Raw genomic sequence first — 57,671 nt, 5'->3', positions numbered from 1 at the left:
GAGACCCACAGGGGACGCGCCATGTTTACCCCGTGGACGACGGGGGCCCTGCTGAGGGAATTTCCGGAATTGAAACTCACGGCCGATTTCAGCCATTGGGTATGCGTATGCGAGTCGCTGCTGGGGGATCAGAAGGAAAATCTCGATCTGGCCATCGGACGAACCGTTCATATCCATTCGAGGGTCGGATACGCCCAAGGACCGCAAGTTACGCATCCCGCCTCGTCGGAATATGCGCTCGAATTGGCGACGCACCTGGACTGGTGGAGAGCAGTCATGCAAGACCGCGTCCGGACGGGCAGGGAGCTTACCTTCACGCCGGAGTTCGGACCTGCGGGCTACATGCACACGCTTCCGTTTACCGCGCATCCAGTGACGGATTTGTGGGAAGTCTGCCTGTGGATGAAACGGCGGTTTGAACAGGTGGCGGATGAAATTAGGCTGGATACAGCTATGGGGAGGCAACCGGTATGAAACTGGGGTATCAGACAAATACATGGGGCGGGGTTGTTGGACATCCCGCCGGCGTGACCTCCGTCAAGGACCTTTATTATCTGGCATACGGGTCGACGGAGCAGGCCGTTCGCGATATCTCGAAAGCCGGTTATGCCGGGATCGAACTGTTCGACGGCAATTTGATGCAGTATGAAGACCGCCCTCAAATCTTCGAAAATCTCTTGACGGAGCATAACCAGAAGCTGGTCGGGGTATATACGGGCGCCAACTTCATTTATCGGGATATTCTGGAAGACGAATTCCACAAGATCGAGAAGGTCGCGAAGCTTGCTTCGGCATTCCAGGCTGAGCATCTGGTGGTCGGCGGCGGCGCCGTCCGGGCATCCGGCATTCTGGATTCCGATTACAAGGCGCTGGCCGAGTCGCTCAACCGGGTTGCCGAGCTGGCAGCCAAGTACAACCTGCGTCCAAGCTACCATCCGCACCTGGGCACGATCGTCGAGAAGCCCGAACAGCTGGATCGCATCATGGAGCTTACCTCGATCGGATTATGCCCGGATACGGCTCATATCGAAGCGGGGGGAGGCGATCCGCTCGCGACGATCAAGAAGTACGTAAACCGGATCCCTTACGTTCATTTCAAGGATTACGGTTCCGGTTCTTTTCTGCCGCTGGGCGAAGGGAACCAGAATTTCCGTGCAATGGCCGCCGTATTGCGGGACAATCACTATTCGGGCTGGATCACGGTCGAATTGGACAGCTACGAGGACCCTCTTAACGGCGCGGTCATCAGCAGGAACTACCTGCGCGAACAACTAAACTTGAACGAATATCAAACCATCCCGACAGGCAGAGGAGAATGAAACGATGAAGAAATTGAACGTAGGCATGATCGGCGGAGGATTCATGGGCAAAGCCCATTCCATGGCTTATGCGGCAATGCCGATGTTTTTCTGGCCAGCTCCTGCGATTCCGCACCGTAAAACGGTTGTCGATATCAACGAACAAATGGCGAAAGACGCTGCCGCCCGGTACGGCTTCGAATCCTATTCCTCCGATTGGAGACGCGTCGTCGAGGATCCCGGGATCGATATCATCGATATCGTAACGCCGAACGACTCGCATGCCGAGATCGCCATCGCCGCTGCGAAAGCCGGCAAGCACATCATTTGCGAGAAACCGCTCGCACGCACGGCCGCAGAAGCAAAACTCATGTATGACGCCGTGAAGGATGCTGGCGTCAAGCATATGGTCGCTTTCAATTACCGGCGCACCCCCGCCATTCTTCTGGCGAAGAAGTATATCGAAGAAGGGGCGATCGGTAAGATCCTGAACTTCCGCGGTACGTATTTGCAAGATTGGTCAGCCGATCCGCAATCTCCGTTGTCCTGGAGATTCCGCAAGGATATTGCCGGCTCCGGCGCTCTGGGCGATATCGCTACGCATGTCATCGATATGGCCCGTTACCTGGTCGGAGAAATCAACGAAGTCATGGGAGTAGCCAAGACATGGATCAAGGAACGTCCCGTTCAATCCGGCGGCGTTGATAAGCTCGGGACGGTGAAGGCCGGGGGCGACGTAAAAAAAGAAGCGGTCGACGTGGACGACGAGGTCAGTACGCTGCTTCGTTTCGAATCCGGGGCGGTAGGCAGCATCGAAGCGACCCGGAACGCTTGGGGACGGAACAACTATATCACGTTTGAAATCCACGGCGAGACCGGTTCGATTTCCTTCAACTATGAGCGCAGCGATGAACTGAAGGTATGCTTCGCCAGCGATCCGGACGACCGCCGTGGCTTCCGCACCGTATATACGGGGCCTGCGCATCCATACGGCGCGGCATTGTGGCCGATTCCGGCACTCGGGATCGGATACGGCGAGACCAAAATCATCGAGGCCTTCGATTTCATTTCCGCGATTGTGAACGATACCGAAGTGTCGCCGAACTTCCATGACGGCTACCGGATCGCCGAAATCAGCGATGCCATCCTGCTATCCGCAAGCAACGGCAAATGGGAGAGAACGGGCGCGTAAAACGGCGCGGTATCTTGCCCCGTCAACATGCTGGGAAAAGGAGGAGAATGCACATGGGGACACCGATCTTGGAGATGCAGAATATTTCCAAATCGTTTAACGGAAACAAAGTGCTCGATAAGACCCGTTTCGAATTGCGAAAGGGTGAGGTTCATGCCCTCATGGGCGGCAACGGGGCCGGCAAATCCACGCTGATGAAGATTCTGACCGGTGTCTATGAATTAGATGAAGGGTCTATTCGACTATACGGCAGCGACGTGCAGATTCAAACGCCAGTCGATGCCGAGAAGCATGGGATCTCCATGATTTTTCAGGAGTTTAGTCTGGTGCCTGAACTGACCGTTGCCCAGAACATTTTCCTCGGAAGAGAACCGAAGAACGCATTGGGTTTTATTGACGACAAGAAGAGCGCACAGCTCACGAAGCAGCTGCTGAATGAATTGAACGTCGACATGAAGCCGAATGATGTGGTAGCCGATCTGGGGGTCGGCTACTGGCAGATGACGGAAATCGCCAAAGCTTTATCCAAAGATACGAAAATATTGGTGATGGACGAGCCGACCTCCTCCTTGACGACACGGGAAACGGAAATCCTGTTTGCGTTCATGGAGCGCCTCAAGCAAAAGGGCATTTCCATCGTCTACATTTCCCACCGGATGGATGAGATTTTCCGGGTTTGCGACCGGATGACGATCATGCGGGACGGCAAGCATCTGATTACGGAAGAGATCAGCCGTCTGGATATGGAAAGCGTCGTTCAGCATATCGCAGGCAAAAATCTCGAGAAGTTCGAATGGAAGGAACGTAAGCGGGGAATCTCCGATACGGTCGTGCTGGAGGTCAAGGATTTACGGACGAATAACCGCGTCAACGGCGTCAGCTTCGAATTGAAGCAAGGCGAGGTTCTAGGCATTGCCGGCTTGATGGGAAGCGGGCGCACGGAAACCCTTCGCGCGATTTTCGGCATCGACTCGGCCACTGGCGGCGATATTTACGTAGGCGGCCGCAAAGCCGACATGCGTTCCCCCAAAGACGCGATCAAGAACGGAATCGCCCTGGTGCCCGAGGATCGAAGAGTGCAGGGCTTGGTGCTGGAGCATGAAGTGAAGGACAATATTCTCCTGCCTTCCCTTTCCAGGATTTCTAACGTTTTTGTAAACGATTCCAAAGGGAATTCGATCGCCGAGGAATGGGTCAGACAGTTAAACATCAAGACGGATTCCATCTACAAAACCTCTCGGCTGCTGTCAGGTGGAAATCAACAAAAAATCGTGTTCGCCAAATGGCTGGCCAACTCTCCGGACATTATCCTGCTGGACGAGCCGACGATCGGCATCGATATCCGGGCGAAAACCGAAATCATCGATATGATACGCGCACTGGCGGAGGAAGGAAAAAGCATATTGCTCGTATCTTCGGAGATGACCGAACTTCTCGCCGTGAGCGATCGTGTACTCGTGTTCCATGACGGAAAAGTGGTCAAGGAATTCCGACAGGAGGAAATTAGTTCCGAAGAGGATTTGGAGCAGGCCATTCAAGGTTTTTAAGAAGGAGTGGATGAAACGTGTCAAATAAGGAAGCCGTCAACAATCTGCAAACCATACCCATCGGCGACTCTGGGTCCATGTCGTCTTTGCGGCTTCGCCATTTTAACTGGAGACAATACATCGTTTACTTTGCTTTCATCGGCGTATTCATCATCTTTTCCCTCACATTAAGCGACAGCGGGTTTGTGACGACGAACAATCTGCTGAACATCGTACGCCAAACGGCGATCATCTCGATCATGGCCGTGGCGATGACGTTTGTCATCAGCGCGGCGGAGATCGATTTGTCGATCGGATCCATCGTATCCTTGTCCTCCCTCACCTCCGCCATGGCGCTGCAGCACGGCTATGGCATAGCGGGAGCGGTCATTGCCGGCTTAGGTTCCGGTTTGATCGTCGGTTTGATTAACGGGTTGCTCGTGACCAGAGTCCTGATTCCTTCCTTCCTCGTTACGATGGCCATGATGGGCATCACCAAGGGATTGGCGATGCTGGTCTCGCATACGGCCCCTGTCCCGATCAACGATGATAACTATGTGTACATTTTCGGTTCCGGCGACGTTGGAAGCATTCCGGTACTGCTGTTCTGGATGGTGCTCGTCGCGGTCGTCGGTCATATTCTTCTGCGCAAAACGACCTTTGGACGCCGGACGCTGGCAACCGGGGGCAACCAGAGCGCGGCGCGTTTCTCGGGGATCAATGTCGCGAAAACGAAGCTTTACGTGCTCATGGGATCGGGCGTAATGGCCGGGCTTGCCGGCATGCTGTATGCCGGACGGATGCATTCCGGGCGTTATACCTTCGGTGAAGGCGACGAATTATCGGTCATCGCTGCCGTCATTCTCGGCGGCACCAGTCTCTTCGGAGGCGTGGGCACCGTAATAGGAACGGTAGTGGGCGCTTTGCTGATCGGAACCATCAACAACGGTCTGATTATCATGGGCCTTGACGTCAGCCAGCAAATGATCATCAAAGGCGCGATCATCATCCTGGCGGTTGCATTCGGCCGCAAAGCCATGAACAGGTAAGGACGACCTTTATACTGCGGCTTCTTGAAGGAGGTGACGGTCGGAGAGACAAATGGGCGGGATAGAAGGACCGGACTGGTATTACCGGGGGAGTCACTATAGCAGGACCCAAAATATGAAAAAGGGAGAAACCAACGTGAAAAACAAAACGAGTCTAATTCTTGTCGTACTGATTCTTATGCTGTCGATGAGCCTTGCCGCATGCGGTAAGAAAAGCGAATCCTCAGGGGGGGCCAGCCAATCGGCCGCCGCATCCCCGGAAGCAAGCGGCGATTCCGCCGCCAAGCAAGGACCGAATCCGGCTGACGAATTGGAGAAGCTGATGACAAAGGTTCTCACGAAAGGTCCGAACGGCGAAGTGCCGGTGTCCGCGGACACGCTTGAAATCACGAGCGAGGATATCGCGAAGTTGAAAGAAAAGAAGATCACGGCAGCGATCGCCATGCATTACATGGGCAATGATTGGTCTACCACCCAAGTCAGCGCAATTAAAGAAGAGATGGCCCGCCTGGGTATCGAAATCATCGGGGTAACCGATGGTAACTTTAAGCCGGAGAAGCAGACGTCCGATATTGAGACCTTATTGGCCAAGAAACCCGATATTCTGCTTTCCATTCCGACGGACGGCGTCGCGATGGCGCCTATATTCAAGAAAGCAGCTGAACAGGGCACGAAAATCGTATTCATGGCGCAGGCCGCAGACGGAATGAAGGCTGGCCAGGACTATGTGACCATCGTATCGCCTGACGACTACGGCAACGGCGCGGCATCTGCGCATATGATGGCCCGCGAATTGGGCGGCAAGGGCAAAATCGGCATCATCTATCATGAAGCCGATTATCCGACAACTAAAATTCGTTATCAGGCGTTCTCCGATGTGATCAAACAGTATCCGGGCATTGAAGTCGTAGAAGAACAAGGCGTAGCAGGACCGGATTTCGCGGGCGATGCGGAGAAAGCGGCTTCCGCCTTCCTGATCAAACATCCTGATCTGAAGGGCATCTGGGGCGTATGGGATATTCCGGCCGAAGGAATCATGGCCGCTGCCCGGAATTCCGGCCGTGAGGACCTAGTCATTACGACGATCGACCTAGGCAAGAACGTCGCGATCGAAATGGCAAAGGGCGGCATGATTAAAGGCCTGGGAGCACAGGGCGTCTATCAAGCCGGCATTGCGGAAGCGAAGGCAGGAGCGCTGGCGGTGCTTGGTAAAGAAGTCCCACCGTTCCTGGTCGTAAACGGAATCCCGGTCGACAAGGACAATCTCTTGGCAAGCTGGAAGAAGGTCTACAACGTAGACGCGCCGAAAGAAGTTGCCGATGCGATGAATAAATAAGATGACCTCCGGAGGCAACTCCGGATCGACACGCAAATAATGAAGGGGGCGGCGTTCTTGTTTCTAGAACGCCGTTCGTATCCATGGGGTGTAGAGATGAAAAAATTAAACAATTCGTTAGCTGCCCTGATCGGCGTTTGGTTTATCATAGCGCCCTGGGTATTGGGATATTCCGACGTTTCGGGCGCCGTTACCACAAGTGTGGTCATCGGTGCAGTGATGGCGCTTTCATCCTGGTGGTCCTTCAAGGTGCCAGGCTGGAACCTGATTTCCCTGCTTGCGGGTGTCTGGTTCATTGTCCTTCCTTTCGTGTACACGCTCGATAGCGTAGAGAAATGGATCAGCATTGGGCTGGGTGCTCTGGTCGTCGTTCTCAACCTATGGAACGATTAAGAGAAGAATGGATGGAAGCACGTGGATAAGGCCTTGCCGGCTGTCTTTCCATCCGGAAGCCGAGAGAGGAGCATACGGAAATGTTCATATTCCTTCACAATATTAAAGGAACCTTGAAGAGTAAAGACGGCACTCCCGTCTCCGGCGCATGGCTTCAGCTGCACGGTACCGGAACGAATTCGAAGAGCTATAACGTCAAAGTGAATGATGGAGCATTCTCTCTACGGCTGCCGGACAGCTACTATACGATCGACGGCTATTGGGATGAGGAATCACAAGCCCAGATTCAGCTCTTCTATACGTTTCAGGTGACGGGCGGCAAGCCGGTTCCCGATCGGCTGGCACTCATCGTGCCGGACAATAACGTTATGGGAACGGTCAAACGATACGACGGAGTCTCCGTGGACGGCGTCTACTTGAATATCCACAGCGAGAATGCCGGAAGGCACAATTTCGGGTACAACACCAAGGTGAATAACGGCAGCTTCGCTTTGTTTCTGGCGGACGGCAACTATGTGGTCGACGGTTACCTCGATCCGGAAATGCAGAAGAAAATACAAGTCCATTACCCCTTTCAGGTCGTGAAAGGCAAGTCGAGATCTAATCCGTTAAAAGTGATCGTTTCGAAGGAACATATTGTTGAGGCTCTGTATCGGGAGGGGCACCATTAGCAAAGGATGTCCGAATTCCAGTACGAAAGGTGAGAGGCAATCGCCCATGAAGGTAATCAAAACGGGCATTATCGGCACGGGTTTCTCCGGATCCTTCCATGCAGAGGCGTTGAGAAGGGTGCCGGGCGTGCAGATTGTCGCGGTCTGCGGGAGCAGCTTGGAGAAGGCATTGGCGTTCGCCGAGCAATTCGGCATTCCCAAGGCTTACGGAACTCCCGAGGAGCTTATCGCCGATCCGGAAGTTCAAGCCATTCACAATTGCACGCCGAATGACATGCATTACCGCGTCAACAGCCAAGTTTTGCATGCTGGAAAACATTTGCTGTCGGAAAAACCGCTGACCAAAAACAGCCAAGAATCCGCGAAACTGCTCGAGCTGTCGCGCCAAAGCGCCGGAGTGAGCGGGGTTTGCTTCAACTACCGTCATTTCCCGTTGGTGCGGCAGTCCAAGGAATACATCGAAAAGGGCGATTTCGGCCAGGCCAATCTCGTCTACGGCGGATATACGCAAGATTGGCTTTTGTATGACACCGACTACAGCTGGCGGCTCGATACGGAGAAGAACGGCCTATCCCGCGCCATCGCGGACATCGGCTCGCACTGGTGCGATACGGTCCAGCACATACTCGGACAGCGGATCGTGGAGCTGTGCGCCGACCTCAAAACGGTGCATCCGATCCGCCAAAAGACGAAGGGATCGGTCACCACGTTCTCGGGAGCGGCTGCGGCGGTAACCGAGCCGATGGAAGTGAAGACCGAGGATTACGGTAGCGTGCTCGTCCACTTCGAGAACGGAACGCAGGGCGTGTTTACCGTCTCGCAAGTATCGGCCGGCCGCAAAAACCGCTTAACCTTCGAAATCGCGGCGGAATCCGCTGCCCTCGCGTGGGATCAGGAAAAGCCCAACAGCCTCTGGATCGGTCGCCGGGACGAGGCGAACCGGCAGCTGATGAGGGACCCCGGCCTGCTGAGCTCACCGGCTGCGGCGTTAGCCCATTATCCGGGGGGCCATCAAGAAGGCTGGCCGGACGGCATGAAAAACCTGCTGATCGATTTCTACAAAGCGGTCCGGAACAAGGAAGCGGGCGAACCCGTTTCGCCGTCTTTCGCATCCATGGAAGACAGCCACCATATCATGAAGATCATCGATGCCATCCTGAAAAGCCATGCCGAAAGACGGTGGGTCAAAGTTGATGAGTGACTGCGGATTTCACTCAAAAGAGTGTCCCATGCAGGAATGTCATTAAGTTAAGCCCAAAGACAAGACCGAGAATACAAATGGAATCCAAACGGCATGGGAAAAAGCCCTGTGCCGTTTGTTTTTTGGTGCATGCAAGGAATGAGCGTACAGCGAATATTGCGCGTAATTCTTCTGCCCTTGGTCAAAGTATACCTGTTGAAAAGGTATTCCTCGCAATTATTGGGCCACTTCTAGAAAGTCAATTGTTTTCTACAAACTCCAAAAATAAACTCATGGTTCGTATCGCTAATAAACGTCCGGTTAGAAAGGCATTCTCAGGACCAAGTTAACAAGAAACTTTATTCTGCATTCATATGACAACCGGTTGACACATCAAATGTCAACCGGTTATTATATTCGTGAAGCGAGAATGACTACGCTTACAAAATTCGTGTCAGGGGGAGACGATTTTGCAATTGAGAAAAAGCCTTGCCTTAGGTATCAGCTCCGCGATGCTGTTGTCCGTATTAGCGGCTTGCTCGGGGAATAACGGCAACGCGCCGGCGAGCAGCTCGCCGGCCAGCCCGGCCCCTAGCTCTTCTGCGGCTGCGACCGAAGAAGCCAAGGATGTCAAGCTGACCTTCTTCAACACTTCTGCGGAAGTGAACAACGTGTTCGAGGATTTGTTCAAGACGTATCACGAGCTGCACCCGAACGTGACGATCGAGCTTATTCCGACGCCGATCGGCGGCGCTCAGCTCGAGAAGTTCCAGTCGTTGCTGGCTTCCGGCAATCCGGCCACGATGGCTAACCTCGACCCAGGAACGATTCTCCAGTTCAAAGACAAATTCCTGGACCTCGAGTCGGAGAAAGCCAAGTACGAGCAATTGACGAAGCCGGGCGCGGTCGAAGGAGCGCTGTTGGACGGCAAGTTCCTCGGCATTCCGTGGACGGCTCAAGGCTACGGCTTGCTGTATAACAAGCGCGTGGTGGAGGAATCGATCGGCGGCGCCTTCGATCCGTCCACGATCAAGACCCGCAGCGATCTCGCTGCGCTGTTCGAGAAAGTCCAAGCGGCCGGCAAAGCTCCGGTCATGATTCACGGCGCGGACTGGTCGCTCGGCGCGCACTACTTGGCGCTCTCGTATTCCTTGCAGTCGAACAGCGTGGATACGAACCGCAAGTTCGTCGAAGACATGAAGAACGGCACGGTGAAATTGTCCGACAACCCGCAGTTTACCGGATTGATGGACACGTTCGATTTGCTCAAGAAGTATAATGCCCGGTCGAAGGACCCGCTTGTCGCGGATTACATGAAGGACAGCACGGACTTCGCCAAAGGCGAAGCGGCGTTCTACTTCATGGGCGACTGGACATGGGCGGTCATCGGTACGCTGGAAGGCCGCGATCAAGAATTCGGCATCTTGCCTGTTCCGATCAGCGACAATTCGTCCGACTTCGGCAACAACCAAGTCGCTTACAGCGAACCGAAGCTGTTCGCGATCGATGACTCGGGCTCGTCGCCGGAGCAGCAAGCCGCGGCGAAAGCGTTCCTCGAATGGCTGGTCACGAGCGAGCAAGGCCAAGAAGCGATCGTCACGAAGATGGGCTTGGCATTGCCGTACAAAGACGTCAAAGCGAAAGGCACGAACGTCATCTCTGACGCGATCAACACGTACGTCGACCAAGGCAACGTCATCAACATCGGCGTCATCAACTACCTCCCGCAAGACTACTGGGCCAAGACGGGCGCATCAATGCAGAAGTACCTTGCAAACAAGATCGATCGCCAAGGGCTGGCCGACGAAGTGGAAGCTTATTGGAAATCTAACGCAGGGAAATAACGCGCACGAATAGAAGACGGGTCTGAGGCGTCGGCCTCGGCCCCTCTTTTGTTCGAAAGCGTCCATTACCTGTCCGCAAAGGGGCGACAACATGAACAAAAAGCTTTGGATGAAAAACGCGGGAACTTTCCTGCTGTTCGGTGGACCTTCCTTGTTCGCGTTCGCCGCGGTCGTCCTAGCGCCTTTTGTCATAGGCTTGTACTTGACCTTCACGAATTGGGACGTTCGGACGTCGGACGGAACGTTCATCGGCTTTTCGAATTACATGGAAGTGTTCCGCGACGATGCGTTCCTGAAGCAATTGTGGTTTACGATGAAATACGTATTCTTCACCGTTCTGATCTCCAATCTGGTAGCGTTCATGATCGCGCTCGCGCTGTCCGGCGGATTGAAGGGACAAAAGTGGCTCCGAACGGGCTTCTTCACGCCTAACCTGATCGGAGGTATCGTCCTCGGTTACTTGTGGCAAACGCTATTCTCCCAAGTGATGCCTTTTTTGGGCGAAAAGTACGGATGGTCGTTGTTCGATACGTCCTGGCTGACCGATACCGGCACCGCGTTCTGGGCGCTCGTCATCGCCACCGCTTGGCAACTGTCCGGCTATCTGATGATCATTTACATCGCGGGCTTCGCCGGCGTCCCCGTCGACGTGCTGGAAGCCGCCCGGATCGACGGCGCGAGCGCCGCCGGCATTCTGAGAAGAATCACGCTGCCGCTGTCCGTGTCCGCGATCGTCATCAGCGTCTTCATCTCGCTGTCGCGTTCCTTCCTAACCTATGACATCAACCTGGCGCTGACGAAAGGCGGGCCGTTCAATTCGACCGAGCTGGCGTCCTACTACATCGTTCAGAAGGCGTTCTTGTCCAATCAATACGGAGTCGGGCAAGCCGAGGCCGTAGTCCTGTTCGCCGTCGTGGCGGTCATCGCCCTGACGCAGTCGTATTTGCTTAAGAAACTGGAGGTGGAATCGTGAGAAAACCCCGACAGCCGCTGGCGCTGGCCAAATCGTTCATTCTGTACGCGGCGCTGTTCGTCTTTCTGATCCCCTTCCTGCTCGTACTCATGAACTCCTTCAAGAAGACGCAGTATTTCGTCGAGAATCCAATCGCGCTTCCGCGCAGCCTCGACTTCTCGAACTACGTCAACGCCTTCGAGAACATGGGTTTTCTTCAGGCGTTCGTGAATTCCACGATCATCACCGTCATCGGCGTCTTGTTGATCCTGGTCTTCTCGTCCATGACCGGTTATTTGTTCGTGCGCTTCAAATGGAAAGTCAACACGGTTCTCTTCTTCGTCATGCTGGCTTCGATGACGATTCCATTCCAAGTCATCATGATTCCGCTCGTCATGATCTACGGCAACATGCATCTGCTGAACATGAAAGCCAGCTTGCTGTTCATGTACATGGGCTTCGGCATTCCTTTCGGCGTGTTTACGTACCATGGTTTTATCAAAGGCATCCCGTTCGAGCTGGAGGAATCCGCCTTCATGGAAGGGAGCTCGCGACTTCGAACATACTTCCATGTCGTGCTGCCGCTGCTTAAACCGGTTACCGTCACGTTGCTCGTCTTGGACGTGCTATGGATTTGGAACGATTATTTGCTTCCGAGCCTCGTGCTGTTATCTCCGGACTTAAAGACGCTGCCGTTGTCGACGTACGCTTTTTTCTCGTCGTATTCGGTGGATTACTCGCCGCTCATGGCAGGATTGGTGATGACGATCATTCCCGTCCTCGTGCTGTATTTGTTCCTCCAGAACCAGATCATTAAGGGAATCACCGAGGGCGCGTTAAAATAAACTTCTTTTTCAGAAGCTGAAATTACCCCCTATTTGGCTTATAATGGGACTAAAACGCTAGGTGGTCCGTTCATGGCGAAAATCGAAGACGTGGCTGAAAAAGCGGGAGTATCCGTCACGACCGTATCCCGCGTCCTTAACGATAGAGGCTATATCAGCCAGAAGACGCGAGACAAGGTCAACGAGGCGATGAGGGAGCTCCGTTACCAGCCGAACGAAATGGCGAGGTCGCTATTCAGAAGAAAATCGAATACGATCGGCCTCATCATTCCGTCCGTGGCGCACCCCTTCTTCGGCGAGCTGGCCTACCATCTGGAAGATTGCGCCGACCGGAACGGATATAAGCTACTGCTGTGCAATTCGAGCCGCGACGTCGGCAAGGAACGCAAGCATATAGAAATGCTGAAGAAAAATCAGGTAGATGGCATCGTCATGTGCAGCTCGGTGCTCGACGTCGAGCATTATCTTCACTTGAACTTGCCGATCGTGTCGTTCGACCGCACGCTCGGATCCGATATCCCGATCATCGCCTCCGATAACCGGATGGGCGGGGCGTTGGCGGCGCGACTGCTCGCGGAGAAGGGTTGTCGGCATCCGGCTTACGTATACCGCGGCATCGGAGGCCCGCATCATCCGGCCATGTTGGCAAGCGATCGCGTCTTGGGCTTCGAGGAAGCGTTCCGGGAAGCCGGAGTCGCGTCCGTTCGACTGGAACTCGACGCCGGCGGCGCGGATGACCGGCGGAACGATGAAGAGCTTGCTCGCTTCTTCGCCCTGCATCCGGATACGGACGCCGTCTTCGCCAGCAGCGACGTGATCGCGGCCGAGGTGATGCAAGCTTGCCACCGGCTAGGGAAGCGAATCCCGGACGAGCTGAAGCTGATCGGATACGACGACGTTAACGTGGCGTCATACTTGACGCCGCGTTTAACGACAATCCGCCAGCCGATTCGCGAGATGTGCGAACGTTCCGTTGAGCTCATCGCGATGCAGATCGAGGGGGTGGCGGTCGCCGGCGTCCATTCGTTCCCCGTCGCGCTTGTCGAACGGGAAACAACGTAACGCCGCGCCGGTTAGCTCGCGAAGCGCGTAGACGCATTCGCGCGGCGATCGTTCGACGACGGTGTCAACCGGTTGACACCGTTCCGATTGTACTGTACTGCAAAGGGAGGTTTCGTGATGGCCGTTACCATTAAAGACATTGCCGAGAGAGTAGGAGTATCGGTCACCACCATCTCCAGGGTGCTCAATAACAGAGGATATTTAAGCGACAAGCTGAAGAAGAAAGTGCAGGGCGCGATGGAGGAGCTGAATTATCAGCCGAACGAGCTGGCCCGGTCGCTCTCCCGTAAAAAATCGAACGTGATCGGTCTTATCGTTCCCGATATCTCGCACCCTTTCTTCGGTCAGTTGACGAAGCATATCGAGTATTATGCCTACAAGCACGGTTATAAGCTGATGCTTTGCAACTCGTTGCTCAATAAGAAAAAGGAAAAAGAATATATAGAGCTGCTGAGGGCCAGCCAGGTCGACGGCATCATCATGGGCAGCCATACGATGAAGGTAGAGGACTACATGGCAATCAAGCTACCGCTAGTTACGTTGGACAGGCGGATTTCGGACGCCATTCCTTACGTCTCGTCCGACAACTACAAAGGCGGCGCCCTGGCCACGAAGCTGCTCATTAGGAAGCGGTGCCGCAAAATCGCCTATCTCAGCGGCAGCTTGCAGTTGAATTTGTTGGCTAAGCAGCGGCACGACGCGTTCATGGAGCAAGTCGGGCGGCAATCGGTCGACTACGTCGTACGGCAGACGGATTTGAACGGGTTCAAATACAAGGAATACGAAGCGCTCGTTCGCGAGCTGTTCGACGAGCACCCCGACATCGACGGCGTGTTCGCGAGCAGCGATTTGCTCGCCCTGCAGGTCGTCCGGGAAAGCAGGAGGCGCGGCAAGTCGATTCCCGGCGATCTGAAGGTCATCGGATACGACGGGATTCAGAACGGCGGAGCGGAGGAGCTGACGACGATCGAACAGCCGATTCAAGAGATGGGCAAGCTGGCGGTTCTCCGTCTCCTTCAACAGATGGCGGGCGAAGAGACGCCTCTGGAAACGATATTGCCCGTAAGGCTGTTGGAAAGGGGCACGACTTGAGAAGGGTCTCCCGCCTCCCGCCGCACCGACGAGATTTCGCGCTTCAACCTATCAGGCAGGAGGAAAGTTCGTGCTGGAGTTCAATCGCCCCTTGGCGCTGCAAGATAAAGCAAATGACGTGTTGACGGTGGGGGAGTTGCTCGTCGATCTGATCTCGGAGACGTACGGCGAAGATCACGAAGCCTCCTCTTATCGCAAATATTTCGGCGGGTCGCCCGCCAACATCGCAATGAACGTTCGCAAGCTGGGCGCTCGGTCGCAACTGGCCGCTGCGGTCGGAGCCGACGGGCTGGGGCGGTTTTTGCTCGGTCATCTGCAAGCGGCAGGAATCGAGCCGGCGTTCGTCGAGACGGTGCAAGAGGCGACGAGCCTCGTCGTGCTCACGAAAAGCCGATCGACGCCCGTGCCGATCTTCTATCGCCGCGCGGATTACCGGTTGTCGTACCGTCCGGCGCTCGAAGAGATCGCGAAGCAATCGCGCTTTCTCCACTTCTCGTGCTGGCCGCTCTCCATGAATCCGTCCCGGACCACGGTCGAGAGGCTGATAGAGCTCGCCCAGGCGCACGGAGTGCGGATCGGTTTCGATCCGAACTACCATCCGATGCTTTGGTCGGAGGAAGAGGACGGCGTCGAATACGTCAAAACGATCATCGGCCGCTCCGATATCGTCAAGCCTTCGGACGACGACGCGGAAAGGCTCTTCGGCAAAGACGTTCCGGACAAGCAACTCCGCAAGTTTCTCGATCTCGGCGCCAAGCTTGTCATCCTGACGCTCGGCAAAGACGGCGCCTTGGCGTCCAACGGCGCGGAAACGATCCGGTTTCCGACGTTGGCCGACGAGGTGTCGGATACGACGGGAGCGGGGGACGCGTTCTGGTCCGGCTTCTACGCCGCGCTTGCGCAAGGCAGTACTCTGAAGGACGCGATTTCTCTCGGTCTTGCCGTCAGCGCATACAAGCTGAAATTCACGGGCGCGGTTGTGGACCTGCCCGATTTGTCTTCGATTCGAACGCAATACGGTTTATAAGAGGTGAACGTAATGGCCATCAACAACAAAGTTCAGTTGATTACGTACCCCGATTCGTTGGGCGGGGATTTGAAAGCGTTGCGCCATGTGCTCGATACGAGCTTAAGCAATCTGTTCAGGGGCGGCGTTCATATTCTGCCCCCTTTCCCTTCCTCCGGCGATAGAGGATTCGCGCCTCTCACTTATTTGGAGATCGATCCGAGCTTCGGCACGTGGGAGGACATTCAAGCCATCGGCGAAAACTACGACGTTCTCGTCGACCTGATGGTGAATCACGTGTCCCGGCAATCCGAGTATTTCCGCGATTTTCTCGAGAAGGGACGGGCATCCGAGCATGCCGACCTGTTTCTGACGCTCGACAAGGTTTGGCCGGACGGCCGGCCCGTCCAGTCGGACATCGACGCCATGTTCCTTCGCCGTCCGCGTCCGTATTCGACTTATCCGATCGCCGGCACGGACCGCGAGGAAAGCGTATGGACGACGTTCGGCAAGACGGATCCGTCCGAGCAGATCGATCTCGACGTCGGTTCGGACGCGGCCAGAAAGCTGTTAAAGTCGTTTTTCGAGCATTTCAAGGCGAACAACGTCAAGATCGTCAGGCTCGACGCCGTCGGATACGTCATCAAAAAGCTAGGTACGAGCTGCTTTTTCGTGGAACCGGACATTTACGAATTTCTGGACTGGACGATGGAGATGGCGCGATCGATGGATATCGAGCTTCTGCCGGAAGTCCATTCGCATCCTTCGATTCAATACAAGCTCGCGGAGCGCGGCTTTTGGATCTACGATTTCATATTGCCCTACCGGATTCTCGAGGCGCTGCTGACCCAAGACGGCAAGGAGCTGGCGCAATACTTGAAGGTTCGGCCGAGCAAGCAATTCACGATGCTCGATTGCCATGACGGCATTCCGGTCAAGCCGGACTTGGACGGCCTCCTCGATACGAACGAAGCTCGCCGGGTCGTCGATCTTTGCGTGTCCAGAGGAGCCAACCTGAGCTTGATTCTGTCGGACGAGCACAAGGCGACGGACGGTTTCGACGTCCATCAGATCCGCTGCTCCTATTATTCGGTATTAGACCGGAACGACAACGCCTATCTCACTGCCCGCGCCATTCAATTTTTTGCGCCGGGCATCCCTCAAGTATATTACGTCGGTCTTCTCGCCGGGGAGAACGACTTGGAGAGGGTGGCGTTCACGGGCGAAGGCCGCGAGATCAACCGGCACAATTACTCGTTGGAAGAAATCGAGCGGTCGCTCGGGAAAGAAGTCGTCAAACGGCTGCTCAAGCTGATTCGCTTCCGGAACGAATACGCGGCGTTCGACGGCGAGTTCGAGGTCGTCGACGTTCCGGACGATGCACTTGTTTTGCGCTGGACGAACGGAGAGATAATGTGCGAACTGCACGTGGACTGGAGAACGATCCAATCTTGGATCTCGTATACGGATTTCAACGGGAAACGAGCGGAATACTGGATCTGATGCTTCCGCGGCGAGGAGGCGCTCAAGCTCGTCGCCACGACTGACTACTTGAAAGGAATGTTGCCGAATGCCTTTAATCGACATGCCACTAGAAGAGTTGAAATCATACAAAGGGCGCAACCCTCGACCGGCGGATTTCGACGAGTATTGGAACCGCGCTTTGGCCGAGCTTCGCGCCGTCGATCCTCAGCTTGAGTTCGTGCCAAGCGAATTCCAGACTCCTCAAGCCGAATGCTTCGATCTTTATTTCACCGGCGTACGCGGAGCTCGTATCCACGCCAAATACGTCCGGCCAAGACACGCCGAAAACCGTCATCCGGCCGTCGTCCAATTTCACGGCTATACGGGCAACGCAGGCGATTGGCACGATAAGCTCGCTTATGCATCGCTGGGATTCTCCGTTCTCTCGATGGATTGCCGCGGACAAGGCGGCATGTCCGAAGATACGGGAGGCGTAAAGGGCAATACGCACCATGGCCATATTATTCGCGGCTTGGACGATCATCCGGATAACCTGCTGTTCCGCCATATTTTCCTCGATGCCGCGCAATTGGCAGGCATCGCGCTCGAGTTGCCCGAGGTCGATCCGCAGCGTGTCTATGCGATGGGCGGCTCGCAAGGCGGCGCACTAACGATCGCTTGCGCAGCGCTGGAACCCCGGGTGAAGAAGCTCGCTCCCGTATTTCCGTTCCTGTGCGACTACAAACGAGTCTGGGAAATGGATCTAGCCAAGGATGCCTATCAAGAGCTTAGAACTTTCTTCCGCTATTTCGATCCGCTGCATGAGCGAGAGGACGAAATATTCGAAAAGCTCGGGTACATCGACTTGCAGTATTTGGCCCCTCGTATTAAAGGCGAAGTGCTGTTGTTTGTCAGCCTAATGGATACGATCTGCCCGCCGTCCACGCAGTTCGCGGCATACAACAAAATGACCGCGTCTAAACAGCTCGTCGTCTACCCGGATTACGGGCACGAGAACTTGCCGGGATCAGGCGATCGGACGATGCAATTTTTTATGAATGAAAATTGAAATTGTATCTTTTCATATGGAACGAGTTAAGGCGGCCATCGGTTCCCGCGCGCTTAAGTTCTGACGGCACACTAATCCTCCCGAGATTTCAGATCGCGGGAGGATTTTTCATGGCTTTGGGGGAGTAATTGTCTATATCGTGCTGTTCCATGACTTGATCATCAAGGTTGAACTGCCAACTATCGAGAAGTATACTTAATCGTTCGAAGAACGCCGTAAATGCCGTTGGTCTTCTTGTTCGGAACGAATTTGACGGTTACGGCTTCCTTGCCTGAAGTCAGCTCATCCGGAAGAACCAAAGTCCGCTCATAGAACGCGCGCTTCCATTCCTGAGGGAATTGTTCGGTAGAGAGAAGCTCCTCGTCCACAAAGATGTCAATGCTGCGATTCGTATGCATGCGGTTGAAAGTCACGTTTAGCGCCGTACCTGGCCCAACTTTCATCCGATAGCTAAACCAACCGCCGGGTTCTGCCATTCTGCCGTTTAATCCTTCCCAAGTACCCGCGCGGGTGAGTTCCCCTTGAACCTGATGTTCCAATTCATATTGATCGTTGCCCACTTGTACGGCGTCGATCGTCGCTTCTCTCACCAGCCTTTCCCGTTCGGCGTGATCAATATGTTTCTGCAGCTCCTCCGATCCTTCATCCAGAAAGCTCCAATAGATGCCGTATCTTTCGCGATGCTGAAGGTAATGCGGGGTGAATACAAGCCGCTCATCCTCGTCCGTATGCTTAAGGACGAATGCCAGTTCGTTGCCACGGCGAACGACATGTTCATCGAACCGTTGCAGCCATTCCTCCACGATCATCCCTTGGGGCACGATAAAATCTTTGACCGCGATTCTTCTCGTCGCAACGTGGACGTTAACGCCGGTTTTCGACTCCGTGAGATCTTCAGTGCCAAGCGCCGCGCTGAGTACGATCGGACCGTACTGAAAGCCGATGGAATAAGGGGAATCAGGCAATCGGGAATAAGTAACCTTCATCGGAATGCGCAATGAAACCGTATCTCCGTCGTTCCACTTCCGATCGACGACCGCATAATGCAGATCCTTGATCAGCGTCGTCTCCTTGCCATTCACCGAAACGACAACCTCGCCTGCAGCCCAAGATGGAATACGGATATGCAGCGCGAGCTGCTTCGATTCGTTGGTTTGAATGGTGAATACAACCGTATCCATTGCAGGAAGCGAAGTCGACTGCGTTACCGTTACCTGCTGCTCCGTCCAATTCAGCTTTGAGCTGATGAACTGGTTAATATATAGGCTGCTGCCGTTATGGAAATAGAGACTATCGTTCAACTTCGTAAAGCTTTCCATTCCCGTTCCCGTACAACACCAAAAATGTTCGAACGGCGAGCTGTAAATTTTGAAATATCCGGTGGCCATCGGCTGGAAGTACATCGTCATGCCCGTATCCGGATTTTGGGAAGATACGATCGCGTTAATATAGGTTCTCTCGTAAAAATCGGCGTATTTGCGATCTTGCGTCAGCTTAAACAATTCTTTGGTCAGCTTCAGCATATTGTAGCTGTTGCAGGTTTCGCAGGTCACGTCGGAGCGCTTGCTGTCCAGCACATCGGGCTCGCCGAAGTGTTCGCATTCGCTGTTGCCGCCTGTAATGTAACTATGATGATTAACGACCATATCCCAGAAATTAACGGCCGCTTCGTAATAGCGGCGTTCGTTTTCGCCAAGAGTCAAATACCGGTTCAGAGCGCCGATGAATTTCGGAATCATCGTATTGGCATGTTTGCCTTGCAGTACATCCCGTCCTTCGCGCAGGGCTTCGAACAAGTGGATTTCATCAAACCGGTGGGCAGTTTCAAGATGGCGATGATTTCCCGTTACCTTATACAGATCGTAGAGGCAATCGTTCATGCCGCCATATTCGACAGCCAGCACCACGGACTGAAGCTCTTCGGACCACGACAAGGCGCGGTTCGCTGTCCAATCGCCGAGACGATTAACGACTTCATAAGCCTGCTTAAGATGGGTCGCATCATAGACGGCAACGAGACCGGCTATGATTTTGTGCATCGTATACCACGGTACCCAGGCCGGTTTACGATTCTCAACGTTGTCGAACAGCGTCTCGGGAAAGGCGGATAGGTAGCCGTTATCCTGTTGGCAATCAGATAATTCGCCGATGAGATATTCGATCCTTGCGAGGAGATCTTTATCCTTCGTCTGGGCGTAAGCCTGAGAGACAGCCGTCAAATAATGGCCCAACGTATGACCTCGGATTTCGGTGCTTTCCCACCCCGGATATTTGTCAGCCTTCGGCTGCAAGCCGTTCGTTTCCCGGAATCCGGCAAGGAGACGGTCAACGTCATAGCTGGTCAAATAGTCCAACTCTTTCTGAAAGGCATGGGTCAGATAGTCGTTCGATAATAGCACGCGGTCGAGTCCGAAGTGCTGCAATGCAGTTGTGAGGGTCATATCCTTCATCACATTCATCCTCTCGAGAATATGATGAAAGCGTATAATTTCGACACGGGGTGAGTAAATAGCTTAAGGTTCGATTATATGTTAAAAAGGAAGTTGTTTAAATTTTCTATTCCGAGATTACTGAATTCCACGTAGAATGAAGTGTGAAAAAGGAAGAAGGGATGTGCGAGTTTGACTTACTATACTTTCCGCGTCGATAAGCCGGTATCGCTTGTGATGACCGGCAAATTCGTCGCTCCCTCGCCAGAATGGAGACATTTGCACCGCGTGTTGCTCGAATTCGAGCTCTTCGTTCAAACGCGCGGCGTTTTGTATATCGCAACGGACAAAGAACAATTCATCTTGAACAATGGCGAGTTCCTTTTGATGCCGCCGGGCTCGGTACAATTCGGATACAGGGAATCGGACTGCAGCTTCTATTGGCTTCATTTTGCCGTTCAAGACGGCTACGAGACCGTGGAACAGGATACAGGATATACACCCGGAGTATTATCGATTCCGCATAAAGGCTCGCTCCGGAGTCCGGACAAGCTGGTCGTCATGATGAAACAGCTCCAGGATTCGGTCCGTAGCTATAGGGAACAGACGCTGAACAACTATTTAACGACCGGTATTTTATGCGAATTGTATAACCAACTGCATGCCGTTCAGAATCAATCGAGGAAGAAGCTTAAGCAGCAGTTGTACAACGATATCGTCGATTATGTGAAATGGAATCGACAGGAAAATATGAAGGTGACCCAAATCGCCGAGCATTTTGGCTATAACGCCAAGCACTTGTCCGTCTTGTTCTCGAAGGTTGCGGGAATTTCTCTTAAACAATACTTGATCCAAGAGAAAATAGATGCCTCAAAGTCTTTGCTTGTCGATACGAATGCGAGTATTAAGGAAATTTCAGAGCAATTGGGATATGCGGATAGCAATCAGTTCATGCATAGCTTTAAGAAAAGCACCGGTCTGACAGCGAGCGAATACCGTAACGCTTACGCGAATAGGCTGTTGTTTTATAAATAGCACGATAGGTCATTAATTGACCGAATAAATTATTGAATTAAATTCAACCTTCCTCTACGCTGATTAGGAGTTAAAGATGACTGGAAGCGAGGGGGATAAATTTGAAATATAGGCGTATTGGAAACAGCGGAATCAAGGTGAGCGTAATCGGTCTAGGAAGCTGGCTAACCTACGGGACGGCCGCGGACTTTCCCGTAAACACATCGTGGAGCAGTGCGAAGCGAGTTTGAAGCGATTAGGCGTAGACTATATCGATATTTATTTTTGCCACCGTTTCGACATGGAGTCGCCGGTGGAGGAAACGCTCCGTGCAATAGATGATTTGATCCGACAAGGGAAAATTTTATACGCTTCGGTAAGCGAGTGGAGCGCCGCGCAAATTGCCGAAGCCATCGGGGTCTCGCGTAGATTAAACCTGAATCCAATTATATCCAACCAACCAATTTACAATATGTTCGAGAAGTATATCGAGAAAGAAGTGCTGCCGTTTTGCGAACGCGAGGGCATCGGCCAAATCGTATTTTCTCCGTTGGCGCAAGGAGTGCTGACAGGCAAATACAAACCTGGACAGCCGTTTCCATCGGACAGCAGAGGTGCCAACGAGTCGATTAACGGGGTCATTAAAAGTTATTTTCGCGAGGAAGTACTCCTGGCAGTTCAAGATCTTGAACGAGTCGCTAAGGAAATCGGACTATCCATGTCGCAGCTTGCCTTGGCTTGGGTATTACGCCAGAGAGGGGTAAGCTCCGCGTTAATCGGCGCGACCAAACCTCATCAAATCGAAGAAAACGTCAAGGCAGTAGATGTTCAGCTTTCTGCGGATATCTTGTTGCGGATCGATGAGGTACTAGCAAGGGTCAAAGATTTTGCGCCTTTAAGATGACAGGCAAATGGAAATAGGTTCAAACAAGAGGAAAACTTTTGTTATCCGAAGTCAAATTGTCGCCGTCGGAAAAATGGATCGGGTAAACGTTGGCAAGCAGAAACGGCAGCAAGCCGATCGCAAGAATCGCGAGCACGAAGCCGACCGTCATGCAGCGCATGATTTTCGCCAAAGTCATCCTTATCGCCTCCCTATTCGGAAAGCGACCGTCCCCTCCAGGAGACGATCGCTTTTTTCGCATTTATACTACACCGCCGCTTCCCGCTTCTTGAAGAACGTCTTCAGAGCAGAGTAGATCTCGGCTTTTTCCTTAATCACATAGTACAGGAACTGCTGATGCTCGAGATGCTTGTAAGCGGACATAAGCGTACTCGAGCGATTGTATTGATTCACTTCCCCGTAGCCGAAAATATTCGAGCGTTTCAGCATTTCCTGAATGAGCCGGACGCACCGCTCGTTGTCGCTCGTGAGGTTGTCGCCGTCGGAGAAGTGGAACGGATAGATGTTGTATTGAGAGGGCGGATAGCGGCTATCGATAATTTCGAGCGCCTTTCACGTAAGCGGAGGAGCAGATCGTGCCGCCGCTTTCGCCGCGGGTGAAGAACTCCTCTTCCGTCACTTCCTTCGCCTCGGTATGGTGCGCGATAAACACGATCTCGACTTTCTCGTATTGCTTGCGCAGGAAGCGGCTCATCCAGAAGAAGAACGAGCGGGCGCAATATTTTTCGAAGCTGCCCATCGATTTGGGTGTGGCGTAATTAACTAAATGAATTAATGATTACCAGACTCCCTATTCTCCCCGGCAAGATAAGCAGAATACTACAGCTTTCCGCATTTTGCGACTAAATACATTTTTTTACTTTCCTATTAGGAGAAATCTTGTAATAATAGGTACCGAGAACCGATTCAATTGGGAGGTTTATCCTATGTTTTGCGTTAAATGCGGAGCAGCTTTCGCTGAAGAAGAGAATTTTTGCGCGACATGCGGTACGCCGAGAAAAAGAACCGATACATCTCCCGTCAACGAGGCCACTGCGCCTCGGCCTATCACACCTGTAGCGCCCGTCCAACCCATTGCGCCTTCGCAACCGAAGATTGAGTACTCCGCCGGGATGAAGCTTACACTTTTTAGCGGCATCGTATTGCTTCTTTACGCAGCCAGCTTCTTCATGACTTGGATTGGGGATGCACCGGGAACGCAATTATTGGACGCTCTCGACATCACGTCGAAAGCTTTCTCTTTTATTTCGGACGAACACTCGAAATCGATGTCTAATCTCCACGATTTGATGCTCGCTTCCGGAATCGCGTCCCTCTTGGCCGGAGCGCTCGCTGTAGCTACGAAGAACAAGCTAAGCGCGGTTTTCGCAATGTTCGTTGCCGGTTTCGATATCTACTTCCTTATCAAGCTCGGAAATAGCGACCTGGTGGACTGGGTATCGTATATCGCTCCGGAAGAAACCTACTCGTTGATCACGCTGCGGGGAATTGTGATTGCGGCGGCACTTATCGCGAGCTTAATCGCAATGAATTCAGATTTTCGAACCGGAGCTTCCGAAATTCGCAAATCCGGATCGATAGCTTTTATCACCACACCCTTCGTTATCGTTGCTCTTGGACTGTTGCTCGCCGCCATGAACAACGCGGCCATGAACTCGGTTCTGCCCATGATCATTTACGATTTTGGCGGATTAGAACGTCTCAACTTGATATTTCATTACTACGCAATCGCCCAAATCGCCGTTATTCCGCTCGCCGGATGGCTAGCGGACAAATTCGGCGCAAAGTCCGTGATCGGATCGGCCCTCGGTTTGTTATCAATCGGAGCCGGAATTGCTGCTTTATCGAACTCTTTGGATTTGTTTATCGGAGCTCGCGTCCTGCAAGCGATCGGAGCCGGTTTGCTGCTGCCCGTGGGAATTGCAACCATGTATCGAATGGCTCCCCAAGGTCATAAAGGCGCCGCTCTCGCTCTGCTCGGTTTGCCGTTACTGATAGCTAGCCCCGCCGGCGGCTACGTGTCGAGTTTGATTATCGAGCATGTAAGCTGGCAACGCATGTATGCCTATGAAGGCATCGCCGGAGTTATCCTGCTCCTTGCATCGCTTTTCACCGTACCTTCTTTCAAACGGCAAAGCGGCCGAATCCTCGAGCTCCCGACAATCCTGTTGGCTTCCGTCGCGCTCGCCGCGTTTGTCTACGGCCTCTATGCGGGAATAACGGACGGATGGACTTCCATGCGTTTCGTAGTCGGATCGCTCGCCGGAGCTGCTTCCTTATTCCTGCTCGTTTACGCTGAGTTGCGCCAAAAAGAGCCTGCTCTTGGCATACGCTTATTCGGTTCCGGGAATTATCGGCTCGGCGTCTTGCTGGTAGCATTCGCCCAAATCGCCCTATTCGCTGCGACATTTCTAATTCCGATCTTCCTGCAAATCATCAACAAATACACACCGCTGCGCACGTCGGCTTATATGTTGGTGCTTGCATTGGGCTCCGCATTGTTCATGTTCGTCGGTGGAAGTCTGTACGACCGAATCGGCATTCGCCGATTGGCGCTTTTCGGCCTGAGCCTTGGAGCTGTCGCATTAGTGTTATTCTCGCAAGCAGACGAGGAATCGACGAAAACGATGCTTTTCATAACTTTATTCCTCATCGGCGCCGGAATGGGTCTTTGTATGACACCGCTTTATTCGTATGTCCTTGAACGAACGCCTGACGATCGCGTCAATCGCGCCGCCTCCTTGTTTACGGGATTCACGATTCTCCTTGTTACGATATCTACTACTTTGATAGGCCAATTCATGAATTACCGTATTAAAAGGGACGTTGAAGACGAAGGAATAACGCAAATTATCGTCGGCGGTTTGAACGATACCGCTCTCTTATCCGCCGTCATCGTCGCCGTCGGTGTGCTCCTTGCCTATCGCCTGCGCCCGCCTCAAGCGCGCCCGATCGCGTCTGTACCCGTCGAGATGAACAATCCTTTCCCGCCGCAATAACGGCACCGCAGCAACGAGCGCAAAAAGGCTCTTCCGATCCTCGGAAGAGCCTTTCTCATTAACCCGATCATTTGTGAGCACTCTTTCGGTTTAATTAATTATGCAACAACCATCGATATGGGTGTGTCGTAATTAACTAAACGGCTGATGAGGGTATTAACTTTATGTTAAGATGAAATGAATACCAGTTTGCGGAGGAAAATAACTTGAAAAGACGAATTCGGCTTATTCTTTTGTTAATAGTATCCGTGCTCTTACTCCCACAACCTTTATTTGCAGCTGATAGCGCATCGACTAAGTTGTCCAAACTGATGACGGAGCTTTGGATGCCCATCACGATAAAAGACGGTTGGATTTATTATTTGCCTAGCTTCGAAGATCAGACCAGTCTATATCGAATGCATACGGACGGCACGGGCAAGCAGAAAGTAAATCTGCTTTTTTACTTAGATCGTAATCAAGGTATTTTCGAGATGTTCGAGGAAGGCAGCTTTTTCGATCAACTAACGAAGGATAAGTTGACAGCCATATCCAATATCGTCGGCGAACGGGTTTATTATTATCGATGGTCCGGTTCTATGGATTCGGATTCGGAGTACTCCCTCTATCGAATAAAAAAGGATGGGACTCAAGAGACGAAACTGGCAGCGCTGAATGACGAAAAGCCGCTTATTAACGGCGGAGTGGTCGCCATACAAGATGACTGGGTGTACATTGAAGGCTTTGGCAAGAGAAGCGCAAAAGGCGCGCCATTAAACGATCTTTACCGCGTTTCGACTAAAGGCGGACAAGTCGAAAAAATCATCGACGGTTATGAGAAGCTTAATCTCGGTGCAGTGCCTCAGCGCTATAACGAAATCAAGTTCACGGCTTATTACCTCACCGCCAACGGACCATTAGCGATAAAGAATGGCTACATTTATTATGCGAATTCATCAGATAACTTTTATCTTTACCGCTCTACTTTAGACGGGAAAAGCAAGCAAAAAATTGCTTCCAAAACCGTTGCGCAGGAAAGTATCATCATCGATTCGGACATCGTTTATTTTAATACGACATATAAACAAGGCAGAACCACGTCCATAGGCGACATGTATCGTGTCGGAGTAAACGGGACTAATCTTCGCAAGCTCGGGGATGGCCGCGGCGATATCATGATGGTGCATAACGGCTGGGCGTATTTTCTGCAAGGGGATTTAGATACCGGGTCAATGTCAAGGATGCGCATCGACGGAAGCGGAAAGAAGAAACTTACGGATTACCCGACCGTGCCGTTGGGGATTTACGGTGATTATATGAAATTCGTAAAATATAAAAACGGATCTCCTGACGGGGACTACAGAATGAAACTCGATGGTTCGGAGAAGAAGCTGCTCAATCGATAAATAATAAGAACGCAAAACAGGGTGCCAATGTTGCTCCCTGTTTTTTTTTTTTTTGCCGATTGCACGAATCGATTTGGGCGTGGCGTAATAAGCGAATGTGACAAGTCGTCGCCCACATACGTTGAGGTATCGGAGCGTATGGTGGGGAGAAGCGATGAAGTTTACCTTTACGGAACGGGAAGGCGATACTCCGATCGAGGAGTGGCTGGCGGAGAAGGTAAAGGAATACGCGCTCAGAACCTACGGAATCGAGATTGAGATCTTCATTCGCTCGCAAGATAACGATCATGGAGGGAGGCGGGATTCTTGTCTTCTTCCGAGAAAATAAAGTGTGCGGTTTATGCAAGAGTAAGTACTGACAAACATGGCGATTCAATCGAGAATCAAGTCAGTCAGTCCCAAGAATATATTAGCCGTTTAGGTCCTCAATACGACTCTGAGGATCTTCTTATCTATCGTGACGAGGCCGTTTCGGGGTACTACACGAGCGTGTTTAATCGCGCAGAAATGAAGCAAGCGATTAAAGATGCGCGCGATCATAAATTCAAGCTGCTTGTGTTCAAAGAAGTCAGTCGTGTAGGCAGAGACAAGCAAGAAAACCCGGCGATTATCGGCATGTTTGAACAGTACGGCGTTCGGGTCGTCGCGATTAATGATAATTACGATTCCTTGAATAAGGACAACATCACTTTTGATATTTTGTCCGTGCTGTCAGAGCAGGAGAGCAAGAAGATATCATCCCGCGTGAGCAGCGCGCGTAAGCAAAAAGCAAGGCGCGGCCAGTGGAGAGGCGAACCTCCGATTGGATATGTTGTTAGTCCGGTTACCAAAAAACTTGAGGTCGATCCGGATTGGAGCATATCCCCAAGACGATTTTTGAGCTGTATGTAAATGAAGGTTTAGGCACTTTCAAGATTGCGGACAATCTGAATAATCAGGGCTATCGTTCAAAGAACGGATCTTTGTGGTGCCGCGAGACCGTCAATCAAGTATTAAGGAACCCGGCCTACATTGGAAATGTGGTTCACGGCAAGCGACGTAACATGCTTCAGCGCGAATATGAAGACGATGGCAAGATGACTAAGCGAAAAATCCAGTTGAAGACAGCCAAGGAAGAGTGGAACGTGGTTGAAAATGCACATGAACCGCTTATTGATCATGCCGTTTTTTATAAAGCGCAGCAGATCTTACTTGCAAGGGGACACAAACGGGCACCTAGACGTGCGTATCATCCTTTAACCGGTATATTGTTTTGTGGGAAGTGCAAGGAGGGTATGGTCTGCCAGAAGCGGTCTTATAAAGGGAAGGAGTATCGATATTACATTTGTAAGACCTACCACAAATACGGAAGGAATAGCTGTGACCAAGCGAATGTGAACGCAGATGAGATCGAAGAGGCTGTCCTTTCGTTAATTCGAATAAAACTGCTGAACATTCCTTCTGAAACTTTCACGATTCGGATCGCTATAGAGAAAGAGCTTGGTCGTCTTGAAGAAGAGTTGAAAACCTTAAAGAGTAAAATCCAAAAACTAACTAAGGACCAAGTCGCGCTTTTTCAGCAAAGGGAGCTCTTTACGGAAGAGGTTTATACGCAAGAGATGTTAGCGAAAAAGCAGCAAATTCAAGTAGCGAGCGTGGAAAGCGAACAATTAACTAGAAAAATTGAAAATCGCCGGGTGCACCAAAAATAGGAAAATCAGCGTTATATGCTACCGGTGATATTCAAGGACCCCAATAGACCCCGAACTTTTGCCCATTGGCATGTACATAATTAATCAGATTCGTAGATCTACCCGGATATAGAGAAGCACTCGATACAGGACGTCCATCCGTCGCCGCTCGGCATTTCGCGAAGCAACGTCTAAACCTGATTTCCCGTTCCCGTTCGAAACTGAACGAGGAGCGTTTTCGCATGGAAGTGGACCGTTATCTCTCCAGTCGCCGCACGAAGGCAACCCGGGGCACATCGTGCTCGAGGAACCGTTTTTTGCGTCCATATGCGCTCCAGTCCGTGGCACTACTCGAAGTGCTACGGTACGACGATTCGGAAAGGGTGCTGCTCGGTCGAAGCCACCCGCCGGGCATGCATCGGTACACGTATGAGAGCCTGTGAAGAAGTCCCGAAAGTCCGCGGCTGTTTGCGGTTGTTCTGATCAGGCGGACAGGTGTACCTGCTTCCGTCCTCACCGTCCTCGCCGGATGCCTGCCGTTATCTGGAGTAGCTTTCCCGGGACCGGATATTCGCGGCGAAGCGCGGTCGCTATTAGCGGCCGCAAGCAAATTGTACGAGCAGGTCTGTCGGACAATGTTGCAGTTATGCGGACCTGCTCGAACAACCGATCCGGCTGGACAAGATGGGAGGCAGCATCGGAGTCTAGTCATCGGAGAAAAAGGAGTATAGCTGTACCAAATATTGCGGCCATCCGTTAAGGGTGGTTTTTCTCGTTCAAGGGTGGGGACCACGATGCTGAAAATTTTGGTTGGGCAGCGAAACTGTCTCATTTTTTTCCGATCTGTCTCGATTCGTAAGTGTTTATATCGTTAAACGGTATCTATAATTAGAAATTGTTACCGTTTACAACCAGGCGATATTGCTTTTTCTGGGCACGTGGAACGAATTCTTGCTTGCTAATATTTTGATTTCCGTCGAAGCCATGATCGATCACGAAGGGATGTTGGATATGAACGAAATGAAACTTATGTACGCTCAAGCTGCGAAAAATTGGTCTGAAGGTCTTCCGATCGGAAACGGCAGACTGGCCGCGATGGTCTACGGCGGCGCCGAGCAAGAGACTTGGAATATTACAGAGTTGACATATTGGTCGGGTAAGCGGGAAACCGTCGAAAGCCGTTCCTCAGGAAAAGGGGATATTGCCAAACTTCGTCAGCATTTTTTCGACGGGGATTATGAAGCCGGGGAACGGATGGCGAGTGAGATTCTGCAGCCAACCAAAGGAAACTTCGGCACGAATTTGCCCATGTGTGATGTACAACTACATTTCGGGCACGAAGAAAAAGATGTCGTTCGGGAATTAAACATCGACAATGCCGTCCTAACCACTTCACATCATGTCAATGGAGCCAAGCTGTACCGAGAAATGTTCGCCTCGCATGAAGACGGACTCATCGCTTGCCGAATTTGGAGCACGCTGTCGGACGGCGTATCGTTCTCCCTGCATCTGACGGGCGGAACGGACCGATTTGAGAGCTGGAACGAGCGGTTTGACGTTTTGGCTTTCCAAGGCCAGGCCTTGGAAAGCGTCCATAGCGACGGCGAATGCGGCGTACGGTGCCAGGGACAAGTCCGCATACGGACCCAAGGCGGGCAAGTATCGGGTGAGAACGGCCGCCTTGTCGTTACGGGAGCAAGGGAGGCTGTCATCTATTTCGCGGTCCAAACGGATTACGATGTAGAGGGAGACAGTTGGCTTAATGAAAGCATGAGGCGACTAGATGAAGCAGAAGCCAAAGGATATATAGTGCTCAAAGCGGATCACATTTCCGATTATCGAAAACTGTACCATCGCGTTAACATAGATTTCGGCTTAACCGACTCCGCTGTACTGCCAACTGACGAACGAATCAAGCGGCTGGCGGAAGGCATCGACGACGATCCGCAGCTGTACGCGCTGTTTTTCCAGTTCGGCCGCTATTTAACGCTCTGCGGCGCAAGAGAAGATTCTCCTCTGCCTCTGAATTTGCAAGGAATTTGGAACGATAACATCGCTTGCCGGATGGGCTGGACTTGCGACTATCACCTAGATATCAATACCGAGATGAACTATTATCCGATCGAGATCGGCAATATGTCGGAGTGCCACCTTCCATTGATGCGTTACATCGAGCGGTTGGCGGAGGGGGGGAGATCGGCGGCGAAAGACTTTTACGGCTGCGAGGGCTGGGTCGCGCATACCGTCTCCAACGCATGGGAGTTCTCGGCGCCGGCGTGGCAGACATCCTGGGGCCTTAATGTAACCGGAGGTCTATGGATTGCCGGTCAGCTTCAAGAACATTACGAGTTTACGCTGGATGACACGTTTCTGAAGGAGACGGCTTATCCAGTATTGAAGGAATCGGCTCTCTTCTTCTTGGATTACATGGCAATCCATCCGAAATATGGCTGGCTTGTCTCCGGTCCGTCGAACTCTCCAGAAAACAGCTTTTACGCGGACGACGGGACGAGGCACCCTCGTGCCTTGACCATGGGATCGACATTGGATCAAGTGCTCATAAGTGATTTGTTCGAATTCTGCCTGAGTGCGGCACAGAAGCTCCAAACGGACGAGGAGCTGCAAATCAGGCTCAAGCAAGCCATAGAGTTGTTACCGCCGCTTCAGATCGGCAGCAGGGGAGAACTGCAGGAATGGTTGGAGGATTATGAAGAAGCGCAACCGCAACATCGGCACTTGTCCCATTTGCACAGTCTGTATCCGGCTTCCCGGATTACGCCCCAATATACGCCAGCCTTAAGCGATGCCGCAAAGAAAACGTTGGAATTGCGCAAGTCTAGCGACTATCACGAGGATATCGAATTCACGGTAGCCGCATTCGCGGGATGCTACGCCAGACTGCACGATGGCGAAAGTTCTTATGAGCAAATCTCGCACTTGATCGGCGAACTTTGCTATACGAATCTTCTCACCTATTCGAAGCCAGGAATCGCCGGAGCCGAACTGCAAACCTACATCGCGGACGGCAATTACGGTGGTACTGCTGCCATCGCGGAAATGCTTCTTCAAAGCCATGCGGGAGAGCTTCATTTACTGCCCGCACTTCCCTCGAAATGGGCTTCCGGCCAATTCGCGGGCTTGAGGGCAAGAGGAGCCATGGAAGTCGACGTCGTTTGGGCAGAAGGCCGCATAGTCGAGGCAACCGTACAGGCATTCGCATCTGGACGGAAGCTATTGCGGTACGGCGACCGTACGTTGCCTTTCAATTATGAAGCGGGACGTGTTTACAAAATCGATGGCGAGCTTCGGATCCAGGAAGTGACGAACCAATGAAAATCATTCATGTAGAATCGTTTCTCTATCGTGTGCCGCCAAGCATGACATGGATCGACTCGACGCATGTCGTGTCGGGCATCGAGTTCATCGAGCTCAGAATCCGGACGGACACCGGACTAGAAGGCATCGGGATCAGTTATACAGTTGGCGTTGGAGGCACCGCGGTCAAAGCGCTAATCGACGACTACGTCATTAGTTCTCTAATCGGAAAGGATCCGATCCGGTACGAGGAAATCTGGCAGGATCTGAGCGGCCAGTTGCATCGATGCGGCGACGGCATCCCCTCGTTGGCTCTCGCGGCAGTGGACGTAGGGATATGGGATCTCCTCGGAAAATTTTATCAGCAGCCGCTCTATAAGTTGTTGGGCGGAGCACGCGAACAGATCGTCGCGTATGCGAGCGGGATCGATTTCGAGATGGATCTACCAACATTGCTGGCGTTTATGCAGGAACACAAAGATCAGGGTTATTCCTACGTGAAGATGAAAATCGGTAAGGACGACGTCGCAGAGGACATCGAACGGATTTCGAGAGTCAAGGAAGTCCTCGGACCTGGTATCACGGTGTTAGCCGACTCGAACCAGAAATGGTCCGCTCATCAGGCTGTCTCGAGTATGGCAAAATTGGACCGGCTTGGCCTTGGATGGATCGAAGAGCCGATCGACAACAACGATATCGAAGGACATGCGAGGCTAAAGGCCGGCATGACAACGCCGATCGCGGTTGGCGAAAGCCTGTATTCCAAATATCAATTTCTGGCGTATCTGAAGCAAGGGGCGGTGGATTTCGTACAAGCCGACGTGGCCCGGGTAGGCGGCATCACGGAGTGGCTGAAAATCGCGCACCTGGCGGACGCATGGCACAAGCCGGTGGCCCCGCACTTTCTGATGGAATTGTCCGTTCATTTGCTTTGCGGCGTTTCTAATGGATACATTTTGGAAAATGTGAAAGGCGGATCATTAACCGAGTTGGGATTGCTTGAGGTTCCAGTACTGGTGAAGGATGGCTATTGCCGTCCGAGCGAAGAGCCCGGACACGGCATTCGGCTGAATCGCGCGGAAATCGGTAAATACCTGGTGACCCCGGAAGCGATTCGGCAGATGGACGTAAGGAGCAAGAAATAAGAAATGCAATTTCGTTCGTATATGGAGGGATATGGATGATTATCGACGCGCATCAACATTTCTGGATCGCCTCGCGGGGAGATTATCCCTGGATGACGCCGGATTTGAAAATCCTCTACCGGGATTATTTACCCGAAGACTTGGCTCCAATCCTGGATGCACATCACGTCACGAAAACCATTCTCGTCCAGGCGGCACCGACAGTGGAAGAAACCGAATTTCTGCTGCGGCTGGCCGAGGCAACCGATTACGTGGCAGGCGTCGTCGGATGGCTGGACATGGCGGCAGACGACTTTCCGGAACAGTTCCACCGCTTGCGTGCTCATCGTAAATTCGTCGGTATTCGCCCCATGCTCCAGGATATGGACGACGATGCGTGGATTTTGCGGCCCGAGGTGCTCCGCAACGTCGAATGCTTGCTGGAGTTCGACTTCCCACTCGATCTGCTGGTGCATCCGCGCCATCTCCCCCATATAGCAGTCCTTCTGGAACGGTATCCCGCCCTGCGGGCCGTGATCGACCATGCGGCGAAGCCGCCGATCAAGGAGCGGGTTTTGCAGCCATGGCAGGATTGGATGGAACAGATTTCGAGGTACGACAACGTCATGTGCAAGCTCTCTTCCTTGATCACTCAAGCGGATTTGGAGCACTGGACCTCCGAGGACATCGAACCCTACGTCCGGCATGCTGTGTACGTGTTCGGGACCAATGCCGTCATGTTCGGCAGCGATTGGCCATATTGCCTGCTGGGCGGCAGCTATGGTGATGTTCTGGCAGCGCTGCGTGCCGCGCTGCCGACTGATCTGACCTACGGAGAGCTGTCCACCATCTTCGGAAGCAATGCTAAGAAATTTTACAAACTCGATCAATAGTACGGAGGGGGAGGCGAGCCATGAATTTCAAGGGAGAGGTCGTCGTAATAACGGGAGCCGGCAGCGGAATCGGGGAAACGAGCGCCAAGCGATTCGCCTCGGAAGGCGCCCATGTCATCATTGCCGATATCAATGAGGAAGCTACGGCAAGGGTGGCCCGTCAAATTCGCCAAGCCGGAGGCGAAGCCTGCGAGCTCCGAACTGACGTCTCCAATATGGCGGACATCCGGAAGCTGATCGCGTTTGCTGTAGATACGTACGGGAAGATTGACGTTCTATTCAACAACGCCGCCATTCTGATGCCGAAAAGCCTGGAAGAAGGTACGGAGGAAGAATGGGATCGGTTGTGCGACGTCAACTTGAAAGGCGTGATCTTTTGCACGAAATACGCAATGCCTGAACTAAGGAAAACGAAAGGCAGAATCGTCAACATGGCTTCTTTGTCTGCTGAAATCGGTCAGAAAAACAATCCTTTCTATCCGGCTACTAAAGGAGGCATTATCGCGTTCACCAGATCGCTCGCGATCGATTGCGCGATGGAAGGAATTCGGATTAATGCGATTTGTCCTGCCGGTGTCTCTACCCCTCTCCTGGAGGAGTGGTTCAACCGGCATGAGAATCCCGAAGAGCTCAGAAAATCGATGGATTTGGTTCACATGCTGGGAAGGACGGCAACGGCGGACGAAATCGCGAACGTTGTCTTGTTCTTGGCTGGCACAGCCTCGTCGTTCATTACGGGGCAGGTTATCGACGTGGATGGCGGGGCCTCCTTGGGGTATGGCTTCGGTCCGAAACCGGAATGGCAGCAGAGCCGTCCATGAACGCAGTCCATTAAGGAGGTGATTCATTGGTAGAAGGTATATTTTGAAATGTTGTAATTAGTGTTGCAGCAATTTTAATCAAGAAGTTAAAAAATCAATCGAGGGGTGTATATTAAATGGTCAAAATGAAATCGCTTTCATTTACCGCTTTGATTATCGCACTGCTATTTTCTTTAGCTGCTTGCGGCGGTGGCAACAATGAAACTTCCCAACCTTCCGATAGTGGAAGCACAAGTCAGCCTACAGCTTCTGCTGCGACTGAATCACCTTCAGCATCAGCATCAGCACCAGCAGAAGAAACCTACGACCTGGGCGGGCGGGAAATCCGTTTAGCCTCTTGGGGGGAAGGACCAAAAGCTGATACGCCTGAAGGTCAAAAAATTCTAGAGCGAGTGGCTGAAGTTGAGAAGAAATATAACGTCAAAATTACGTACGTCAATCAGGATTGGGGGACTTATGCTGAGAAGTTCACCACCTCCGTTATGGCCGGCGAACCATTCGCAGATGTCGTGTACTTACCAGCGAATCTTCCTCTGACTATGATTAAGGGCGGATACCTCACAGCGCTGGATGATTTTATGAATGTCAAGGAAGAGACCAAGCTCTCCGACCAGATTATCGAGGCTGGCAGCTACGGAACTGGTAAAACTTATGGCTTCCTGACTGCCCCGCCACTCTTCGATAATACCGGCTTGCTCTATAACAAGCGGATGCTCGCAGATGCCGGTCTTCCAACGCCTGAGGAATACATTAAAAAAGGCGAGTGGAATTGGGATACCTTCGTTGAAGTGCTCAAGAAGCTAACCATTAGCAAGAGCGGCAACGGCGAGATTGACCAGTGGGGGCTTACCGGTGCTCCCCATTCCGTAGGTTATCCTTTGATTTATTCTAACGGCGGTGTCCTTTACGACGAGGCAACACAGAAGGCTGCTGTCGATTCTCCTGAAGCCATAGAAGCTCTTGAGTTTGAGAACAAGCTGTACAATGAATACAAAGTGTTCAAACGCGATGAAGGCAACGACTGGGAAGATCCTGCGAGATATTTCGTAGAAGGAAAAGTTGGGTTCTACCCGGTACAGTTGTTTGAAGTACCGCCACGTTTCCTAGATAAAATGGCAGATGGGTACGGTTTCGTTCCTTGGCCGATGGGGCCAAAAGCTACCGATTACGTTATGGGTCAACCACAAATGCATGTGAACGTTATTCCTCGGGGAGTTAAAGATCCGAAGATGGTCTACAAAATTTGGGAAGACCTGCAATTCTTCGATACCATTGAAGAGGACAATCGCGTTATCGCCGAGTCCTGGTTTAGCGATGAAGATTCTGTCAACGAAGCGCTGAATACGTATAAGATTATGAAGTTTGCGCGTTATAGCGGGTTGGGTGTCGATGAATTGATGAGGCCGTTGCTCAAAGATATCGTAGATGGAAAAGTAACTCCAGCAGCAGGCGTGGCGCAAGCGCTCCCAGTGATACAGGCTAGTATAGATAAAGCATTGCAAGGCAACTAGTAACCGGTGAGACAAGGGAGTAGAATGACCGGGCCATCTGTGCCTGGGCATTCTACTCCCTGAGTTGTACAACATGCCAAGACAATAAATACTTCAGTAGGCAGGGGATTGCATTGAATATGCCTAAAAGGTTGCGCGTCGCCGTCGCATTGGCCATCGCATTGGCCATCCTGTGTACGATTGTGATTCCCGATTGGGGAGGAAATAACAGCGGGCGACAGGTTCATGCGGCAGGGGAGAACAAGACAGGCCGATTGGAAGGTATGGAAGCTTTTCAGGCAGATAGCTATGACAGTTATTTGCAACAGCATCAGGACGCGCGCAGGCCGGACCATAAAATGGTTATTCACGGCAGCGATTACAGCCAGTTCGACGGCGCGGAACCGAAGAAATTAAGCGCGGCAGGAGACAGTCAGGGAAATTTCGTAGAGACCTATGACACGGGCTCGATCTCGTGGGAGGTAACGGTTCCCGAAGACGGGCTGTACAACATGACGCTTCGATATTACACGATAGAAGGCAAATCGTCATCCGTGGAAAGGCAACTGCTCATCGACGGCGCTCTCCCGTTCGCTAGTGCAAGAAGCTTCGTTTTTCCGCGCATCTGGACGAACGAGAAGTCGCAGATTCAGCAGGATAACCAGGGAAATGATGTCCGTCCCCGCCAAGTCGAGACTTTCGGCTGGCAGGAGCTGCCTTTCCGGGATGCACAGGGCTATCACGAGGAGCCTTATGCTTTTTATCTGTCTACTGGCAAGCATACGATTACGCTGGTTTCCGTGAAGGAGCCGGTCATTATCGACACGATCGAAATCAGCCAGATCGATGAGCCGCCCAGTTACGAAGAGATCAAGCAGCGCTATCAGGAGCAGGGTCTTCAAGAGGCGGATGGCCAGCTGATCAAGGTGCAGGGCGAGAGCGCGATCTACAAATCTTCGCCTATACTGTATCCAACCACGGACCGTTCCAGCCCGAGCACCGAGCCGAAGTCGATTTCGCAGATTCGCCTCAATACGATAGGCGGAAATAACTGGCGTTTTCAGGGTGATACGATAACGTGGCGGATTGATGTGCCTGCAGATGGACTTTACAAACTGAGTTTAAAGAGCAGACAGGAAATATTGCGCGGGATGTACTCGACAAGAACCTTGTACATCGATAATGAAATTCCGTTTCAGGAAATGCGGGAGATCCCTTTCAACTACTCGAGCGATTGGAAGATGATTACGCTAGGCAACGAGCAAGAGCCGTATCTGTTCTATCTAACGGCAGGGAGTCATGAGTTGAGACTGGAGGCCAGCCTCGGTTCGGTCGCACCGCTCATCGTTCAGGTGCAAGCTAGCGTTCTGGAGCTCAATGCCATTTACCGTAAAATTCTTATGATTACCGGCAACGTTCCGGATCCGTTCCGGGACTACAATCTGGTTCAGAAAATTCCTGAGATGACCGAAGTATTGCAAAAGCAAAGCGAAATTATGTCTAATGTATCCAATCAGCTGCTCGAGATTACGGGCGAGAAAAGCGATAAGGTTTCGATTCTGACCAAATTGGCCTACCAATTAGATGATTTGGCCAAACACCCTGAGACGGTGCAGACTCGTTTGCAATCTTTTAAAGCCAATGTCGGCGGCTTGGGAACCTGGATTTCACAGGTTAGAGAGCAGCCTTTGGAAATCGACTACATCGTTCTCGCTTCCCCTGAGCAGACGATGCCGAAAGCCGCAGCGTCCTTTGCCAGCAAAGTAAAGCACGAAGTATCCACCTTGTTCAGTTCTTTCTTCACAGACTATGACAGCATTGGGAATACGAGCGAGAATGAGCGGGTCGTTACGGTGTGGGTCGGTACCGCCGGACGTGATCAGGCACAGGTGTTGAAAGCGATGACTGACGATACATTTACAGAGCAGACGGGAATTAGCGTCAATTTGAAGCTGGTCAATCCGAATGTGCTCTTGCCTGCTACATTATCAGGGCAAGGGCCTGATATTGCCATGCAAATCACCAATGACATTCCGGTCAATTACGGGATGCGTGATGCGATTGTCGATTTGACACAATTCAGCGATTACGAGCAAGTGGCTGGACGGTTTCACGATAGCGCGATTACGCCTTACAAGTTCCAGGGTGCTGTCTACGGATTGCCGGAGACGCAAGTGTTCCCGATGCTGTTTTACCGCAAGGATATCCTAGAAGAACTTGGGCTCGAAGTTCCGCAAACATGGGAAGATATTTATAAAGATATTCCGGTTCTGAAGAAGAAACAAATGGATTTTGCTCTGCCAGTCCCGGCAACAACGGGCGTCTCCGTACTTGAACCAAGCAAGGCATTCGCAATGATGCTTTACCAGCAGGGTGGAGAATTTTATAAGAGTGGCGGAGAATCGAGCGCTTTGGATTCGGAAGCTTCCATGCAGGCCTTCAAGAAATGGACCGATTTTTTTAACAACTATAAAATCCCGCTCGTGATTGATTTGCCAACCCGCTTTAGAACAGGCGAAATTCCGATGGCGATTACTGATTATACTTTCTATAATACGTTGTCCGTTTCGGCGCCTGAAATAAGAGGGCTGTGGGGGTTTGTCCCTGTTCCGGGGCTTATGCAGTCTGACGGCACGATTAGGCGCGATGTCTCCAGCAATGGAACGGCCGTTATTATGATGAAACAGGCCAAGGATAAGGATGCAGCATGGGAGTTTATGAAGTGGTGGACGAGTAATGAAACGCAGGTTCGCTTTGGAAGGGAGATGGAAGCGGTGTTGGGTGCTTCTGCCCGTTATCCGACCGCGAACATCGAAGCGCTGGAGGAACTGCCTTGGCCGACCGAAGATCTACAGAACCTGAAGCAGCAATGGGACTGGGTGAAGGGGATACCGGAAGTGCCGGGCGGCTACTATACCGGACGCAGCCTCGACAATGCCTTCAGGGAAGTAACCAACAACAAGACGAATACGAGAGATGCTTTGTACGATTACGTAGAAGAGATCAATCGTGAGCTCCAGTTCAAACAACAAGAAATAAATCTGAAGCAAAGCCAGAGGTGAGCATATTGCAGCATTCCGATGCATTACCGGTAACAGTCAACGAGCCTTCGCATCAGAGAGGCATTAGCGCCAAGTCCGGTAAGCTCCAGTCTACTATGACCCGACTGAAAAACGACAAGCATCTCTATGTGCTGGTTGCGCCGTATATGGTGCTGTTCTTTATCTTCACAGTGCTTCCGGTTGTGATGTCAATGCTCATCAGTTTTACGTATTTCAATATGCTGGAGCCTCCGCGCTGGGCAGGCTGGAACAATTATGCCAAGTTGATACTTGATGATGACGTCTTTCTCATTGCACTGAAAAACACTTTTATTTTTGCCGTCATTACTGGCCCGATCAGCTACATTGCCTGCTTTGTGTTCGCCTGGTTAATCAATGAGCTGCGCCCGAAAGTTCGGGCCATTTTGACGCTCGTATTTTATGCACCATCGATTTCCGGGAACATCTATTTCATCTGGCAAATTATGTTCTCCGGAGATTCTTACGGCATTGTGAACGGCTTCCTGATGAAATACGGGTTTATCAATGAACCGGTGCTTTGGTTGCAAAATCCGAAATACACGCTCACGATCATTATTATTGTGCAGCTGTGGCTTAGCTTGGGGACTAGCTTCCTGGCTTTTATCGCCGGTTTGCAGACGGTGGACAAGACGTTGTTCGAGGCTGGGGCGGTGGATGGCATCCGCAACCGCTGGCAGGAGCTGTGGTACATCACGCTGCCGTCCATGCGGCCGCAGCTGATGTTTGGGGCAGTCATTCAAATTACGGCATCGTTAGCGGTAGCGGACGTAGCGATGAATTTGGCCGGCTTCCCGAGTGTGCAGTATTCGGCGCATACGGTCGTTACGCACCTGATCGATTACGGTACGCTCCGCTTTGAGATGGGCTATGCATCTGCGATTGCAACCGTGCTGTTCCTCATTATGCTTGCCTCCAACTTAATTATTCAGAAGCTGCTCATGAAGGTAGGTGAATAGGTCCTGTGAGAATGGCTCTTAAATTCAGAATGGGTGGGGAAAAAAGGATCAATCGTTCGTGGCAGGTAGACTTGCTGCTGCTGATGGTGCTGGGCCTATTTGGAGTCTTTATGGTGCTTCCAATTGTCTATGTGGTTAACAATGCGTTCAAGCCGCTCGATGAGCTGTTCCAGTTTCCACCCACATTATTTTTCCGGAACCCGACATTCAATAATTTTCCCGATCTGTTCCATCTGATGGCTAAATCGTGGGTTCCTTTTTCGCGGTACATTTTCAATACGGTATTTATTACACTGGCAGGAACCGTAGGGCATGTCTTGCTCGCCTCGGCAGCTGCCTACCCGTTGGCGAAGTACAACTTTCTCGGGTCCAAGACCTTGTTCTCAATCGTAGTTCTGTCGCTCATGTTCTCCCCCCAGGTGACAGCGATTCCGAACTACATGACGATGTCCTGGCTGGGCTGGATTGACACGTACTGGGCCGTCATTATTCCGGCGTTTGCGTTCCCGCTCGGGCTTTATCTGATGAAGCAGTTTATTGAGCAAATTCCGATGGCATTGATCGAATCGGCCAAAATCGACGGGGCTAGCGAGTACCGCGTTTTCTGGACGATCGTCATGCCGCTTGTCAAGCCGGCGTGGTTTACGCTCATTATTTTGTTGTTCCAGTTGTTGTGGTCTACAGACGGAGGCAGCTATATCTATAGTGAAGAGCTCAAGACGATGCACTATGCAATGGGGCAAATTATTCTTGGCGGAATTGCCCGTGCAGGTGTGGCGGCAGCAGTTGCCCTGCTCTTGATGATCGTTCCGATGGTGTTGTTCATCATCACCCAGAGCCAAATCATTCAGACGATGGCATCTTCCGGAATGAAGGAATAGGGCGGAGGGATAGCATTGAAGCTTATTCAGTCAATTTGTAAAGCATCGCTTGTGCTTGCGGCAGTAAGCTTATTCGCTTCGCCGCTTCAAGCCGAAGCCGCTCCTTACGAGGGGTACACATACTCCTATTGGTGGGATACGATTCCCACTCCCAATGCTTATATCCCGGCGGGGACGGTTGACGGCAGCGGGCAAGAGATAGGCCAGCTCAAGGAGCCGACGGACATGTATGTCGCAGCGGACGGCTTGCTCTATGTGCTCGACGCGGGCAATGGACGAATTGTCGTCTTCGATGAAAAGTGGAAGGCAGTGCGGGAAATCCGGGGATTTGTCCGAGAGGGCAAGCGGGAGCAGTTCGCCAGCCCGCAAGGCATCTTCGTGACGAAGGACAATCATATTTATGTCGCAGATACGGAAAACCACCGGGTGGTGGAGCTGACGGGCGAAGGAGCATTTGTCCGCGAGATCGGAGCTCCCCAATCGGAGGTCATCGGCGCAGGCTTTCAGTATTACCCTATCAAGGTCGCGGTAGACAACGCGGGCCGGATCTTTGTTGTCGGCAGAGGCATCTTCGATGGCATTATTGAGCTGGATGCCGATGGAGCCTTCACCGGCTTTATGGGAACGAACCGGGTGAAATTCGATCCGTGGGACTACTTCTGGAAACAGCTGTCGACCAAAGAGCAGCGAAGCAAGCTGGCCCAGTATATCCCGCTCGAATTCAACAACCTGGACGTGGACAGTGAAGGGTTCATCTATACGACGACGGGTGACCTCACCTCCAACGATCCCATTAAGCGACTGAACCCGAGCGGAGAGGATGTGCTGCGGCGCAAAGGCTATTTAGATCCGGTGGGGGATGTCTATTCAGGAAATATAAGCCAAAGATCGCTGCTGATCGATGTCAAGGTAGGGGACAACGGCATATACAGCGCGCTCGATTCAAGAAGAGGCCGTGTGTTCACCTATGATCAGGATGGCTATCTGATGTATATTTTCGGTCGAATGGGTGAGCAGGAGGGGACGTTCAGAACGCCTGTCGCAGTAGAGCGCAGAGGCGATCAGTTCCTAGTGCTGGATAAAGATATGAACCGGATTACCCTATTTAAACCGACCCGCTACGGCACGTTGGTCAATGAAGCGAATGATCTACTGGTCTCCGGCAAGTACGACGAAGCGGAGGGCAAGTGGAGAGAACTGCTCCGTCTCAACGCCAATAATGAGATCGCTTATGTCGGCATCGGCAAAGTGCTGCTTCGTCAGGGAGAGTATAAGCAGGCGATGGAATATTTGAAGCTCGGTTACGACAGGGAGTACTATTCCAAGGCTTTCGGCAAATACCGCAAAGAGATGGTGCGCAAATACTTCGGGGCAGCGATGACATTCGTTATCGTCTTCGGCGTGGGATTGTGGTGCTTTAGCATCTTTAGAAGACGGACGAGAAGGCAGGTGAAGGCAAATGTTACGTGAGATGACCAAAACCCCATTTTATGTGCTGCTTCACCCATTTCAAGGGTTCTGGGACTTGAAGTATGAGAACAAAGGCAAGTTGCGCGTTGCGCTATGTATGCTACTGTTGCTGACAACTGCGACTATTTTGCTGCGGCAGTACGCTGGGTTTGTCGTTAATTTCAACTTTCCCTTGGACTTAAATAGTATTAATGAGCTGCAAGATATTGTATTGCCCTTCTTTCTATGGTGTATAGCGAACTGGTCCCTGACAACCTTGATGGACGGGGAAGGGAAGTTCAAGGAGATTGTCATTACGACAGGCTATGCAATACTGCCGCTTGTGCTGATGCGGTTCGGCAATATACTCATCAGCAATGTCATTACTTTGCGGGAATCGGCCGTCTATTACATGATAGATTCGTTCTCTACGTTATGGTTCGTCTGGCTGCTGTTTATCGGCACGATGATCGTGCATCAGTATACCGTCCTCAAGACCCTATTTACGATGATGCTTACGTTATGCGTCATGGGAATCATCATATTCCTTATACTGCTGATCTTCAGCCTGCTTCAGGAAATGGTCGGCTTCATACTTTCAATCTATAACGAGATTTCATACCGTACCTAGGAAGGAGGTTGGCAGGCGTGAAAAGCAAGTGGGGAGCGGCAGTCGCTGCGGCGGTCATATTCAGTATGCTGGCCGCAGCGAGCGGCGCGGGAAGCAATGCAGGAAATGTGGCGGCTGCGCCCGATTCCGGGGATACGCTATCAGTCGAAGCGGCCCAAGCGGCGGAGTCTGCTACATCGGCAGGCGCGGCGGAGCAGGCAGGAGCGGCATCCGATGGCGAAGCCGCCCGGTCCGGTGCGGCAAAATCCTCGGCCGGAGTGGAAGAGCAGGGTACTATTATCGGGAAGTCGATGGAACTGGCGGCCGAGAACGAAGCATTGGCACTCTATTACAACCCGCAGACGACCGAGATCGCGGTCAAAAACAAGAAGGACGGGACCGTCTGGTTCTCGAATCCGCAGGATCGAGAGGAGGACAGCAGGGCATCCGGCATAAACAAGTCGATGCTGTCCAGTCAATTGCTGCTTAACTACTCGGACAAGACGGAGACGGGCAAGCCGCATCAATATAACAACTTCGATCAGAGCGTCAAGTACGAGCAATTTAAATATGAGAAGCTTGACGATGGCATTCGGATCATCTATACGGTCGGCGAGAAGCTGAGCGGGTTGGAACAAATTCCTCCAACCATTGGCGAGGAACGGTTTCAATCGCTGATTCTGGATAAAATCCAGGATGAAACACGCAAGAAGGATCTCTTGACGCGCTTTACGCTCAATCCGGAGAAAAAGGCCTATGAGCGGCGCGACAAAGCTTTGACCGGCATGGCCTTGGTCAGGACACTCGCCACGCTTGAGGAGGCTGGGTACGGCGAGGAGGAAATGAACGTCGACCGAGAGGCTTATGGAGATGGCGAGGCGACCCGGGCGCAGTTCGTGATTCCGGTCACCTACCGTTTGGAAGGTGATCAGTTCCTTGTGAATGTGTCGACCGAGAACATGGAAGGCAATGACTTTATTTTGCAATCGATCACTGTCCTGCCCTATTTCGGAGCAGCGGGAACGAAACAGCAAGGCTATATGTTCGTCCCGGACGGTTCCGGGTCAATCATTAACCTCAATAACGGCAAGCTCAAAGCCTATCCTTACAATGAGACGTTGTACGGCATCGATGCGACCCGCTTGGATGATTTGCAGGTGCTGAGCGGATCACCAACCCGCTTGCCTGTGTTCGGCATGAAGAAGGATGCGGCTGCATTCGTAGCCATTATTGAAAACGGGGACGGGATCGGACGCATTGAGGCCGATGTGAGCGGCCGGACCAATTCATACAATTATGTGTACAGCAGTTATGAAATCACCGGTTGGCAGCCCTATGAGCTGTCGGCCAATTGGACGACTCGAACCGTTCCGAAATTTCAAGAGAAACCCTATCTTGGGGATATTACGGTTCGTTACGGATTTCTGCAAGGCGAGGATGCGAACTACAGCGGCATGGCTTCCTATTACCGCTCGTATCTGATTAAGGAGCAAGGGCTTGCCAAGCTGGAGCAGGGGGAGCAAATCCCGTTCAATGTGGAACTGATCGGAGGAATTCCGATAAAGAAGTTCTTCCTGGGCATTCCATACACCTCCTATAAGGCGCTGACCACCTTCGGTCAGGCACAGGAAATTCTCGGGCAGTTGCAGGCAGGCGGCATCAACAATATCAAGGTGCGCTATACAGGGTGGTTCAATGGCGGTGTGAAGCACGAAATCCCGACTTCCGTGTCGGTCGACAGCAAGCTGGGCGGCAAGAGCGGATTAGCAGAGCTGCAGGAGTATGCAGACGGCAGGGGTATCGAGCTGTATCCGGATGTCTCTTTCCTGAGAGTGCTGCAGGATGGAGGGAGCTTTAGTGCGAAGAAGGATGCTTCTCGGAATATGCTCGACAAAAAGCCGGTCATCTACCCGTACAATCTGGGCGGATATTTCATGGAACGGTGGAAGATACCATCCTATGTGCTGTCGCCGGCGAAGCTGCCTGATGTGATGGATAAATTCATTGACAAATACGGCAAGCTCGGACAGAGCGGGTTGTCCTTGCGCGATTTAGGCGAGGAGCTGAACTCAGACTACAATGAACGGCAATTCATGAACAGGGAAGAGGCGAAGCGGACGGTAGAGAAACAACTAGCGAAGTTGGATTCCTATCCGCACGTGATGGTTTCTGGCGGCAATGCTTATACGCTGCCTTACGTCGACAGCGTCGTCAACGCCCCGCTTGAGAACAGCGGTTACAACATTACCGATCGGAGCGTGCCTTTCTATGAGATGGTACTGCACGGGTATATCGATTATGCCGGGTCGGCGGTCAACCTCTCTGATGAGCAAACGGTGCGCTATCACGTGCTGAAGGCGCTGGAGACAGGGGCCAACCTGAACTTTACATGGTTTTATGCTAAATCGTCATCTGTTAAGGAAACGGAGTTCGACTACCTGTATTCGGCCCAGTACCAGAATTGGATGGACGAGGCAAAGATCGCTTATGACGAGGTGAACGCGGTGCTGAGCAATGTGCGAACCCAAGTCATTAAGGATCATCAAATGCTGGAGACGGGCGTATATCAAACCACCTATGAAGATGGAACAACAGTAGTCGTCAACTATAACGATTACGCGGTCAACGTGGGGGGGATCCCTGTTGAATCGATGGGATACCTTACTGGAGGCGAGCGCAATTGAAGTTATCCAAAATCAGGCTGACGCTGCATCAGAAGAAAAAGTATAGAGGCATATGGTTTATTCTCCCTTGGTTTGTCGGATTTCTGTTCCTGTTTTTTGTGCCGATGATCAACTCGCTGCGCTACAGCTTCAGTACGCTGAAGGTGAACGATACTGGATTTTCCGTTGAACCGGCAGGGTGGTCGAACTTTAAAATTGCCTTATTTCAAGATGAGCTTTATGTGCGTAACTTGACCGAGTCGATGGTTAACATGGTCATTAACGTGCCGCTGATCGTTATCTTTAGCTTGTTCGCGGCGGTGCTGCTAAATCAGAAATTCAAAGGAAGAGCGCTGTCCAGAGCGATCTTCTTCCTGCCGGTCATTCTGGCCTCCGGCGTAATCGCCGCCGTCGAAGCCGGCGATTACGCACAGGCGATAATCGGTAATGCGACCCAGCAGTCGAGCGGCGAATCCTCCTTGTTCAACAATCTGGATTTTGCCAAGCTGCTGACGCGTTCGGGTGTTAACCATCAAATCGTTGAATACTTTCTCGGGGCGGTCGAGCGGATCTATCAGATCATTACCGACTCCGGCGTGCAAATTCTAATCTTTCTAGCAGGCTTGCAGTCCATTTCCGGCTCTCTGTATGAAGCCTCCAAAATTGAAGGCGCGACAAACTACGAGTCGTTCTGGAAAATTACGTTTCCGATGATCAGCCCGCTGATTTTGACGAATGTTATTTATTCCATCATCGATAGCTTGCTCACCAGCCCGACGACAAAACAAATTCGGGATACAGCCTTCAAGTCGTTCCAGTTCGGGCTCAGCGCATCGATGGCCTGGATCTATTTCGTCGTCATCTCTATCTTCCTGTGGATTTTCACGCTGCTCATTTCTAGGAAAGTATTCTACCACGACTAAGCGATAAGGAGGGGAACATGCTATGAAAACCGAAACCGCAAGCGGAAGGCGCGATAATCCGCATCCGCTGTGGGAACGCATGACCCGGGCAAGTTTTTGGACCAGCAAGCTGAAAATATGGCTTTGGAATATTATTCGTACCGTGCTGATTGCGGGTATTTCGTTTGTTGTCCTGTATCCGGTTCTCATGAAGGTTATGATTGCGATCAAGGATCCCATCGACATTTATGATAGCAGCGTCGTGATGATACCGAGGCATTTCACTTTTGATAATTTCATATTCGTCAGCAAAGTGCTGAATTATCCGAAGGTGCTGCTTAATACGGTGCTGCTGTCCGGACTGGTCATGTTATTGCAAACCTTGACCTGCGTGCTTGCGGGATATGGCTTCTCACGGATGAAATTCCGCGGCAGCGGACTGTTGTTCGGCTGCGTCATCTTCACCATTCTCGTGCCGCCGCAAACGATTATGATTCCGACCTACCTGCAGTACAAAAACTTTGACGTGCTGGGCCTTGTTTCCCTCATTCAGGGCCACCCGCTGAATCTGATCGATACCTTTTGGCCCTTCGTGATTTCATCCGTGCTGGGCATTGGGCTGAAGACCGGACTATTCGTCTATATTTTCCGCCAGTTCTTCAGAGGGATTCCGATTGATTTGGAAGAGGCGGCCTGGGTGGACGGATCAGGTACATTCAGCACCTTCACCAGAATTATTCTGCCTAATGCCATTCCGGCCGTCGTTACCGTCATGCTGTTCTCATTCGTATGGCAGTGGAATGATTCCTTTTTCACCGGAATGATACTGAGTGATACCAAAGTCATGTCCTCGATGGTTTCCGGAGCATGGGGGCAACTCGTCATTTATTTCAGAAGCATAGACCCGACGCAAGGCGAAGATCCTTATTATGTGTCCATGATTCAGAATACGGCGATTCTGATGGCGATTTTGCCACTGATCATTATGTATCTTTTCGTGCAGCGCCACTTTGTCGAGGGTGTAGAGCGCAGCGGTGTGGTTGGTTAACGGGCCTCTATCTTCCGATGATTTCAATTCGAGTTTGTTGATGGGAGAACTGATGATAGTGAGTGTTGGGGAATCGAAGTTCGATAAATTGAGACTTGAACAATCGATGAATGAATTTATCGCCGATAATGGGTTGGTTCGCGCAGCGGCAAATTTAGGCGATGGGACGCTGACACTTCGTTGGAGCAGCGGTGAATCCATGGTCGGGTTATATGCGGAAGCGCGTTACGGACTTGAACAATTACGTTCTACCTATTACAGCAAGCACGGGGTTAACCAAACATCGGTGCAGGCCATTGAAGATAGCTTCGGCCTTGGCATCCGCTGGACATTTGAGCATGAAGAGCCGGAAAAGCCGGTGATGCGTCAGCATATTCGAATGTACGAACAGCTCCCGTATTTGTTCGTCGAGTTGGAAGTGGAATCTGATTTCGAATGGGAGACGAACGAGATTACACCGTTAGCTTCCTATTTAAATGATGGGAATGTACTGGAATTTGGTAACATTTCCGAATCTAGCGGCGAAATAAGAGCATTGTTCGTACCTTTTGATAATGATAAATGGGTTCGATTCGCTTCCCAGACATTGCCTTGCAGCTTGCAAAGCTATGAGGTGACGTCCATCTTCCATTCAAGAAGCAGAAGCGGATTCGTTCTTGGATCCGTGACGCATGATACGTGGAAAACGGGCTTGTGCGTTGAAGGGACTTTTGGAGGCTCGGTAGGCAGGCTTCGCGTATTTGGAGGGGCGGCTGACATGCAGACGCGGGATACGGTTCCGCATGGTTCGGTGCAAGGCAAGAGCATCGTTTCACCGACGATTTTCGTGGGAGCATTCTCGGACTATCGTGACGGACTTGAAACCTATGGCAAGGCGAATGCAATGTTATCTCCTGCGCTTCCATGGCAAAGAGGCGTACCGATGGGCTGGAATAGCTGGTCTGCCGTGATGAGTAAGCTCGATTTGGATGTCTACACGCATACATCGGACTTTTTCCATAAGGAATTGCAAACAAATGGTTTCTCAGATACTGAAGGAAGCTTATACGTCAACTTTGATGCCACCTGGAACAAATTGACGGCGGAGGAGCTTCGCGAAGCTGTAAGCAGGGTTATAGCAAACGGTCAAAAGCCGGGTATCTACCATACGCCGTTCGCATTCTGGGGAAGTGATCCGAATACTCCGGTCGAAGGAACGGACGGAAATGTGTTATATCGAGATATTTTGATTAAGGATCAAGCTGGAAACCCGCTGCCGAAACTAGATGGTGCGTATGCGATTGACCCCACTCATCCCGTAACATTGGAGAGAAACAAGCAACAGCTGGAGAGCTTCGTAGAAATGGGCTTTGATTATGTGAAGTTGGATTTCTTGACGCATGGTGCTTTGGAAGGCGTGTTTCACGATTCGAGCGTGCGGACGGGGATCCAAGCCTATAACAAAGGGATGTCTTATATTTGTGAAGTACTGGATCCGAAGAGAATCGGCCGCCCCTTTTTAATTAATTTGTCCATTGCTCCCTTATTTCCGCATGGGTATGCGCATAGCCGCCGGATATCCTGTGATGCATTCGGTACAATTAACGATACGGAGTATATGTTGAATGCACTCACGTATGGCTGGTGGATTAATGACAATCTGTACAGATTTAATGATCCCGACCATGTTGTCTTGTACAAAAGTTGCAATCAACGTTCGGTCAGCGAGGCCGAGGGCAGAAGTCGGTTGAACAGCGCTGTGATTGCCGGTACGTCGCTGCTTCTTGGCGACGATTATCGGATGGAGGAAGCAGCCCGGCGCGCGAAGGAATGGATGACGAATAATGAGGTAATGTCGCTGGCGCGTAAGGGCGTGACATTCCGCCCGGTGGAAGGTTGCAGCGGCAATAAAAGCGAAGATTTGTTCACGCTTAGCGATGAAGAAGGAACATGGATTGCGGTCTTTAATTTTGATGAAGAGCGTGGAAGCGAGAAGATCTTATCCTTTGATCGAATGGGCATAGATTCATCTAAGGAAATTGTTATTCGAGATTTGTGGAACGGAAGCGAATGGAGCAATGCGGCGGGTACTGACAAGTTTCATGTAGAGCTAGGTCCCTCCGAATCCAAGCTGCTGTTGATTAAGTAGACTAGTACAATCGTTACGATTGGCGAGGAAGTCAAAAACGCTTGCGATTACCTGGTCATCCAAAACGTGCGGTACTCCGCAGAATTCGAATATGACGTGGAATTTATTGACGGAAACGGGCTGCTAGTCGGCAGCCCGTTCCATTACCGAGACAACAGGACGGATGGCATCATCGACGCGACTTTTGAGGACTCCTTATAAATCTATGGAGTAACTATCAATGAATCCGCTACCATATAGGTGCCCCTACGTAGGAATCGTGACAAATCAGAAAAAAATGAGACAATTTTCTGAATTTTCAACAAAAATAGAATAGCTTGTCAAGGACCAAATGACCGGGAGCCGCAAAAACGCGGCTTTTTCTTTTGCTCGCACGCCGGAACCGTTGTCTCGTTTTTTGCAGATTGGTCGCGATCGTTACATATATATTTGTCCTTATCAATCTTATAATTGAGATTACACTTGGAGTTGCTTTCATCGAACAAAATCCATATATCATCTAGAACGCAGGGGAGAACGGTATGAAGAGAACAGTCTATTTTTCCGTCATGGCTGCATCGTTGATCTTGGCTTTCTCAATGGCCGCTTGCGGGAACGGCAAATCAGCAGATCCGGGTGCATCCGGTGCGACTGTAAAAGCAACAGGCAGCGAGGCGGGCAGCACGGCAAGTGGAGCCGCACAGGAAGAAACGATTAAGCTGAGGATTTATGTGAAGTACTTCAACGACGACACCAAGAAGCCATACGATTACGCGGTGGCCGCACTGAAGAAAGAGATGCCGAACATCGAGTTGGTGCTGGACCCGATGCAGCAGGACGATAACCAGAAATTGAAAACCTACGCGGCGACCGGAAACTTGCCCGATATTTTTGACACCGACTACAACATCATTAAAGCTTTCGTGGAATCCAAAAATATCGAGATGCTTGACGACGCCCAGGCGACCAAGGATTTGCTGGCCGCATTCAACCAGGGCAACGATAAGTCGCTCACCGCGCCGGACGGCCATATTTACGGTTATACTGCCGGTGGAACGAACTTCCAACTGCTCTTCTACAATAAGAAGCTGTTTGCGGAAGCGGGCGTTGAGGCGCCGATCAAAACTTATGACGAGTGGATTGAGGCAATCAAGAAGTTCAAGGCGAAAGGAATTATTCCGTTGTCGATTTTCGCCAAGGAAAAGTGGATTTCGAATTCCTTTTATAAAGGTTTGGTCATGAGGGAGCAGCCTGACGGATACGGCGCCCTGGAGCAGAAAGGCTTGACGCAGCTGCCGGACGCGTTCAAGAACGCATCCAAGGTGTTCGAAAGCTTGAAGGAAGCGGGGTTATTCGACCCGAACGCGACAAACACCAACTACGACCAGGCTTCGGCGCTGTTCTATACCGGCAAGGCGGCGATGTTCGTCAACGGGCAATGGGAAATATACAACGCTGACAAAAAAATGGGCAGTAACGTTGACTGGATGTACTGGCCGGCACAGGACGTGCAAACGTATGAGAATATGAAATATTACTTGAACGGTGCCCCCTCGCCTGGCGGATTTGCAATCTCGCAGACCAGCGCGCATAAAGAAGAAGCCATTAGGGTGGCCGCTTTCCTGGCCCGCAAATACTCCGAATATCAATATATTGAGCTTGGAAGTCCGATTGTGTCACTGAAAATCGACCAGCCAGTGTCCGTCAATCCTCCTGCGATGATGCAGCGCCTGATCGACGAGGTGCTTCCGAATGTCAAAGGCTACGCCAAGTTCAACGAAAGCACGGAATTGACCAATGCGCTCGATGACAATACGCAAAACTTGATCGTAAAAGGATTTACTGACAAGCAGTTCAACGAAAATATCGAACGCGTCCTGAAAACCATTAATGAGTAGTACTTCCACTCGCGCCGGAACGATTGTTTCGGCGCGAGGTTTTTCAAACTATAGACTGGAATGAGCTTTAACGGAATTGCGAACTATAGGCTCGCTTCTCGCTTTGGTTTGCGCGGATCCGAAAGTACGGGGAAAGAAAGATGCTGTTCCCTATCAGCAAAATTGACTGACTTTTCCAGCCGTAAGATTGGGATCGGTTGTGCGGCGTCAATTTGAAGGGGGTGATCTTTTGCACGAAATACGCAATGCCTGAATACGTTCTATCAACACAAGAACCCTGACGAGCCCAGACGATCGAGGGATTTGATACATATGCTCGGCAGGACGGTGACGTCGAATGGGAGCAGAGCCGTTCATGAGCCTTACGAAAGTATTGTAAGCGCACTCATTACATAGGAGAAGGAGAATCATGATGTTTTCAGGAACTGAAACCAGCATTAAACGATTAATTATGATGGGCTTGGCTTTCATACTGATTGTTGCCTCTCTCACGTCCGTCGGATTCCAGCCGACAAAGGCCGAAGCCGCCGATAACGGCCCGGGGGCCAAACCCTTTATGGGCTGGAGCAGCTACAGTATGCAGGTTTGGGAAGGTTATAATGGCGGCGACGGCTGGAACTGGATTAACGAGGCAGAGATTAAAGCGCAATCCGACGCGATGAAAGCGCTCCTTCAATCCCACGGCTATAACTATATCAATGTAGATTCAGGCTGGAGCGGAGGTATAGATGAGTATGGACGTCCTGTGCCGAGTGCTACTCTATATCCGGGTGGATTTACGAATCTGATTAATTATGTACATGCCAATGGGCAAAAGTTCGGGATCTATTGGGGTCCTGGAATATCACCGGCAGCATATAACGCCGATTTGCCTATTTATGGTGCACCCGGCTGCTCCACGCAGGATATTGTGGTGTTGCCTCTAAAATCTGCAGATTATTGGAACTATAGCTATAAGATTGATTTCTCAAATCCCTGTGCACAGAGCTATATCAATTCCATAGCTGATCAGTTTGCTGCTTGGGGTGTAGATTTTCTGAAATTGGATAGCGTAACGCCTGGTTCCGGCATATATGACCTTTCCAAAGATTCTCGTGACGATGTCAAGGCTTGGTCTCAGGCGTTGGCTCCGCATAACATTTGGTTCGAGCTTTCTTGGGCGCTGGACATCAAGTATGCCGACACATGGAAACAGTATGCGAACGGATGGCGCGTACATTGGGATATCGAATGTTACTGCAATACACTGACAAGGTGGGACAATATCGCACGCCTGTTCCCTACGGCTGCTCAGTGGTGGAGACATGCAGGCCCTGAAGGATGGAACGATTTCGATTCCTTGAATATTGGAAACGGAGCCATGGACGGCTTGACGCAGGTAGAGCGCCAAACGGCCATGACGTTTTTCGCCGCGTCCGCCGTGCCGCTCTATATCGGGAATGATTTGACGAAATTGGACGATTACGGTGTTCAATTGCTTACCAACGATGAGGTGATCGCCGTTGACCAGGCAGGCCGCCCTGCACGACCGGTGTCCACCGACACGAATCAGCAGGTATGGTATGCCAATAACGGGGATGGAACCTACTCGGTCGCATTGTTCAACCTAGGCAGTACCGCAGCGGAAGTGAAAGTCAACTGGAGCGATATCGGAATAAGCGGACCCGCGTCTGTGCGTGATCTGTGGAACCACTCAGAGCTCGGTATTTACGAAAACGGGTTCAGCGCCGCCGCGGTGCCGCCGCACGGCTCACGGTTGCTCAAGGTTACCGTCCAAAAAGGCACCGCGTTTGCCAATGACGACGACGTAGGCATTCGGTATTCGGGCTCATGGGTGCGCAATGAGGGCAAGGAATGGGCGGGAGCGTCGCAATCTCTCCTTGTTAACGTGATTGATTCAAATGCGAAAAACAGTTCGATCAGCCCTGTTTCGGCTTCTTTCGATAAAAATGCAGCCGCTCAAGCTGACGTGGCCACGACAATGACGCTTAACCGCAATACGCTGCAAAGTATTGCAAACGGCGGAACGCTGTTGACTGCAGGCACCGATTATACCGTTTCGGGTAATACGGTAACGATTAAGAAAGAGTACTTAGCCGGGAGACCGGTCGGCAATGTCAGTCTGACCTTTGACTTTTCCGAAGGAAAGGCGCAGACCTTTAGCATTACCATCATAGACTCGACAATACGGAACAGCGTCGTGCTTCCAGCCGTGATCGATTTCGATAAAGGCGATGAGACACAAGATGACCAAACGACGACATTTGCGCGCAATGGCAATGAGCTGACCGCGATCTCCAGAGGAGGAATCGCACTTTCGGAAGGTACAGCCTATACGGTGTCGGGGAATACGGTTGCATTCAAGAAGGAGTATTTGGCGACGCTCCCTGCCGGAACGAGCGAGCTCACCTTCTCCTTTACGGGGGGAGCGCCTCAGACGGTCACGCTCGTCATCTTGGATTCGTCCATCGGTGGTTCGTTATCCTTGAATGACGACAATCCCGCGATCGTCTATACGGGCACATGGCATCCTAACACCGGGCGCGGGCTCGGGGACTACCAGGATGATATCCATTGGACCGAGACCGCCGGCGATTCTTTCGAATATACGTTTACGGGAACGGGTATCGAACTGATTACGGAATTGGATGGTTCCCAGGGGATCATTGATGTCTACGTCGACGGGGAATTCAAGCAAACAGTCAATACGAACAATACGTACAGATCGACCCATCATACGGTATATTACGTATCCGGTATGCCGGCAGGCAATCATACGTTGAAAGTCGTGAAGCGAGCATGGGAGAACTCGGGCGGATTTTTCATGCTGCTTGACCAATTGAGGGTCGCTCTGCCGGATCTCTTGAATCCAATAGCTCTTGGTTTTGATAGGAGCGCTCCGTCGCCTGACGATGTGCGGTCGACGATCAGCGACGGTTATCAGATCAGCGGGGTGGCTAATGGAGGGATCCCACTGGCTGCAGGGATCGACTACTCGGTAACGGGCAATGAGCTAACCGTCAAACAAGCATATTTGGCCGGATTACCGGTCGGAACCACGAATCTCGTCGTTACTTTCGTCGGGGGCGCAACGCAGCGTCTGGCCATTGTCGTAACCGATAGCGCGGCCAATAACAGCACGATTAGTCCGGTATCGGTCGACTTTGACAAGAACGCGGCGGCGCAAGCGGATGTCTCTACAGTGTTGTCGCTGGAAGGCAATCAACTGACTAGTATCGTGTACGGCGGAACGGCTTTATCGGAGGGGACCGACTATACGGTGTCGGGTAACGTAATAACGATCAACAAATCGTACTTGGCGGCACGGCCGACCGGTACGACGCGGCTCCGATTTATTTTCAATGCAGGGGAATCTCGGATTCTCTCCATCGCTATTCGCGACACGACACCGCTTAATAGTTCAATTGTTCCGACTGTATTGAGCTTTGACAAAACGGCGGCAGCATCATCCGACGTCACGACGACGATGACGCTAAACGACAACGATTTAGTCGGCATCACGAACGGTGTAACGCCGCTCAATCCCGGTGAGGATTACACGGTTTCAGGCAACGTGGTTGCGATCAGCAAGGAATATTTGGGCACCCTGTCTCCGGGTACGGTCAACTTGTCGCTCCAATTCAGCGCAGGCGCCTCCAGGACGTTGACGGTTGTCGTAAGCGAATCGTTAAGAGGCCGATACATAGACCTCAATGACGATGACGCATCCATAGTTTATAACGGAGCTTGGAACCCGAATACAAACAGGGGTCTCGGCGATTACAAGGATGATATCCATTGGTCGGAGACAAACGGAAATTCCTTCGAATATACCTTCAAAGGAACGGGCATCGAACTGATTACGGAGCTCGATTCCTCGCAGGGTAAAATGGATATCTATATCGACGGCGAGTTTAGACAGACGGTCGACACCTATAATACGAGCCGGGTCACCCACCGGGCTGTGTATAACGTCGCTGGACTGCCTGACGGCGAGCATACGATCAAAGCGGTGAAGATATCCGGACAGTTCATGCTTCTAGATCAGTTGAGGGTTCGAATTGCGGACATCATTGGACCGGACAAGGCCACCTTCGACAAATCGAGCAAAGGTCAGGATGGCATTACTACCGAGCTTGGATTTGACAGAAGAAACCTAATAGGTGTCCGGAACGGTGAAGCAGCACTCAAACAGGGGAAGGATTACACCGTGTCGGGAAATTCCGTTACGATCAAGAAGCAGTACCTTGAAAAACAGCAGGTGGGTACTGTACTCTTAACATTCGACCGTCGAGGGGACTATCAGAACGACGTACATTCTACTACGAATAACGGCGACTATTTCGAGTATTCTTTCAAGGGGACGGGCGTTGAAATCATCGCTCCGACCGACCCTTCCCAGGGGGAGATAGACGTTTTTGTAGACAATGAGTTCAAAGGAACGGTCAGCTTACAAAGCGACAGCCGTTTGTCCCGTCAGACGGTGTTCAGCATCTTCAATTTGACTAGCGGCACTCATACCATCAAAGGTGTGAAGAAATCGGGTGCAGCTTTCATGCTGGACGGGGTGAGATTCCGCGTTCCTAAGGTAGTACACTAGAGAAGACTCCGAAATACCAGTATTCCATGGATAGAGGAAGGTTGCTGATTCTTCCGTCTGTTGGGTCATCTGTTAAAAACAAATCATCTCTGTAAACGAAGAACGCCGGCCTAGCGCCGGCGTTCTGTATTTGTGGCATACCGGAATTACGGAAGGTGCCCGATTCCGCGGGCACCGGGTTGCCCGAAGCTCATGGTCAGCGACCAGATCAACTATTTGACGGCCCTTTTTGACTAAAAGATCATTTAATCCGTGAAATTGTCTCAATTTATTCCCATCTGTCTCGATTCCTACGTGTTTATATCGTGAAATGTTATCTATAATAATAATTTGTTAGGGAAGCAGGTGCATAAAAAGAGAGGTTTATAACCGATGTCCAAAAATCCATTCCGCGCCTTGCTGATCAGACAGAAAATTATCGCTGTGTACATTCCCTTGATTCTCATTCCCTTGTTCGTTCTCGGTTATTTCACGCGCGATTTGTTTACGGATTCCTTGATCAACAAAACGAAACAGAACGTGTTGGACGAGTCGACGCTGATCCTAACCCGCGTCGATACGATGGTCAAAAACGCGGAGAGCGGCGCCAACGTCATGATGGCGGACATCAACCATATCTACAGCGGAATATCCGCGAGTCCGACTCCGCTTGAGGAGAAACAACTGTCCACGCAAATGCAGACGCAGTTTAGCATCAATCTACTCAACTTTCCCGACATTGACTCGGCGGCTTTCCTCGATTCCTCGGAGCGACTCTTTGCATCCTACTTCCCCGTGAAGGAGAATGACAGGCAGATTTCCAGAAGCCGCTTGCTCGATGAGATTAATAAAAAGCCCGGGTACGGTGTCAATTATTGGTTTCCGATGGCTGAACGGGACTATTTGGTGACGGACCCTCGCGAACCTGTGATCTCCATTGGAAAGAAAATTTTGAAACTAGACTCCGGCAAACCGTTCGGCATGTTACTCGTGAACGTGAAAGAAAGCTCGATTTCTAATATTTTTGCCAACATGAGCGCGGATTTCGGGATGAATAAGAAATTTTACATCGTGGACCAAGAAGGACGGGTCGTTTCGTCTGTTCTGAAATCGGATCTATTGAAGCCGCTGCAGGATACACGGTTGAGACAACTCGTGTTAGTCAAGGGCAAGGGTACTTTCTCCCTGATCGTGAATACCGATACCGGAAGAAATCTCGTCACCAGCGTCCCATACGACAAGATGGGCTGGTATCTCGTCAATGTAGTGCCCGTCGATCTGATCACGCAGGATATCCAGAAGAACAGAGTCATGACCCTTATTATCGGCGCGATTTGCCTTGTATTCGGGTTGCTTGGGGCCGGTCTGCTTTCTAAAGTGATCGTGAGCCCGCTGCTGAAGTTGACGAAGACGATGCGCAGGGTGAAAGAAGGCGACATGAACGCGGTGGCCGTCATTCATACCAACGATGA

At 51.6% G+C, this 57,671-nt stretch carries 42 protein-coding genes and 2 pseudogenes (2 of these 44 running past the window's edge); 41 read left to right on the top strand and 3 right to left on the bottom strand.

Annotation, left to right across the window (positions count from 1 at the left end; translation table 11 throughout):
* The 17 genes from ACFPQ4_RS08240 to ACFPQ4_RS08160 form a co-directional block, all read left to right on the top strand.
* On the top strand, positions 1 to 474 hold the 3' portion of the coding sequence (locus tag ACFPQ4_RS08240) for a sugar phosphate isomerase/epimerase family protein (RefSeq protein ID WP_378111309.1). Its footprint begins 381 nt before the window's first position; only the last 474 of its 855 coding nucleotides appear in the window; the start codon falls outside the window, past its left edge; it ends in the stop codon at positions 472 to 474.
* Positions 471 to 1,319: a sugar phosphate isomerase/epimerase family protein gene (locus tag ACFPQ4_RS08235; RefSeq protein ID WP_378111308.1), complete on the top strand. Its 849-nt coding sequence runs from the start codon at positions 471 to 473 to the stop codon at positions 1,317 to 1,319. Before ACFPQ4_RS08240 ends, ACFPQ4_RS08235 begins: the two co-directional genes overlap by 4 nt.
* A gap of 4 nt (positions 1,320 to 1,323) precedes the next feature.
* Positions 1,324 to 2,490 (top strand): levoglucosan dehydrogenase, encoded by a 1,167-nt coding sequence (locus ACFPQ4_RS08230; RefSeq protein ID WP_378111307.1) that lies wholly within the window; start codon positions 1,324 to 1,326, stop codon positions 2,488 to 2,490.
* 53 nt (positions 2,491 to 2,543) lie between these two features.
* Complete coding sequence (locus ACFPQ4_RS08225; RefSeq protein WP_378111306.1) at positions 2,544 to 4,037, top strand: sugar ABC transporter ATP-binding protein; 1,494 nt, start codon at positions 2,544 to 2,546, stop codon at positions 4,035 to 4,037.
* A 17-nt stretch (positions 4,038 to 4,054) separates the two neighbouring features.
* Entirely contained in the window at positions 4,055 to 5,065 is a 1,011-nt protein-coding gene (locus ACFPQ4_RS08220; RefSeq protein WP_378111305.1) for an ABC transporter permease, read from the top strand.
* Between the two features lie 136 nt (positions 5,066 to 5,201).
* On the top strand, positions 5,202 to 6,401 hold the full coding sequence (locus ACFPQ4_RS08215) for a substrate-binding domain-containing protein (protein WP_378111304.1): 1,200 nt from the start codon (positions 5,202 to 5,204) through the stop codon (positions 6,399 to 6,401).
* Positions 6,402 to 6,458: 57 nt separating this feature from the next.
* Entirely contained in the window at positions 6,459 to 6,794 is a 336-nt protein-coding gene (locus ACFPQ4_RS08210) for an SPW repeat protein (protein WP_378111303.1), read from the top strand.
* Between the two features lie 80 nt (positions 6,795 to 6,874).
* Positions 6,875 to 7,465: a hypothetical protein gene (locus ACFPQ4_RS08205; RefSeq protein WP_378111302.1), complete on the top strand. Its 591-nt coding sequence runs from the start codon at positions 6,875 to 6,877 to the stop codon at positions 7,463 to 7,465.
* A 46-nt stretch (positions 7,466 to 7,511) separates the two neighbouring features.
* Entirely contained in the window at positions 7,512 to 8,666 is a 1,155-nt protein-coding gene (locus tag ACFPQ4_RS08200) for a Gfo/Idh/MocA family protein (protein ID WP_378111301.1), read from the top strand.
* A gap of 449 nt (positions 8,667 to 9,115) precedes the next feature.
* On the top strand, positions 9,116 to 10,489 hold the full coding sequence (locus tag ACFPQ4_RS08195) for an ABC transporter substrate-binding protein (RefSeq protein WP_378111300.1): 1,374 nt from the start codon (positions 9,116 to 9,118) through the stop codon (positions 10,487 to 10,489).
* A gap of 91 nt (positions 10,490 to 10,580) precedes the next feature.
* Positions 10,581 to 11,462, top strand: coding sequence for a carbohydrate ABC transporter permease (locus ACFPQ4_RS08190; RefSeq protein WP_378111299.1), 882 nt, complete (start codon positions 10,581 to 10,583; stop codon positions 11,460 to 11,462).
* The gene (locus ACFPQ4_RS08185) at positions 11,459 to 12,286 is read left to right on the top strand and encodes a carbohydrate ABC transporter permease (RefSeq protein ID WP_378111298.1); all 828 of its coding nucleotides are present in this window, start codon (positions 11,459 to 11,461) and stop codon (positions 12,284 to 12,286) included. Before ACFPQ4_RS08190 ends, ACFPQ4_RS08185 begins: the two co-directional genes overlap by 4 nt.
* Positions 12,287 to 12,358: 72 nt before the next feature.
* On the top strand, positions 12,359 to 13,348 hold the full coding sequence (locus tag ACFPQ4_RS08180) for a LacI family DNA-binding transcriptional regulator (RefSeq protein ID WP_378111297.1): 990 nt from the start codon (positions 12,359 to 12,361) through the stop codon (positions 13,346 to 13,348).
* Between the two features lie 117 nt (positions 13,349 to 13,465).
* Positions 13,466 to 14,440 (top strand): LacI family DNA-binding transcriptional regulator, encoded by a 975-nt coding sequence (locus tag ACFPQ4_RS08175; protein WP_378111296.1) that lies wholly within the window; start codon positions 13,466 to 13,468, stop codon positions 14,438 to 14,440.
* 70 nt (positions 14,441 to 14,510) lie between these two features.
* Positions 14,511 to 15,467 carry a carbohydrate kinase family protein gene (locus ACFPQ4_RS08170; protein ID WP_378111295.1) on the top strand — a complete coding sequence of 319 codons (957 nt, stop codon included), beginning with the start codon at positions 14,511 to 14,513 and terminating at the stop codon, positions 15,465 to 15,467.
* Between the two features lie 12 nt (positions 15,468 to 15,479).
* On the top strand, positions 15,480 to 16,949 hold the full coding sequence (gene gtfA / locus ACFPQ4_RS08165) for a sucrose phosphorylase (RefSeq protein WP_378111294.1): 1,470 nt from the start codon (positions 15,480 to 15,482) through the stop codon (positions 16,947 to 16,949).
* Between the two features lie 67 nt (positions 16,950 to 17,016).
* Positions 17,017 to 17,979, top strand: coding sequence for an alpha/beta fold hydrolase (locus tag ACFPQ4_RS08160; RefSeq protein WP_378111293.1), 963 nt, complete (start codon positions 17,017 to 17,019; stop codon positions 17,977 to 17,979).
* Between the two features lie 179 nt (positions 17,980 to 18,158).
* On the opposite strand, the gene ACFPQ4_RS08155 is transcribed toward ACFPQ4_RS08160, so the two are convergent.
* Complete coding sequence (locus tag ACFPQ4_RS08155) at positions 18,159 to 20,429, bottom strand: glycoside hydrolase family 127 protein (protein WP_378111291.1); 2,271 nt, start codon at positions 20,427 to 20,429, stop codon at positions 18,159 to 18,161.
* A 171-nt stretch (positions 20,430 to 20,600) separates the two neighbouring features.
* Here ACFPQ4_RS08155 and ACFPQ4_RS08150 point away from each other — a divergent pair, with 171 nt between their 5' ends.
* Positions 20,601 to 21,443 carry an AraC family transcriptional regulator gene (locus ACFPQ4_RS08150; RefSeq protein WP_378111290.1) on the top strand — a complete coding sequence of 281 codons (843 nt, stop codon included), beginning with the start codon at positions 20,601 to 20,603 and terminating at the stop codon, positions 21,441 to 21,443.
* Between the two features lie 101 nt (positions 21,444 to 21,544).
* Positions 21,545 to 22,326: pseudogene (locus ACFPQ4_RS08145) on the top strand (aldo/keto reductase).
* Between the two features lie 19 nt (positions 22,327 to 22,345).
* Here ACFPQ4_RS08145 and ACFPQ4_RS08140 read toward each other — a convergent pair.
* Entirely contained in the window at positions 22,346 to 22,504 is a 159-nt protein-coding gene (locus ACFPQ4_RS08140) for a hypothetical protein (protein ID WP_378111289.1), read from the bottom strand.
* A 68-nt stretch (positions 22,505 to 22,572) separates the two neighbouring features.
* Positions 22,573 to 23,077, bottom strand: a pseudogene (locus ACFPQ4_RS08135) (DUF444 family protein); the annotation flags it as partial.
* 361 nt (positions 23,078 to 23,438) lie between these two features.
* Here ACFPQ4_RS08135 and ACFPQ4_RS08130 point away from each other — a divergent pair.
* From ACFPQ4_RS08130 to ACFPQ4_RS08025, 22 genes are all read left to right on the top strand, one after another.
* Positions 23,439 to 25,325 carry an MFS transporter gene (locus ACFPQ4_RS08130; protein WP_378111288.1) on the top strand — a complete coding sequence of 629 codons (1,887 nt, stop codon included), beginning with the start codon at positions 23,439 to 23,441 and terminating at the stop codon, positions 25,323 to 25,325.
* Between the two features lie 206 nt (positions 25,326 to 25,531).
* On the top strand, positions 25,532 to 26,710 hold the full coding sequence (locus tag ACFPQ4_RS08125) for a DUF5050 domain-containing protein (RefSeq protein ID WP_378111287.1): 1,179 nt from the start codon (positions 25,532 to 25,534) through the stop codon (positions 26,708 to 26,710).
* Positions 26,711 to 26,864: 154 nt separating this feature from the next.
* Positions 26,865 to 27,038 carry a hypothetical protein gene (locus ACFPQ4_RS08120; RefSeq protein ID WP_378111286.1) on the top strand — a complete coding sequence of 58 codons (174 nt, stop codon included), beginning with the start codon at positions 26,865 to 26,867 and terminating at the stop codon, positions 27,036 to 27,038.
* Positions 27,017 to 27,601: a recombinase family protein gene (locus tag ACFPQ4_RS08115; protein ID WP_378111285.1), complete on the top strand. Its 585-nt coding sequence runs from the start codon at positions 27,017 to 27,019 to the stop codon at positions 27,599 to 27,601. Before ACFPQ4_RS08120 ends, ACFPQ4_RS08115 begins: the two co-directional genes overlap by 22 nt.
* Entirely contained in the window at positions 27,562 to 28,401 is an 840-nt protein-coding gene (locus tag ACFPQ4_RS08110) for a recombinase family protein (RefSeq protein ID WP_378111284.1), read from the top strand. The genes ACFPQ4_RS08115 and ACFPQ4_RS08110 overlap by 40 nt, the downstream gene beginning before the upstream one ends.
* Positions 28,402 to 29,391: 990 nt before the next feature.
* Positions 29,392 to 31,713 carry a glycoside hydrolase family 95 protein gene (locus tag ACFPQ4_RS08105; protein ID WP_378111283.1) on the top strand — a complete coding sequence of 774 codons (2,322 nt, stop codon included), beginning with the start codon at positions 29,392 to 29,394 and terminating at the stop codon, positions 31,711 to 31,713.
* Entirely contained in the window at positions 31,710 to 32,840 is a 1,131-nt protein-coding gene (locus ACFPQ4_RS08100; protein ID WP_378111282.1) for a mandelate racemase/muconate lactonizing enzyme family protein, read from the top strand. The genes ACFPQ4_RS08105 and ACFPQ4_RS08100 overlap by 4 nt, the downstream gene beginning before the upstream one ends.
* A 35-nt stretch (positions 32,841 to 32,875) precedes the next feature.
* On the top strand, positions 32,876 to 33,712 hold the full coding sequence (locus ACFPQ4_RS08095; protein ID WP_378111281.1) for an amidohydrolase family protein: 837 nt from the start codon (positions 32,876 to 32,878) through the stop codon (positions 33,710 to 33,712).
* Between the two features lie 20 nt (positions 33,713 to 33,732).
* Positions 33,733 to 34,533 carry an SDR family NAD(P)-dependent oxidoreductase gene (locus ACFPQ4_RS08090; RefSeq protein WP_378111280.1) on the top strand — a complete coding sequence of 267 codons (801 nt, stop codon included), beginning with the start codon at positions 33,733 to 33,735 and terminating at the stop codon, positions 34,531 to 34,533.
* Between the two features lie 116 nt (positions 34,534 to 34,649).
* A complete protein-coding gene (locus ACFPQ4_RS08085) occupies positions 34,650 to 36,044 on the top strand; it encodes an ABC transporter substrate-binding protein (RefSeq protein WP_378111279.1) in 1,395 nt (464 codons plus the stop codon).
* 119 nt (positions 36,045 to 36,163) lie between these two features.
* Positions 36,164 to 39,085, top strand: coding sequence for an extracellular solute-binding protein (locus ACFPQ4_RS08080; protein WP_378111278.1), 2,922 nt, complete (start codon positions 36,164 to 36,166; stop codon positions 39,083 to 39,085).
* Positions 39,086 to 39,180: 95 nt separating this feature from the next.
* A complete protein-coding gene (locus ACFPQ4_RS08075; RefSeq protein ID WP_378111396.1) occupies positions 39,181 to 40,062 on the top strand; it encodes a carbohydrate ABC transporter permease in 882 nt (293 codons plus the stop codon).
* 11 nt (positions 40,063 to 40,073) lie between these two features.
* Positions 40,074 to 40,943, top strand: a complete 870-nt coding sequence (locus ACFPQ4_RS08070) for a carbohydrate ABC transporter permease (RefSeq protein WP_378111395.1) — start codon at positions 40,074 to 40,076, stop codon at positions 40,941 to 40,943.
* A 15-nt stretch (positions 40,944 to 40,958) separates the two neighbouring features.
* On the top strand, positions 40,959 to 42,413 hold the full coding sequence (locus ACFPQ4_RS08065) for a gluconolactonase (RefSeq protein ID WP_378111277.1): 1,455 nt from the start codon (positions 40,959 to 40,961) through the stop codon (positions 42,411 to 42,413).
* Positions 42,403 to 43,023: a Yip1 family protein gene (locus ACFPQ4_RS08060; protein WP_378111276.1), complete on the top strand. Its 621-nt coding sequence runs from the start codon at positions 42,403 to 42,405 to the stop codon at positions 43,021 to 43,023. The genes ACFPQ4_RS08065 and ACFPQ4_RS08060 overlap by 11 nt, the downstream gene beginning before the upstream one ends.
* 17 nt (positions 43,024 to 43,040) lie before the next feature.
* Complete coding sequence (locus tag ACFPQ4_RS08055) at positions 43,041 to 45,686, top strand: DUF5696 domain-containing protein (protein ID WP_378111275.1); 2,646 nt, start codon at positions 43,041 to 43,043, stop codon at positions 45,684 to 45,686.
* Positions 45,683 to 46,588 carry a carbohydrate ABC transporter permease gene (locus ACFPQ4_RS08050; RefSeq protein WP_378111274.1) on the top strand — a complete coding sequence of 302 codons (906 nt, stop codon included), beginning with the start codon at positions 45,683 to 45,685 and terminating at the stop codon, positions 46,586 to 46,588. Before ACFPQ4_RS08055 ends, ACFPQ4_RS08050 begins: the two co-directional genes overlap by 4 nt.
* Before the next feature lie 22 nt (positions 46,589 to 46,610).
* Positions 46,611 to 47,615 (top strand): carbohydrate ABC transporter permease, encoded by a 1,005-nt coding sequence (locus ACFPQ4_RS08045; RefSeq protein WP_378111273.1) that lies wholly within the window; start codon positions 46,611 to 46,613, stop codon positions 47,613 to 47,615.
* Positions 47,602 to 49,743, top strand: a complete 2,142-nt coding sequence (locus ACFPQ4_RS08040) for an alpha-galactosidase (protein WP_378111272.1) — start codon at positions 47,602 to 47,604, stop codon at positions 49,741 to 49,743. The genes ACFPQ4_RS08045 and ACFPQ4_RS08040 overlap by 14 nt, the downstream gene beginning before the upstream one ends.
* A gap of 521 nt (positions 49,744 to 50,264) precedes the next feature.
* Positions 50,265 to 51,620 carry an ABC transporter substrate-binding protein gene (locus ACFPQ4_RS08035; RefSeq protein WP_378111271.1) on the top strand — a complete coding sequence of 452 codons (1,356 nt, stop codon included), beginning with the start codon at positions 50,265 to 50,267 and terminating at the stop codon, positions 51,618 to 51,620.
* 409 nt (positions 51,621 to 52,029) lie between these two features.
* Positions 52,030 to 56,220 (top strand): X2-like carbohydrate binding domain-containing protein, encoded by a 4,191-nt coding sequence (locus ACFPQ4_RS08030; RefSeq protein WP_378111270.1) that lies wholly within the window; start codon positions 52,030 to 52,032, stop codon positions 56,218 to 56,220.
* Between the two features lie 372 nt (positions 56,221 to 56,592).
* Positions 56,593 to 57,671, top strand: partial view of a cache domain-containing sensor histidine kinase gene (locus ACFPQ4_RS08025; protein WP_378111269.1) — the 5' portion only. 727 nt of this gene lie beyond the right edge of the window; 1,079 of the gene's 1,806 nt are visible here — the first part of the coding sequence; it begins with the start codon at positions 56,593 to 56,595; its stop codon lies beyond the right edge, outside the window.

Origin of the sequence: Cohnella yongneupensis, assembly GCF_042655785.1 — a bacterium.
GTDB lineage: Bacteria > Bacillota > Bacilli > Paenibacillales > Paenibacillaceae > Cohnella > Cohnella yongneupensis.
The sequence above is the reverse complement of the archived record's forward strand: the minus strand, read 5'-3'. Positions and strand labels throughout refer to the sequence as shown.

Excerpts from the sequence above, each read along its gene's own strand:
- ACFPQ4_RS08060 (WP_378111276.1), top strand. The coding sequence starts at position 42,403 with ATGTTACGTGAGATGACCAAAACCCCATTTTATGTGCTGCTTCACCCA.
- ACFPQ4_RS08160 (WP_378111293.1), top strand. The coding sequence starts at position 17,017 with ATGCCTTTAATCGACATGCCACTAGAAGAGTTGAAATCATACAAAGGG.
- ACFPQ4_RS08175 (WP_378111296.1), top strand. The coding sequence starts at position 13,466 with ATGGCCGTTACCATTAAAGACATTGCCGAGAGAGTAGGAGTATCGGTC.
- ACFPQ4_RS08070 (WP_378111395.1), top strand. The coding sequence starts at position 40,074 with ATGGCTCTTAAATTCAGAATGGGTGGGGAAAAAAGGATCAATCGTTCG.
- ACFPQ4_RS08045 (WP_378111273.1), top strand. The coding sequence starts at position 46,611 with ATGAAAACCGAAACCGCAAGCGGAAGGCGCGATAATCCGCATCCGCTG.
- ACFPQ4_RS08090 (WP_378111280.1), top strand. The coding sequence starts at position 33,733 with ATGAATTTCAAGGGAGAGGTCGTCGTAATAACGGGAGCCGGCAGCGGA.
- ACFPQ4_RS08190 (WP_378111299.1), top strand. The coding sequence starts at position 10,581 with ATGAACAAAAAGCTTTGGATGAAAAACGCGGGAACTTTCCTGCTGTTC.
- gtfA (WP_378111294.1), top strand. The coding sequence starts at position 15,480 with ATGGCCATCAACAACAAAGTTCAGTTGATTACGTACCCCGATTCGTTG.
- ACFPQ4_RS08075 (WP_378111396.1), top strand. The coding sequence starts at position 39,181 with ATGACCCGACTGAAAAACGACAAGCATCTCTATGTGCTGGTTGCGCCG.
- ACFPQ4_RS08235 (WP_378111308.1), top strand. The coding sequence starts at position 471 with ATGAAACTGGGGTATCAGACAAATACATGGGGCGGGGTTGTTGGACAT.
- ACFPQ4_RS08155 (WP_378111291.1), bottom strand. The coding sequence starts at position 20,429 with ATGAAGGATATGACCCTCACAACTGCATTGCAGCACTTCGGACTCGAC.
- ACFPQ4_RS08140 (WP_378111289.1), bottom strand. The coding sequence starts at position 22,504 with ATGACTTTGGCGAAAATCATGCGCTGCATGACGGTCGGCTTCGTGCTC.
- ACFPQ4_RS08100 (WP_378111282.1), top strand. The coding sequence starts at position 31,710 with ATGAAAATCATTCATGTAGAATCGTTTCTCTATCGTGTGCCGCCAAGC.
- ACFPQ4_RS08120 (WP_378111286.1), top strand. The coding sequence starts at position 26,865 with ATGAAGTTTACCTTTACGGAACGGGAAGGCGATACTCCGATCGAGGAG.
- ACFPQ4_RS08035 (WP_378111271.1), top strand. The coding sequence starts at position 50,265 with ATGAAGAGAACAGTCTATTTTTCCGTCATGGCTGCATCGTTGATCTTG.
- ACFPQ4_RS08180 (WP_378111297.1), top strand. The coding sequence starts at position 12,359 with ATGGCGAAAATCGAAGACGTGGCTGAAAAAGCGGGAGTATCCGTCACG.
- ACFPQ4_RS08030 (WP_378111270.1), top strand. The coding sequence starts at position 52,030 with ATGATGTTTTCAGGAACTGAAACCAGCATTAAACGATTAATTATGATG.
- ACFPQ4_RS08230 (WP_378111307.1), top strand. The coding sequence starts at position 1,324 with ATGAAGAAATTGAACGTAGGCATGATCGGCGGAGGATTCATGGGCAAA.
- ACFPQ4_RS08225 (WP_378111306.1), top strand. The coding sequence starts at position 2,544 with ATGGGGACACCGATCTTGGAGATGCAGAATATTTCCAAATCGTTTAAC.
- ACFPQ4_RS08095 (WP_378111281.1), top strand. The coding sequence starts at position 32,876 with ATGATTATCGACGCGCATCAACATTTCTGGATCGCCTCGCGGGGAGAT.
- ACFPQ4_RS08130 (WP_378111288.1), top strand. The coding sequence starts at position 23,439 with ATGAAGCTTACACTTTTTAGCGGCATCGTATTGCTTCTTTACGCAGCC.
- ACFPQ4_RS08080 (WP_378111278.1), top strand. The coding sequence starts at position 36,164 with ATGCCTAAAAGGTTGCGCGTCGCCGTCGCATTGGCCATCGCATTGGCC.
- ACFPQ4_RS08205 (WP_378111302.1), top strand. The coding sequence starts at position 6,875 with ATGTTCATATTCCTTCACAATATTAAAGGAACCTTGAAGAGTAAAGAC.
- ACFPQ4_RS08200 (WP_378111301.1), top strand. The coding sequence starts at position 7,512 with ATGAAGGTAATCAAAACGGGCATTATCGGCACGGGTTTCTCCGGATCC.
- ACFPQ4_RS08105 (WP_378111283.1), top strand. The coding sequence starts at position 29,392 with ATGAACGAAATGAAACTTATGTACGCTCAAGCTGCGAAAAATTGGTCT.
- ACFPQ4_RS08085 (WP_378111279.1), top strand. The coding sequence starts at position 34,650 with ATGGTCAAAATGAAATCGCTTTCATTTACCGCTTTGATTATCGCACTG.